Here is a 57,671-nt window from a genome sequence, read left to right as displayed (position 1 = left end):
AGCTGACCGTGTCTATAGAGAATCTGAAAGGCTGTATTGTTTCGCCTCACCAAGCGATTCAGTTAGCATCCTTGATAGGTCTAGTGGTTAAGTAAAAAGCTTCCCGGGTGGGAAGCTTTTTTAATCTTTTAATGATAAAGGATGTTTGTTACTGTCATTTTTTGTTTTAGTTAATGGTTCTTCCAAAGTAGAGGGGAATTTTGGTTAATGGACTGTTTTCATTATGCCCTTTTAAAAACGAAGTGAAATTTTGGAAAGTTTCCGTTTATAATGGGAGAGAGGTGACAACCCAATGAAATACAAACAAATCAAACCCAAAAAGATATATGAACAAGTGGCAGATGAACTGCTTGCTTTGATAAAGAATGGCGACCTGAAGCCTGGCGCAAAACTCGAGAGTGTAACGCAGTTGGCCGAGAATTTCAACGTGGGCCGCTCAGCGATACGGGAAGCTTTAGCCACACTGCGTGCGATGGGGCTAATAGAAATGAAGCAGGGTGAGGGTACTTATGTGAAGGCGTTTGAGGCGGAGGAAATCGTATATCCGCTTCAGCATGCGCTGCTAATGAGTGCGGAAGATCGGACAGAGCTAATGGAGGTCCGTTATATATTGGAAACTGGTATAGCGGCATCTGCAGCTCTGAACCGTTCTGATGACGATTTGGAAGAAATGGAAAAGGCCCTCCAAGAGATGGTGGCATATACTGGGGATCCGGAAAATGGGGAGAAAGCCGACCTTGCTTTTCACATGCTTATTGCCCGTGCAGCGAACAATAAACTGCTTCTGCGTCTCATGCACCATGTATCGGATTTAACAGGGGAATCCATGCGTGAAACAAGGCAGATATGTTTATTTGGTGAAAATGCTGCTCCGGAGGAATTGAACAAGCAGCATGAAGCCATTTTGGATGCAATTCGCGCGAAACAGCCAGAGCAAGCAAGGCTTGCCATGGTGGCACACTTGGAATATGTAGAAGGAGTACTGCGTAATTATATGGAATAGGACGAGCCGCCGACTAGGGCCGGCTTTTTCTGTATATGCAGGAGTTGGAAAGTGTAAGCGCTTGTAGTATGATAAGAGCAGACATTAAACAGGTCATCTGATGACCATATCTATGGGGTGACGGAATGAAGGTTACACTATTTGCAACGTGTATTGTGGATATGTTCCAGTCTGATGTTGGGATAGCGACAGTTGAAGTGCTGGAAAGGCTCGGCTGTAAGATTGTGTTTCCAGCGGGACAGGTATGCTGCGGGCAGCCGGCTTATAATTCCGGGTATGTGGAAGATGCCAAGAAGGCGATGAAGAAAATGATAGCGACGTTTGAGGATGCCGAAGTTATTGTCACACCGTCGGGATCCTGTGCCACGATGTTCAAGGATTATCAGCATGTTTTCCAGGATGATCCGGATTGGCATCCGCGTGCAGAACGTCTGGCAGAAAAGACGTATGAGCTTACGGAATTTATTGTGGATGTACTGGGGATAGAAGATGTAGGGGCGAAGCTGGAAGGAATTGCGACATATCATCCGTCCTGCCATATGACACGTCTTCTTGGCGTGAAGGATGCACCGATGAAGCTGCTATCGCATGTAAAGGGCCTGGAAATGCAACCGCTTCCCAATGCGCAGAATTGCTGTGGGTTCGGCGGTACTTTTTCCGTGAAGATGGGTAATATCTCGGAGCAGATGGTGGATGAAAAAGTAGACTCGGTAACCGAAACGAAAGCTAGCTATCTGATTGGTGCAGATGGCGGCTGTTTGATGAATATCGGGGGGAGGATGCAGCGCCGCGGCAAGCCAGTCAAAGTGATGCATATTGCGGAAGTACTAAACAGTCGGTAAGGGGGAGAAAGGCATGGCGATGAAGATCGGGAATGAGAAATTCAAGGATAATGTGAACAAGCAGATGGAAGACACGTTTATGCGCGGTGCAGTTGCCGGAGCTCAGGAACGTCTTCGGACAAGAAGGCTTGATGCGGCTGAAGAGCTTGGCAACTGGGAAGAATGGCGGTCTCACGGGGAAGAGATACGTCAGCATACACTGGATCATCTTGATTACTATTTACAGGAGCTTTCCGAGAACCTGCAAAAACGCGGCGGGCATGTATTCTTTGCGGCTACTGCAGAAGAAGCGAATGGCTATGTGAAAGGTATAGTAAAAGAAAAACGAGCTAAAAAGATCTTGAAAGCCAAATCAATGGTCACAGAAGAAATTGGATTAAATAGTGTACTGGAACAAGAAGGCTGCGATGTCATTGAAACCGATCTTGGAGAGTATATCCTGCAGCTGGACGACCATGATCCGCCTTCGCATATCGTGACGCCGGCTCTTCATAAAAACAAAGAGCAAATCAAGGATGTATTTACGGAGAAGCTGGATTATACGCTTACTTCCAAACCGGAAGAACTCGCACTCCATGCCAGGGAGAAACTGCGCCAGGAATTCCTGCAGGCAGATATCGGCATCACAGGATGTAATTTTGCCATTGCGGAATCCGGATCTGTCGGCCTGGTCACCAATGAAGGAAACGCAGGGATGGTTTCTGATTTACCCGACACACAGATTTGTGTGATGGGGATGGAGCGAATCGTACCTACATTTGAAGAGTTCGAAGTATTGGTTGGTCTGCTGACAAGAAGTGCCGTCGGTCAGAAGCTGACGAGCTATATTACGGCATTGACTGGTCCGCGATCACCAGAAGAAGCTGATGGTCCATCAGAGTTTCATCTTGTCATTGTGGATAACGGACGTTCCGGAATTCTCGGAACCGAATTCCAATCTGTACTCCAGTGCATTCGCTGTGCAGCATGCATCAATGTTTGTCCGGTTTACCGCCACATCGGCGGCCATTCCTACAACTCCATCTATCCAGGGCCGATCGGGGCAGTACTGACCCCGTTGCTAGGGGGATATGATGATTTCAAGGAACTGCCGTATGCATCGACGCTCTGTGCAGCCTGCACGGATGCCTGTCCGGTGAAAATTCCATTGCACCAGCTTCTGCATCGGCATCGACAAGTAATCGTTGAGCGGGAAGGACGTGCGCCGATTTCTGAGAAGATGGCTATGAAGGCATTCGGTATCGGGGCTTCCTCCAACCCGCTTTACGCAGCAGGGTCTAAAATGGCGAGTTCAGTCATGAAGCCTTTTACGAAGGATGAGACGATTTCAAAAGGTCCTGGTCCGCTGAAGGCATGGACCGAAATACGGGATTTTCCTGCTCCGAACAAAGAACGGTTCCGTGATTGGTTCAAGCAGCATGAGAAGGAGCGTGGACAGGGATGATACAAAATCGGGAAAGATTCCTCGCCAATGTTGCCAGCCGCCTCAGCCGCACAGAAGTACTGACGGAAAGACCTGTACGCAATTGGAATTACCGACCGCAGGATAAGACATTGACCGATAAAACACAGGATGAGCTTGTAGATATACTCCGCGATCAATGCCGGCTGATCCATACCGAACTGATAGAGACTGATTCGTCTAAGCTGCCGAATGTGCTGGAAGAAACAGTAGCTGCTTATGGCGGCGGCCCGCTGGCTATTTGGCAGGATCATCGGTACGATGCATTCGGTTTAAGAAAACAGCTCCATAAGTGGCCGGCACAGGGAATCGACGTACATGAATGGGATCCTTCCATTGGTCATGACAACATCGGAATTGTGGAACAGGCCAATATTGGTATTACATTCAGTGATATCACTCTTGCTGAATCAGGGACAGTCGTACTTTTCTCTGGAGAAGGGAAAGGCCGAACGGTGAGTCTGCTGCCGCAAAACTATATTGCTCTTGTGCCGAAAAGCACGATTGTTCCACGGATGACACAGGCTGCCCAGCGTATCTCAAAGCAAGTACAGGAAGGGAATGCTATCGCATCCTGTATTAACTTTATTACAGGACCGAGCAACTCGGCAGATATTGAGATGAACCTTGTTGTCGGGGTACATGGACCTGTGAAGGCAGCTTACATCGTGATTGAAGATAAATAAAAAAGACCCAGTTAAGATAGTGCTGGGTCTTTTCTTTATTCTGCTTAATTAGTAACTAACCCCTTTAAAAGTATATATTTTCAAAAAGATAGATGGTAAAATAGGCTTACATACATATTGTATGAAAGAAAAAAGGGGATAAGAGTACGTGAAGAAGTTATTATTTGGTAGTATGTTGGTCTTATTATTTATTTTAAGTGCCTGTAGCGGGGAAGAAGCTTCAAAGGTAAAAGAAGAAAAAGAAGCAAGTGCTGCAGAAACAACAAGTGTATCAGATTTGGAAGAGATGGATTGGGAGAACATGACAGAAGAGGATTGGGATAAAGTCAATCTGTCAAAGAAGGAATTCAAAAAATTGCTCGACGCGATGGCTGAAGCCGATGAAGATGGTGAAATTGCCATTAGTTCTGCTAAACTGACAAATGATGAAACAATAGAAGTGGAGTTAAATAATTCAGATGGTGACACGCTTGAAAATGGCATGACAGCAGCTATCATGGATTCATTTCTCCGTGAGTTCTATAAGCATTCCGTTTATTATGACGATAAAGAACCTACAATTATTTTTAATGATTTAACAGGTTACACAATTTTAGAGAATGACAAGCCAATCGAGTATGAAGAAGATGGCAGTGTGACCAGTGATGGTGACGATCTAGGTGAATTTAAATTAGGTGAAAAAGTAGATGTAGCAGGTACGATCATTACCTTAAGCAACCCTGCCTATACGGATGAGCGAAATGAATTCGAAGAGGAGCCTGCAGAGGTACTAAGCCTTGATGTTGCAGTTCAAAATGCAACAGAGGAAGACTTGTATTTCGATACGTATGATTTCGAAGTTTATGATGCGGATGGTACATTAATGGAAGCCTATGCACTTGATTCTTTGTCAGCCGATATTAAACCTGGCAAGAATACATCTGGGCAAGGATTCTACGCTGTCAGCGGGAAGGGTCCATACGAAGTGTATTATACGGACTTTGTAACAGATGCCACAGCTAAATGGACAATTGAAGTGAAGTAATGAAGAAGGCTATCCTTTAGGGTAGCCTTTTTATTAGGAATACTTTTTGAGCTTGTTTGGTAGCGCTTTCTTTGGTATGGTTATTTTGTTAATCCGGAATAGAAATTTATCCTGACATGCAGTGTGATTACATAAAGCAGCATAGAAAGTTAGCATACGTTACCAACTAAAGCTCAAAAGGGGTAGAAAAGCGATGGCGATCATTTTCGATAAAGAGAAACGTATTTTTCATCTGCAGGGGAAATCGACTAGTTATGTTATGCAGCTGGAGCGGGATGGTTATTTGACGCACCAGTATTGGGGGAGGAAGATCCGGCAGTTTCGTAATAGCAATCGCCAGCAGTACATAGATCGTTCTTTCTCTCCTAATCCATACCATCGAGACAGGACTTTCTCGTTGGATAATTTGCCGCAGGAATACCCGCAGTATGGTAATTCAGATTTTCGGAAGCCGGCCTACCAGATTCAGTTGGAAAATGGATCGACTGTGACGGATTTGCGTTATAAATCACATCGGATCTATAGCGGGAAACCGAAGCTGGCAGGACTTCCTGCAACGTATGCTGGTCAGGAAGGGGCAGAAACGCTGGAAATCACGATGGAGGATGAATTGCTTCAGCTGGAAGTGATCTTGCTCTATACAATTTTCAGTCAGTATGACGTGGTCGCGAGGTCTGTACAATTCCGCAATAATGGCAAACAAAAGCTAAAGCTTTTGCAGGCTGCTAGTGCAAGTGTCGACTTCCGCCGGTCAGACTTTGACATGCTGACTATGCCGGGAGCGTGGGGAAAGGAAAGACATCTCGAAAGACGTGCGTTACAGGCTGGTATACAGTCTACAGAAAGCACACGTGGAGCAAGCAGCCATCAGCAGCATCCATTTATTGCTTTGATGGAGAAGCACGCGACAGAAGAACAAGGAGAAGTGTTCGGCTTTCATCTTATCTACAGTGGTAACTTCCTGGCCCAGGCAGAAGTCGATCAGTTTGCTGCGACTCGGGTGACTATGGGTATCAATCCATTCGATTTTACGTGGCTGCTGGAACCAAATGGGACTTTCCAAACACCGGAAGCAGTACTTGTTTATGCAGCGGATGGTTTGGGTGGGATGTCGCAAACGCTGCATGCATTCTATCAGCAGCATCTAGTAAGAGGAGAATACAGAGATAAAGAGCGGCCGATTCTGATTAATAACTGGGAAGCGACTTATTTCGACTTTACTGCTGATAAGATTGAGGAGATTGCCAAGGCAGGAAGTGAACTAGGTATCGAGCTATTCGTATTGGACGACGGCTGGTTCAAGAAACGGAATTCTGATTCCACATCATTGGGAGATTGGTTCGTTGATGAGGAAAAGCTGCCAAATGGACTGGATGATTTAGCAAGACGTGTAAACGATTTAGGTATGCAATTCGGACTTTGGTTCGAGCCGGAAATGATATCAGTGGACAGTGATTTGTACCGTGAGCATCCAGACTGGTGTCTGCATGTGCCAGATCGCTATCGCACGGAAAGCCGTGACCAGCTCGTGCTCGATTTCTCACGGCAGGATGTTCGGGAGGAGATTATTAAGCGAGTTGCAGCCATCCTGGAAAGTGCCCCAATTACGTATGTGAAATGGGATATGAACAGGCATCTGTCTGAGGTTGGTTCTGCTTTGCTTCCTCCTGAGCGTCAGCGGGAAACGGCACATCGACATATTCTCGGAGTCTATGAAGTGATGGATGAGATCACCACCCGTTTTTCGAAAATCCTGTTTGAGAGCTGTTCGGGCGGCGGAGGTCGTTATGATCCGGGCATTCTGTATTATATGCCGCAAACATGGACGAGTGATAATACGGATGCAGTTTCAAGGCTCAAAATCCAGCATACTACAAGTCTGCTTTATCCAATCGCTTCAATGGGTGCCCACGTATCGGATGTTCCCAACCATCAAGTGCATCGGTTTACTTCATTGGAGATGCGGGGAGACGTCGCGATGGCGGGAAACCTTGGATACGAACTGGATCTCACAAAGCTTACTGGTGAGGAGAAGGAAGTCGTCAAGCAGCAGATTACTTCTTATAAAGAGATTCGCAGACTCGTTCAGTTTGGACAATTCTATCGATTGAAGAGTCCGTTTGAAGGCAATGAAACTGCCTGGATGTTTGTGAATAAAGATAAAACGGAAGCTTTTATCTGCTATTACCGTGTTCTGGCTGAACCAGCAGCGCCGCTTGCTTCTTTGCGGATGAAGGGGCTGGACGGCGCCAAAGAATACCAAATCATTGGAACGGATGAAAAATATAGCGGTGATGAACTGGAGTACAGCGGTATTCGTATACCTACAGACCTTATTGGGGATTTTGTAAGTTATACATGGCATCTAAAAGCAGAATAGAAATAAAAGTCGCATTTTAGATGCGGCTTTTTTATTTTGCTGTATAGGAAAACAGGCTAGGTTATCGTATACTTTAGCTACTATTTCAAACTATCAAGAGAGAAGGCTGCTGTTGGAAAGAACAAAAGAGAGAAACATCAAAGCATATACTACCTTTGTTTTTATATTCCTGCTTTTTTCTGCAGTTTATTTATTTTTGTTTCGCCAGGAACCCCGGATTCTTGCGCTAGGTTCTGGTCTTTTTGCAATCATCGGTTCCGGTCTGCCGGCATTTTGGGCTTTTCGTGCTTATCAAGCAGCCAAGCGGCAAGTACGGCGGTTTTGGCTGTTTCTATGCTTTACGCTCCTAGGCTGTCTATTGGCCACAGTGAGCTCTTATTTTTATAACTTCTATATCGGAATGTATGACATTTTGATAGCAGCATCGGATTTTTTTTGGAATGTTTCGATTATCTTCTGTTTATTGTCATTCCTATACTTAATAACACAAAAAGCGGGCGAAGTGACCATTTATGAAGTTGTCTATGATGCGGTGATCATCATCGTTGCTGCCGCCTGTTTAAGCTGGGAATTTTTGATGAAGCAAACTTGGGTTCAATTAAGCCAGGAAGGATTGATCATTCAGCTTTTCGGCATTAGTCATCCAGCTGGCGATTTGACTGTGCTCTTTTTCTTGATTTGTGTATTCAATGCTCTCAGTTATCAGCGTTTGTCAAAGGCATTAGCATGTATCTACGTTGGCTTTTTGGTTTTCTTGATCTCAGATACCATCTTTTTGTATTTGGTCTCGCAAAATATGTATTATTTAGGACATCCCATCGACTGGCTTGGGACTGCAGCTTTACTTGTTATTGGCGGTGCAGCTTTCTTTGCGGATGACCTTCATACACTCAGCCGGCAGGAATCCCTTCCGGCAAACACGCCTTTATTTTCGGCACGGCTATGGTTCTCCAATGTCAGCGTCCTGGTTTTACTTGCACTAATCGTAGCCAGAGGCGACGGATTCGATTTGATAGCATTCGGCTGTATCGTCTCTACATTACTTATCATCTTTCGACAAATGCATACGATGTTCCAGAACAGAAAACTCATGCTTGAACTGGAAGGTAAGGTACTGGAGCGGACAGAAGAGCTGTTTCAAAAAAATAAGGAATTGGAAGCTTCCATCGAACGAACGGAATTCCTGGCTGCTCATGATCCGCTGACAGGGCTCCCAAACCGTCGTGAATTCGATCGGATAGCTTCAGAATGGGTAAAGACTGCTGACGGCGGCTTTTCCTTGCTCTTTTTGGATATGGATCGATTCAAATGGGTGAATGACACGATGAATCACGGCGCTGGTGACTTGCTGCTAAGGCAGGTAGCCGAAAGACTGCAAGCAAGTGTCGTCCCTGGAGCGAAAGCATTCCGCCAAGGCGGGGATGAATTCCTTGTGCTGCTCCCCGTAACCGAACCGACTGAAATAGACCGGATTGTATGTGAGTTGCTTCAATCCCTTGAACAAGTATTCCTGATTCATGGAAAGGAAGTGTTTGTTTCAGCCAGTATCGGTATCAGTTTGTATCCGGAGCATGCTGATGATGTCGAATTATTGACTATCAAAGCTGATATCGCAATGTATGCCGCGAAGAAGAGCCCAGGAAAACGATGGCTTTTGTACAATGAGTCACTTCATCCTGCGGAACAATCAAAGCTCGAGCTGGAAAAGGAAATGCGATATGGCTTAGAGAGAGGGGAATTTCATCTTCACTTTCAGCCTCTATACCATATTGATGCCGAGGCTGTGACTGGAGCCGAAGTCTTGATGCGCTGGCAGCATCCGAAAAGAGGGATGCTGTATCCTGATACCTTCATACCGCTTGCGGAAGAATCACGATTCATCATTCCGCTCGGCAGGTGGATGATACGGGAAGTGTGCCAGAAATGGCGAAGCTGGAAAGAACAAGGGTATGAACCCATCAGCCTGGCTGTCAACATTTCTGTCAATCAGTTCCTTCATCCCGATTTCTTAACGGAATTGGAGGATGCATTACATGAATATGAAATGGATCCTGCTTATCTGGAGTTGGAAATCACCGAAAGTATTCCGTTTAGTGATGCTTATGCGATTGCGATCCTGAGTCATATTAAGCAGCTTGGCATCCGTATCAGTATTGATGATTTTGGGACAGGCTACAGTTCCCTCCAATATATCCAGCGTCTGCCCGTTCATACACTGAAAATCGATCGTGCATTTGTGCACGACATGATGCACAATCGCAATAATAAAGTGCTGGTCGAGACAATCCTTGCGATGGCAAAGCAGCTTGACTTGGAAGTGATTGCAGAAGGTGTCGAAGAACAAAACCAGCTTCAATTCCTTAAAGAAAACGACTGTACATTAGTGCAGGGGTATTTGATTGGAAAACCAGTCGAGGAGATGATTTTCCTCTCAACTGCCGCTAAATGACCAGGAGGGTAAAATGAAAAAAGCACTGTTCTGTTTATTTATTTTGATACTTGTTGGCTGCAGTCAGGAAACTTCGGAGGAGAATACCGAACGGAAGTCTCTTCCTATCGTGGAAGTGGACGATGTAACAACCACATTTACCCATCCAGACACACATCAGGAATTCAATATCATACGAACAGATCAGTACTTACAGAATTATATAGACAAAGTTAAGCGCGACCCAGAGCAAAATGATAATTACAAGACTTATGCAGAAACGTTTGTCGATCCGTTGATGGAAGTTTGCTTAGGAGATAGTGTTTCCAGGAATAATGCATATGGTGAGGGAATTTTTGCAGAGAGACCAGCCCTTAATCGTATGGCTGAATTGGATATGCTAACAGAGAAAATGGACGAAGAGCAAGTGACAGAACAAATAAAAGAAGCGCTGATTCACTCGGCATCTCTCCTGCCGGGTGAAGAGGGGACGACAGTTTGTGTGTTCCCGACCACAGAGGTAAGTAGTGTTGATTACTTAGGTTTTGCTTATTCAGCCGGGCACATATCCATTTATGTTAACGCAGAAATGGACGATAGCACACTGGTAACGACAGTGGCCCATGAATACAATCATAGTATCCTTTTTGAACAGTTTCCATCCGTGGCTGAAGGTAATACATTGCTGGAGCACCTTGTATTCGAAGGAAAAGCTGTGTTCTTTGAAGAGGTTGCTTATCCAAAAGAATTCGACGGGGAAATCTATGAATATGATAAAGCACTATGGCAGGAAGCAGTAAAACATTTGGATGATGAGAACATGGCAGTAAAGGAAGAAATCATGTTTGGCAGTGAAACATTCCCGCCCGTTTACGGATATAAAGAAGGCTATAAGATTCTTTCTGAGTATTTAGAAAGACATCCCGAGTTGGAGATCCAGGAATGGATGGCTGCCAGTTCTGCAGAGATTTATGAAGGAAGCGAATATGCATCTTACTATGATTAAAAGGTTGCTCTAGAGCAGCCTTTTTTATTGAACCAGCCTTTCAAAAAAATAAGACATTTGATTAGTAAGCCAGCATCTTTTGTGCGATGGATAATGGCAGTCTGAGCAATTTCTTGTAAAAGAATGTGAGGTTCTTTTTATGAAAAATCCCGCTTCTCCCTGCGAAAAACTCTCCAAGTTGTCTTTGTAGCAGCTGCCAATTGCAGCATAGCCATAAAAATAACCCATGAACATACCAGCAATCAAGTCATGCGGATGACTGTAAAAAATCGAGAGCGCTAGTCCGATTAGAATAGCGACAGTAGGCACATACTGCTTTGTAACAGTATAAACATTTTAAGAATTTGGGTAAGAACAAGTGTTGCCGGGATGCCAATAACGGAATCCCAAAAGTTCGTTTGGATAAATGGAAAGTCCATGAGCATGATCCGTTTTATATTTAGCGTCTGTCATAGAGAATGAATTTATTCGGAAAGCATCTATCTGAATAATTTTGATATACATATATTTGCAGAAAATTCCTAACAGAAACTGCTTGAATGTTACACAATTCAGTATTATACTAACCAGTATTGTGTCAGAAAATCTGACGAAAGTTATGATCACATCAATATTTTGTTATTTATCAGACTATTCGAATAGTTAGTGGAGGTTTTTTTGTGTCAAAGAAAGTACCAGGTTCATTTACCGTCATTCTCGGTTTGATGCTCTTTGCTTTATTCTTTGGTGCGGGTAATTTAATTTTCCCGCCAATGCTTGGGCAGCAAGCTGGTGAAAATATATGGATAGCCAATGCAGGGTTCCTTGTAACAGGTGTAGGCTTGCCGCTTATTGGGATTATTGCCTTTGTCTATTCTGGCGAAAGAGATCTTATGTCACTATCAAGCAGAGTGCACCCGGTTTTTGGGATTATTTATACTATCATTCTATATCTTGCAATTGGGCCGTTCTTTGCAATACCGCGCGCAGGTAATGTATCCTATGAGATCGGTTTAAAGCCTTTTTTATCTGCTGATCCAGGTCCGTTTCCATTGATTCTGTTTACGGTTCTTTTCTTTGCGATTACGTGTTTGTTATCGCTGAACCCTACTAAGATCATCGATGTTATAGGGAAATTCCTGACACCGATCAAGCTTGCTTTTATAGGCTTACTTGTCATCGTCGCTATTATCTTCCCGATCGGAAAATTCCATGCACCACAAAGTGAGTATACGGCAAATGCGTTCTTCAAAGGTTTCCAAGAAGGTTATCTGACGTTGGATGCACTAGTCGCTTGTGTGTTCGGAATCATCATCGTCAATGCTTTGAAAGATAAGGGGATAACGAGTAAAGGCTCGGTCATGAAAGTTTGCTTGTTAGCAACTGCTCTTGCAGCCGTTGTACTGGCAGTGATTTATACAGCACTTTCCTTTATGGGAGCATCCAGTGTCAGCGAGCTTGGTTATTTGAGCAATGGCGCTGAGATTCTGGCTGATGTTTCTGATTATTACTTTGGTTCTTGGGGAATCATTTTCCTTGGATTGATGATCACAGTTGCCTGTCTTACAACAAGCGTGGGATTAATCACATCCTGCTCAACCTTTTTCCATGAATTAATGCCGCGCATTTCCTATAAGACATTTGCTATTGTGCTATCTGTCTTTAGTGCGATAGTAGCGAATATCGGCCTTACAGAGTTGATTTCAATTTCCGTACCAGTTTTGATGGCTATTTATCCGATTACGATCAGTCTTGTATTCCTTACATTCCTGCACCCGCTATTCGGTGGAAAACGTGAAGTATACATTGGCAGCCTTGTTCTGACATTCTGTGTGAGTATCTTTGATGGCTTCAATGAAGCAGGTCTGCAGATAACTGCAGTGAATGATTTCTTCCAAACAGTCTTGCCTTTCTATGAGGTAGGTCTCGGTTGGGTAGTTCCTTCCATCGTTGGTGGACTGCTTGGACTGGTTATATCTAAAGTTAGAAACTAATATATGAAAAAGTCTTCTCCAGGCCGGAGAAGACTTTTTTATGCAGATTTTTTTCGGAGCATACTTCCTGCAAGGAATAAAAGCAAAGGAACAATAATTGTTGCCAGAGATAAAACTCCCGCGCTGAATAGTGTGAATGCAGCACCTTTAGGTCTTTTCGAAATGATGGTATAGCCAATTAGTACAACGATAGCAATTATGGCTATATAGACGGTAGGGATTGCAAGGAATACTTGCAGCGCAGACATTGTTTCAGCTGCCATCTCATCCGAACTGATAGCAGGTGTTTCATCAGAATCGAGTGTTCTTTGATACTTGGGATCGTTTTCAAGATAACGGGTCACTGCCTGTTCCATGGATTGGTTTTGAGGCAAAGTGATTGTAAAGAGAAGGCTAGCGATAAAGATTGAAACCAGTAATATGAATGAGATCATCGTTAATGTTTTTGGTGCTTTCATTTAATATTACCTCCTTTTCCCAGTATAAGTTCTGAGAACCAATTTATGAAATAGGACGGAAGGCGTAACTGTCATTTTCTTGTCAAAAATGATGAGGAAGGCATGCTGAAAGTGTGTTATCATAAGCACGATTATTTGGAATCGAGGCGAAAAAATTTGTCATGGGTATTTATAGTCTTATTAATTGTGGCTAGTTTGATTAAAGTTTTAGCGGCATCTGCACCGAGTGGCGTTGTGGACAAGGTAGGAAAGAGATTCCAGCTGCATCCGAAGCTATCTTATGATGCAACTGTCAAACGTGATGGCAAGGCTCTTTCAGAAGAAGAAACACAGCTTATTATAGATCAATTCAATCAGGCGAACTTCTTGGAAAAATACTATTACGCGCCAGCTCCTGAAGGTATGCCGTATGAGATAGAAACAAAGCAAGGACGTTTTCTTGTATATCCATATCCAGACAGAGTGGATGTATTTAAATATCAGAAGAAAAAGGTTTCATCCTACAGTTTGCGTTCCGAAACATTGCAGGGCCAGGCAGCAAATTGACTCAGCTTTCTATATAATAGATAAAAACAGGAAGCAGGGGCGTGTGAAGGGATGAGAATCAGGAAACTCGCCGGGAATTCTGTGCTGATTAAGTCAGCCGCAGCTTTTTACCAGGAAGCATGGCAAGTTAGCTATGCCAATATTGCGCCGCGATTTGTCCGTCACAGCAGGTATCCAGGTTATCAGGGCCTCGTGAAGGTGGACGAAATGAATCGCATCGTCGGTTTAGTGTATGGTTATACTTCAAAACCGGGGCAGCATTATCATGACTTGCTGCGTCCTGCACTGCAGGAGAATGCTAAGCTGGCTTGGCTGGATGATTGCTTTGAATTAGTGGAGCTAGTGGTAGCACCCTCTGTACGCGGGTCAGGAATCGGTACCGCTCTTCTTCATCGGCTGCTGACTGCAGCGCCAAATAAGACGGCTGTCCTGACAACCCGTGAGAATAATATTGGGGCTATCCGGTTTTATGAACAAAACGGATGGGAATTGCTTAAAGATTCGTTTTATCCATACGAGAAAGCATATCGAATATACGGAAAAAAACTAAAATGAACCGATTCACCAAATGGTGGATCTTTTTCTTTCTCATCTCCTAAACATTACCTTAAGATATACCGATGATTCACATATGAATAGAGAGAGGGTGAGCCGATGTACCAGACAGATTTGAAAAAAGCAGAAATATTTAATGAACTGCTTGAGACATTATATGAAAATATTAAATCAGAGCAGATCCGTGCTGCTGAGAGAATCCGCAATGAAATAACGGAACAGGAAGCTGTAATTCGCGATGAAAAGCTGCTTGCAAAAAGCATGCTGTACGATGCGCGCTTGCAGATGCTGAAAGGTGAGCTGGATAAGGGAGAAAAGCTGCTCGAAGGGGCTGCTGATGCATTCGTGCTCACTGGCGAAAATCTTTACTATTACCATTTCTTCAAAGGGCTGCTGCTGTACCGGCAGACCAAGCTTCAAGAGGCAATTGTTGAATTTGAACGTGCAGAATCATTTTTATCGGTGCTAATTGATCATCGGGAAGTCTCTGATTTCTATTATAAATTGGCAATAACGTATTATTATATGAAAATGATTGCTTTCTCGGTCTTGAATGCCAGTAAAGCTATTGATGCTGCTCTTCGTTACAAGCAGGAATTACAGCTGGCTAAATGCCGCCTTCTACAAGGATTGAACCATATGCATATGACCGACTTCCGAAAAGCGGAGGAGCTGTTCATAGCTGCTTTGAAGCATGATGCATCCGAGTCCGAATTGCAGCTGCCTATGTATATTCATCACAATCTTGGGGTACTGTATTTCAAGCAAAATCAGCTTGAGAAGGCCATAGAGCATTTTGAACATTCTATGCAGTACAACCACCCTGAATATTATTTGAAGAGCTTATATTATGTAACAGAATGCTGTTTCAGGCTTGGCTTTAAAGATTGTGCGATGGAACATTTTGCTGAGGGATTTGCTTTAAGCAAGAAGCGTGATGAAGACGTGTATAAATGGATGTTCGCTATGCTTCATAAAAAATATGTCGATAAAGATAGTTTCGAAGTGGTGTGGCGGGAAGGCATTGCATACTTCCAATCTATTGAAGATGAAAATAACGTGCGTCATTTTTCCGAAGGGTTGGCTAAATATTACGCAGAAAATCATGATTTTGAAAAGGCATCTAGATATTATCTTCTGGCTTTAAAATAGAAAAATGACAGAAAAGGAGACTGCTTCGTGCAGTCTCCTTTCGGTATATCAGGATAGCTTCCAAGCGGGAATCAAACTATGAAATTGGAAGTAGTAGCTCATTGGGATATGCATCAAGGTGTAAAGAGCCAGGGTAACTGCATAAGTGATGAACCAATTATGGATAGGCACCTGCAAAAACAAATACAATAACAGCATGCCAACTGGAAAAGGAACAAGTACAATCAGCCAAATCGGTGCACCAAGTGCTTCTGTTAATGCTCCGAGTGCGACGACGGAGAAGCCGATGACCATAGCTTGCCAAATCGGTAATCCATTCCGTAATAGGAAGCTGCCGATATAATAGGAGAGTCCGGTAAGTATGATAGCTAGAATAAAATCTACGAAATATTTCAAGATCTAATCCACCCCTTATTCCCTCTCATTATACGATTATATTAATTGATATTGTATGAATATTATGTAAAAAAGCCGCCGGATCGGCAGCCTTCGTTTAGCTTGCGTAATTTGTAATTCCTTCTGCGATGGAATTGGCCACTTTATCTTGATAATTTGAATCGTTAAGAAGTACAGCATCTGCGGGGTTCGAGATAAATCCCGTCTCAACGAGTACAGCGGGCATGGATGTATGGCGCAGTACGTAAAAATCCGCGCTATGTGTACCTCTGTTCTCATTATCCGTATTGGATACTAATGCAGTTTGGATACTGGAAGCAAGCTGTTTTCCGCTGCTGCTCGCTCCGTAGTAGTAAGATTCCAATCCTTTTGCTGATGAAGAGGTGGCACTGTTGGCATGGACGCTTACAAATAGATCTGCTTTCCAGTTATTCGATAAACTCGCTCGTTCGGATAATGGAATGAAATTATCCTCACTGCGCGTCATTTTTACGTCATACCCATTAGCAAGCAATCTATGCTGCAGTTTTTCGGAAATAGTCAGTGCAACCCATTTTTCCATCGTATCATTGCCTATTGCCCCGGGGTCTTTACCGCCATGGCCAGGATCAATGACAATTCTTTGCACGGGCTGACTGCTTGATGGTTCGGCGGGAGCAGATGCTTCTTTATTCACTGCAGTAACATAATCCAAGCTAAGATAACCTGTTTTGCTTTGAATGGTGATCTGTCCCCAACCATCGCCTCTGTCGATATATTCGAATTGAGTCCCGGCTGGGAATTTACCGATAATGGCAGCATCGGTTGAAGGGGCGGCCCTAATGTTGAGGTTTGCAGTCGTCTGTCCAGCATTAGAAGCGCTGGCCTCTGATTGGGCTGGCAAAATCAATAAAAGTGCAATGAGTATGAATAATAGAGGCAGTGCAACTTTGAGGCGAGTAAACATAGTGATTCTCCTTTGCGATATAATAGAATCAGTATGGTCAGTGTTTACGAGTTTTATAACAATAGATACATAAAGTGAGATGTTTTCAGAAAGGGGAGAAGATAATGAGGAAGACAGAAAGAGAGAAAATGGTGGCAGGCGAACTTTATCGACCATCAGATAAAGAACTGACGGACAGACGCATGGAAATTCGGGAATTAATCCGTAAATATAATGATACAACGAGTTATGAGCATGCGGAGCGAGCAGATTTATTGCAGCAGATACTTGGCTCAGCAAAAGGCAGGGCTTACATCGAACCGACTTTTCGCTGTGATTATGGGTACAATATCCATCTTGGGGAAAACTTCTATGCAAATTTTGATTGTGTGATGCTCGATATTTGTGAGATTCATATCGGAGATAATTGCATGCTTGCTCCAGGTGTACATATTTACACTGCCACGCATCCTTTGCATCCTGTAGAACGTAATTCCGGTTATGAATTGGGCAAGCCGGTGACAATCGGGAATAATGTGTGGATTGGCGGGCGCGCTGTCATTAATCCCGGTGTTACAATCGGAGATAATGCGGTTATCGGATCAGGTGCAGTCGTTACGAAAGATGTCCCGGCAAATACAGTAGTTGGGGGAAATCCAGCTAAGGTTATTAAACAGATAGAGATCTAAAGAAATGCTTAGCGAAAGCATTTGTCTAATGAGGATTTACTGAAATTACTACTGATAGTGGAGCGGTTTATATGCAGCGTGGCACATTTCAATTAATGAAAACAGTGAATAGATCTTTGATTCTCAATAAGATCCGGATGTCATCGCCAATATCACGAGCGGATATTGCAAAGGAGACTGGCCTGACACCTCCGACAGTCAGCACCATCGTCAAAGAACTGATGGAACAAGGTCTGGTGGAGGAAAACAAGCTTGGTTCCTCGAGCGGCGGCCGTAAGCCTACCATGCTTCATATCAAGACGGATGAGTTCTTTGTCATCGGAGTTGATGCTGGTCCTGATACGGTCGACTGTATTCTGACGAATCTTACGGGAGAGATGCTTGGGATCGTCTCTCAACCGCTTCGTGTTCATACCAATAGGGAGTTTTTGCATCAAGTCGAACAAGCTATTCAGCAATTACTTGACAAGCATGGCATGCAAACGGAGCAGATCATAGGTATCGGAGTAGCGATGCATGGCGTCGTGGACTCGGAAACTGGTGTTTCTCGTGTAGCTCCGCTCTTGGGGTTACATGATATACCGATAAAGCAGCAGCTGGAAGATAAATTCAGCATTCCGGTAAAAGTGGATAACGATGCTCGGGCAATGGCACTTGGGGAATCATGGTTCGGTGGGTTTGATATACAGGATAGTATGGTAGCCGTCAATATCGGACGCGGAGTCGGAGCGGGAATTATTATTGGAGGAAAGCTTTTTCACGGAGCATCAGGGCTGGCTGGTGAGCTGGGGCATATGTCGATTGATCCAAATGGAGAAAAATGTGCATGTGGAAACCGAGGCTGCCTGCAGACGCTTGCCAGCGGTCCGTCTATCGCGCGAAGAGCAAAGATGGCGAGTGGAGAAGCTGTCTATCAAGCAGCAAGAGCCGGAGATGAAGAAGCACGGGTCATTCTGGAAAAAACCGGTCAGATACTTGGCATAGGTCTGATCAATTTAATTCATCTGTTGAATCCAGATCGAATCATTCTTGGCGGAGGCGTCATGGAGAGTGCGGATTTCCTATTTGCTCCATTAAAAGAAGAGATTGCGAGCCGGGCTTTGACGGAGCAAGCGGCTAAGACTGAGATAATGATAAGTAAACATGGGAAGCATGCGACTGCGATAGGGGCAGCAGCACTGCAATTGATTGATTTGTTTGCTCCTGTGTGAAAAAGCACAGCCATATAGGCTGTGCTTTTTATTTTGGTTTTGCGTAAATTAGATAACGTTCCGTGGGCGAGCCTATTCCGGTGAAAGGATAACAAGTCATCAGAACCAGTGATTCACTTTCACCAGGAGTGATGACATCGGTTTCAGACTCATGAACGATCTCGTGATCGTACATTATATAGCTGAATGATCCTTGATTGGTTTCGATTATTAGTTCATCGCCATTTTTCAGTTCTCCTGCACGCCTGAATGTAGAATCATTATGCCCGGCAAGGAATACCTGTTTGCCGTCACCAGGCAAGCCGGAGCTAGGTTCATGGCCGACTCCTGATTTCAGTTCCTGCGAAGCTGTACCTTCTGAAATAGGAACCTCAAGTTCAATGGAAGGTATACGCAGGATACCTACTAATTCACCTTCATCAAGAGTTCCTGTGTTTTTTACATCTGTAGTGTTACTATTTCTCTCCTGAGATGAACTAGCATCTTCAGGAGTGATATTTCCGGTATCAGGAGTGTCATCCGAGTTATTGCCGTTTTTCCCTTCAGCCAGCATGGCATTGGCTTCTTCCAAGAGTTTATCGCTCTTTGCTTGCGTTTGATAGAATTGATATCCAGTTATAACAAGAACAATAGCTCCAATTAATAAAAGGGTATAGCCTAGGAACTTCAGCATCAGCACACCTCCTCAGGAAGGAATCAGTGACTGGCCTTGATGGTCAGTCAGGTAATATTGAGCATACAGACAATAGGCACTGATATTGTGCTGCAGATCATCAATACGTACACGAAATCCATTCTGTCGATTAAAGAAACTCCCGACAACTGAATCAGGTTTCTCCATATACATTGCTATTTCAGGATAAAAGAATCCAGTTCGTTGCTGGTCGGCGCGAGAATGTATCGTATCCTCTAAATACTTCATATCAAATCCGCGTAAAAGATGACCTAATTGAGCGTGATACATTCTGTCCAGCAATCTTCTCGTGCAAAGCAGTATCTGTAATTGGGTAGGAGAAGGGCTCGTATTTCCCTTCATAGCTACCAATCTTTTTTGGATGCTTTGCAATTTCATGGCAAAATAACGTCGATCTGGAATAATACCGGTCATTTCATACACAGCATAACTGAGCCAGTGATTCGGTGCGGGCTTTACTCTGCGATTAATAAAATGTTCAAACGCAAGCTTGCTTCTTTCAAGCCATAGAGGATGATGATCTAATTGGTAAAGTCGCAGCAAGGCATACACAGCTTTTGCGTCATACCCAGCTTGATGCTGTTTTGCGGTGATATTCAGGAAACTGCCGCTTCTATTTTGCATTGTCAGCATGCCCTTAGCCATTTTTACTGCTGCCTCCAGATATTGCTCATCTCCAGTCTGAGACTGGTAGTCGGCGATAGCTATAACGGCGGCAGCAGTGGCACCTAGGCTGTACAGCTGATTTGTTGAATCCTTCTCGATAAGGGTAGTTTCACGATCTTTTTCTACTCGGAATGTCAAGAGATAATCCAAGGCTGCCTTCATCCGTTGCGGCATGATTGGATCATCTTGCTGTAACGTCTTTTTCCAGTGATAGCCCTCAGCTAGGGAGTGGATGGCATCGCCATGTTTAATCAAATTGTACGATGTAATTGACTTTGAAGAGGCGGCATATATGCCATAGTCAAATTTCCCGTCCTGCTGTACACGGTCTCGGAGATGATTTGTGGCACATTTAATTAGCGTATCTATATGGCGATCCAGGTGCCTGATAGGACGGATGCCATTCTTGCTGCTGCCATGCAGTAAGTGAATTACTGCTTCCGGCCCTATAAATGTCGAAACCGTTTCAAAAAGAAAGACAGTACTATCACGGTATTGTGAAAGCAGAAAAGGGTTAAGAGGACGGTTCCATGCCCGCTTTAATAAGTAGTTGTTCACTGCTTTTTCAATCCAATTCTTTAGTCCGCTGCTGCTATTCTCTTGTATGAATGTATTACCGTTGATTTCCTGTTCCAAGAAGGCAAGGTTGAATTCTTTATCGAAGCTTACTCCATATCTGAAATAATTTGTTTTACAGGATGCAATTGCATCCTGAAGTGATTGAAATGATATTGGTTTCACATGGCTTACAGCATCGATTTTTATCCAGGGGAAGATGATGGAGCGTTTCCGGCTGTGCATTTCTATCCGTCGCAGTAATTCGGAAACAGCGGTATTGAAGTGATGATGGCCAGAATAAATGACTTCGGCCTGAGAATCAAATGTTCCTAAGGAAGCGAACAGGATATAAGTGTTGGTGGTATGGTTTCGTACAGAAGGAGATATAGTATCTTTCAGAGCATGCAACTGTTGTTCTGCTAGATCCAATTGGGTACGGATTTTGTTTGCTGTATATAATTCTGGCTGCATTGTGCATCCTCCCTTTTATGTATTAGGAAGAGGAGGGATGAGCCGCTCCTCTTCCTGAGTTACTATTTACTGATTCTTTCTTCTGAAGCGAGATGCGACGAGTGAAATCGCTCCTGCAATCAATGCTCCTGCACTGATTAAAATAGATGTAAAGAAATTATTGGAAGTTTGTGGCAGCTGACTTCCGCCGTATGCATCATTCACAGATCCATCTGGAACGATTGCCGCACCAACATCCCCAGCTTCACCATTATCATCCGAGGACGTTGACCCTTCATTGGAACCGACAGTTACTTGAGCAGGTTTGCTTTCGTTACCCTCTGGATCAGTTTCGACAACTGTAACGTTATTACCAGACTCAAGTGCTGGGATATCCGTTTCCCAGCTGCCATCTTCGTCGACTGGTACTTCTACGATTGTGCCATCCGGCAATGTAATGATGATCGTGGAACCAGGTGTACCGCCTCCAGATATTGTATCATCCTCTTCATCGATCGGGTCGACAGAAGGGGGAGTGGATGTATCTGTTTCGCCCTCCTCAACTGGTACAACAGCAGGATCGCTTTCGTTACCCTCTGGATCTGTGATGACCACAACGACTTCATCACCAGGCTCTTGAGAAGGTATATCTGTTTCCCAATTGCCATCTTCGTCTACAGGTGTTTCAACAGTAGTACCATCAGGCAGCGTGATAATAACTGTAGAACCAGGCTCTCCATCACCGGAAATTGTGTCATCATTTTCATCAATTGGATCGACAGAAGGGGGAACCGGTATATCTGTCTCGACCTCTTCGATCGGAACAATAACAGGATCGCTTACCCCATTTTCCGGATCTGTGATGACCACAATGACTTCATCGCCAGGCTCTTGAGATGGAATCTCTGCTTCCCAATTACCGTCTTCATCAATAGGTGTTTCCACAGTAGTGCCATCTGGCAATGTGATGACGACTGTAGAACCGGGTTCTCCGTCACCAGAAATGGTGTCATCATCTTCTGTGACAGGCTCAACGGAAGGAGGAGCCGGTGTGTCCGTGTTTTCGTTTTCCACGGGCACAACTACAGGGTCACTAACGTTACCAGCTGGATCGGTTACGACAACGATGATTTCATCGCCAGGTTCTAGCGCTGGGATTTCTGCTTCCCAATTTCCATCTTCATCGACTGGTGCTTCGACAGTATTGTCATCAGGCAGCGTGATAACGACAGTAGAACCAGGCTCACCGTCACCGGAGATAGTGTCATCATTTTCTGTAACAGCATCCACAATCGGAACATCTGGAGCTTCAGTGTCACTATTTTCCACAGGAACAATGACAGGATTGCTCACATTACCAGCAGGATCTCTTACAACGACAGTGATTATATCACCATGCTCTTGCACTGGGATTTCAGCTTCCCAGTTGCCATCCCCATCAACAGGGGCTTCGACCGTGGAACCATCAGGAAGTGTAATAACGACTGTAGAATCTGGTTCGGCATCACCGGAAAGAGAAGTATCCGCGTCGGTCACTGGATCTACAACCGGAACGCCCGGAGCATCTGTGTCGCTGTTCTCAACTGGAACGATAACCGGATTACTTACATTGCCAACCGGATCAGTTACAACGACAGTGATTTCCTCACCAGGTTCTTGCGCTGGGATTTCAGCTTCCCAGCTGCCATTGCTATCGACAGGAGCTTCGACTGAAGAACCATCAGGAAGTGTAATAACGACCGTAGAATCTGGTTCGGCATCACCGGAAAGAGCGGTATCGGCATCAGTCACTGGATCTACAACCGGAACCTCTGGAGCATCAGTGTCGCTGTTTTCTACCGGAACAATAACCGGATTACTTATGTTGCCAGCTGGATCGGTTACAACGACAGTGATTAAATCACCAGGTTCTTGCACTGGGATTACAGCTTCCCAATTGCCGTCGCTATCGACAGGAGCTTCCACAATAGAGCCATCCGGCAGCGTGATAACTACTGTAGCATCTGGTTCGGCATCACCGGAAAGAGCAGTATCGGCATCAGTCACTGGATCTACAACCGGAACGTCCGGAGCATCAGTGTCGCTGTTTTCCACTGGTACAACTACAGGGTTACTAACGTTACCAGCCGGATCGGTTACTACAACGATGATTTCATCGCCGGGCTCCTGCGCTGGGATTTCAGCTTCCCAACTGCCATCTTCGTTTACAGGAGTCTCACTAGTAGTACCATCTGGCAGCGTAATAACGACTGTAGAACCAGTTTCTCCATCACCGGAAAGAGCAGTATCGGCATCAGTCACTGGGTCCACAACCGGAGCTTCCGGAGCATCAGTGTCGCTGCTTTCCACAGGAACGACTACAGGCTCACTTATGTTACCAGCTGGATCGACTATGACGAGAGTGATTTCATCGCCAGGCTCTTGTGACGGAATATCAGCTTCCCAACTGCCATCTGCGTCGACAGGAGCTTCTATAACAGAATCATCCGGAAGAGTAATGACGACTGTAGCATCTGGCTCGGCACCGCCGGAAAGAGAAGTATCTTCGTCTGTCACAGGATCTACAGCGGGAACGTCCGGAGCTTCGGTATCGCTGTTTTCCACTGGAACGATAACCGGATCACTCAAATTGCCAGCCGGATCGGTTACGACGACAGTGATTTCATCTCCGGCTTCTTGGACTGGGATCTCTGCTTCCCAGTTGCCATCTCCATCAACAGGAGCTTCTACAACAGCATCGTCCGGGAGTGTGATGATAACGGTAGCATCTGGCTCAGCATCGCCGGAAAGAGAAGTATCTTCGTCTGTCACAGGATCTACAGCCGGAACGTCCGGAGCTTCGATATCGCTGTTTTCCACTGGAACGATAACTGGATCACTTATGTTACCAGCCGGATCAGTTACGACAACAGTGATTTCCTCACCAGGCCCTTGTGCCGGAATTTCAGCTTCCCAATTACCTTCTCCATCGACAGGTGCTTCGACTGTCGCACCGTCTGGCAATGTAATGACGACTGTAGCATCTGGCTCGGCATCGCCGGAAAGAGAAGTATCTGCATCTGACACAGGATCCACAGCTGGAGCATCAGGAGCTTCAGTATCGCTATTCTCTACTGGAACGATAATAGGATTACTTACGTTTCCGGCTGGATCTGTTACAACGACAGTAATTTCTTCTCCAGATTCCTGTGCCGGAATCTCTGCTTCCCAGTTGCCATCCCCATCAACAGGAGCTTCTGCAACAGAGCCATCCGGAAGTGTAATGACAACTGCAGCATCTGGTTCAGCATCACCGGAAAGGGAAGTATCGGTATCTGTCACAGGATCTACAGTTGGAATTTCTGGCTGGATATTATCGGTAACTATCACAACTTGGGATGCGCTTTGGTTGCCAGCTGCATCTACAGAGACAACGCTAAGTTCATCACCTGCTTCTTGGGCCGGAATATCCAGCGTCCAGTTACCGTTAACGTCAGTAACAGTTTCTAACTGTGTACCATCAGGCAGTGAAACTACCACGGTAGTTTCGGGTTCTGCAATACCGGACAATGCAGTGTCTGTGTTGGATAAAGGCAAAGCGATAGGTGTTGCTGGTGCTTCTGTATCTGGTGAAACCGTGATTACGGTTGGCTCGCTGCTATTTCCATTTTCGTCAGTCTCCAGGATGCTTATTTCACTGCCCGCTTCCTGTGTCGGAATTTCAGCAGACCATTGGCCTTGATCATCCGCCCTTGTTTCAACCACTGTACCGTCAGGAAGATAAATGAAAATGTATGATCTGAATCCTGCAAGACCGAAGATGAAGCTGTCATCGTCTGTGACCGGTCCTACTATTGGAGGAGCAGGATTTTCAAGTTCTCCAGCCACCACGGTAACCACGCTGGAGTCACTTATATTGCGAGCTGCATCAACAGCTGCAACAGAAACATTATCCCCAGTGTTTAAAGCTGGAATAGCAACTGACCAGCCACCTGCATCATCTGCTGTTGTAATTGCGTTAGATCCGTCTGGAAGTGTCACAATGATAGTAGCGTTGGCTTCAGCAGTACCGGAAAGAGTTGTGTCATCACTAGCCACAGGATTTACTTCAGGAGCATCCGGTGCGGTGGTGTCAGCGTTTGTTACGTTAATCGTGCTAGCGCCGCTGATGTTTCGGGCTGCGTCGACTGCCACTACTGAAAGTGCAGCGCCAGGGTTTTGAGCTGGGATCTCAACAGACCAGTCACCTTGCTCATCGGCTGTTGTTCTGATGGTGAGCCCATCCGGAAGGGTAACAATGATCTCTGCATTGGCTTCCGCAGTACCAGAAAGGGACGTATCATCACTGTCTGCCGGATTGACCACAGGAGCATCCGGAGCAGTAGTGTCACTATTTGTTATGGTAATTGTGCCAGCGCCGCTGACATTCCGTGCCTCATCGACCGCAACCACAGAAAGGACAGCGCCAGGATCTTGAGCTGGAATATCCACTTCCCAGTTACCGTCAGCATCAGCAGTTGTTCTGACAGTTGATCCATTTGGCAGGGTAACGACAATGTCTGCATTTGGTTCTGCTGTACCGGAAAGTGATGTATCATCACTGTCTGCCGGATCGACTTCAGGAGCATCCGGTGCGGTGATGTCGGCATTTGTTATGGTGATCGTACTACCACCACTTATATTCCGTGCCTCGTCGACCGCTACAACAGAGAGTACAGCGCCAGGATCTTGAGCTGGAATGTCGACAGTCCAGTTGCCATCTGCATCTGCAGTTGTATTTAGAGCTGATCCATCAGGAAGTGTCACGATGACATCGGCAAGTGGTTCTGCTGTACCGGAAAGGGACGTATCATCACTGTCTGCCGGATTGATTCCCGGAGCATCCGGAGCGGTAGTATCAGCATTTGTTACGCTGACTGTGCTGGGACCGCTCGCGTTTTGAGCTGCATCAACTGCCGCAACAGAAAGTACAGCACCAGGATCTTGAGCTGGAATATCCACTGTCCAGTTACCATCAGCGTCAGCATTTGTTCTCACAGCTGTTCCATCAGGGAGAGTGACGATAATACTTGCATCTGGTTCAGCTGTGCCGGAAAGAGACGTATCGTCGCTATCGACCGGATTGACCACGGGAGCGTCCGGAGCAGTAGTATCAGCATTTGTTACGCCGACCGTACTAGCGCTGCTTATATTCCGTGCTTCGTCGACAGCCACAACAGAAAGTACAGCACCAGGATCTTGAGCTGGGATGTCAACTGCCCAGTTACCTTGATCATTCGCTGTCGTACTGATAGTGGATCCGTCTGGAAGCGTGATAAGGATATCAGCGTTAGCTTCCGCAGAACCGGAAAGAGACGTATCGTCGCTATCAACTGGGTTGATTTCTGGAGCATCCGGAGCGGTAATATCAGCATTTGTTACGCTGACTGTACTCGCAGCACTAATGTTGCGTGCCTCATCGACAGCCACAACAGAGAGTACCGCACCAGGATCTTGAGCTGGGATATCGACTGCCCAGTTGCCTTGATCGTCCGCTGTCGTACCGATGGTGGATCCATCAGGAAGTGTGACGATGATATCGGCATTGGCTTCGGCGATACCAGAAAGTGACGTATCATCGCTGTCGATCGGATCTAATTCCGGAGCATCCGGAGACGTCGTATCACCATTCGTTACGCTGACCGTACTAGCGTCACTTACATTTCTAGCTGCATCGACTGCCACAACAGAAAGTACAGCACCAGGATCTAGAGTTGGAATAGATACAGACCAGTTGCCTTGATCATCCGCTGTTGTACTGATAGAGGAACCATCAGGAAGTGTGACAATGATATCAGCGTTAGCTTCTGCAGTACCAGAAAGGAATGTATCATCACTATCAACTGGGTTAATCTCTGGAGCATCCGGTGCAGCCGTATCAGCATTCGTTACGCTGACTGTACTCGCACCACTAATATTGCGTGCCTCATCGACTGCAACAACAGAGAGTACCGCACCAGGATCTTGAACCGGAATGTCAACTGCCCAGTTGCCTTGATCGTCCGCTGTCGTACTGATGATAGATCCGCCAGGAAGTGTGACAATAATATCAGCATTTGCTTCCGCAGTACCGGAAAGAGTCGTATCATCGCTATCGACTGGATTGATTTCCGGAGCATCCGGAGCAGTAGTATCGGCATCCGTTACATTAACTGTGCTAGCGGCACTTATATTCCTTGCTTCATCAACTGCAACAACAGAAAGTACAGCGCCGGGATCTTGAACGGGAATGTCAACAGACCAGTTGCCATCAGCATCAGTTGTTGTTCTGAGGGCAGTGCCATCAGGAAGGGTGACAATAATATCCGTATTTGCTTCAGCTGTTCCTGAGAGCGAAGTGTCGTCACTGTCTACAGGGGTGATTGCCGGAGCATCCGGAGCAGTCGTATCAGCGTTTGTGACAGTTACCGTACCAGCGCCGCTTTGGTTGCCAGCCTCATCGATAGCAATAGCGGAAATCTCACCGCCGGGATCTTGAGCCGGGATATCAACAGACCAGTTGCCATCAGCATCCGCAGTTGTATCAACTTCAGATCCATCCGGGAGTGAAATCACTATATCCGCGTTTGGTTCTGCTGTACCTGTAAGAGTGGTGTCGGCACTATTGACAGGATTGATTTCCGGAGCAGCTGGCGGAGTCGAATCATAGTTGATGACTACGACTGTGCTAGCATTACTTCGATTACCTGCATCGTCGATTGCAACGACCGAGATTTCGCTGCCGGGCTCTTGTGGAGGAATCTCAACAGACCAGTTGCCGTCTGCATCCGTTCGCGTTTCCACAGTAGTGCCATCGGAGAATGTCAATTCGATATCGGAATTCGGTTCCGCTGTACCGGAAACAGATGTATCGTCGCTATCGACTGGGTCGACTTCCGGAGCGACCGGTGCTTCTGTATCAGCATTCGTTATTGTGACAGATCCGGCGTCACTTTCATTGCCAGCTTCGTCTGTAGCAGTAACAGAAATTACACTGCCCGTTTCTTGAGCTGGGATGTCGATAGTCCAGCTGCCATCAGCATCCGCAGCTGTTTCAACAACTGAGCCATCCGGAAGTGTAACTGTGATATCGGTATTTGGTTCCGCTGTACCTGAAAGACTAGTATCATCGCTATCGACTGGATTCACTTCCGGAGCAGCAGGTGCCTCGGTATCGGCATCTGCATCAGCTACTGTAACTGAACCAGCGTCACTTTCGTTTCCAACTTCATCCACAGCGACTGCTGTAATTTCACTTTCAGCAGCTTGTGCAGGAATATCTACTGTCCAGTTGCCATCAGCATCCGCAGTTGTCTCGACAGTAGATCCGTCAGGAAGCGTTACGATGATGTCCGCATTGGCTTCGGCAGTACCGGAAAGGGATGTATCATCGCTATCGACAGGATTGATTTCCGGAGCAGCGGGGGCTTCGGAATCTGCATCCGTAACGGTGACAATTCCATTCTCACTTTCGTTCCCGGCTTCATCGATGGCAATTGCTGTTATCTCGCTATCTGAAGCTTGTACAGGAATATCTACTGTCCAATTGCCATCCCCATCCGCAGTAGTTTCGGCAGTGGTACCGTCAGGAAGTGTGACAATAATGTCTGCATTTGCTTCTGCTGAACCGGATAAAGTCGTATCTTCATCAGTGACTGGAGCAATAACGGGAGCATCTGGAGGCTCCGTATCAGCACCGCCGCCTGCATTTGTCACAGTGACGGTACCGGGATCACTTTGGTTCCCGGCTGCGTCGGTAGCCGTAACAGAAATAGCGCTATCCGCTTCCTGTTCAGGTATGTCTGCGGACCAGTTTCCATTTTCGTCTGTCTCTGTTTCAACAGTGGTCCCATCTTCAAGAGTGATAGTGATAGCAGATCCCGCTTCCGCTGTACCGGATATTGTCGTATCATCACTGTCGATCGGAGCGATTTCCGGAGCAGCAGGTGCTTCTGTATCACCATCGGTTACAGTCACACTGGAAGAGTCACTATCATTTCCGGCATCATCTGTTGCTACAGCTGTAATGGTGGAGTCAGCAGCTTGTGCCGGGATATCTGCCGACCAGTTGCCAGCGTCATCCGTAACTGCTTCAGCTGTGGAGCCATCTCCGAGGGTCAACGTAATGGTTGAACCTGCTTCTGCAGTACCGGATACGGTCGTATCCTCACTGTCTACTGGGTTTATGACGGGAGCAGCAGGTGCTTCTGTATCTGCATTCGTAACAGTGCTGGTTCCTGCTGCACTTCTGTTGCCAGCTGCATCCGTCGCAGTAGCGGAAATGGTTCCGCCAGGCTGCTGAGCTGGAATAGCAGTCGACCAGTTTCCATTTGCATCTGTGGTTGCAGTTGCAGTTGAACCGTCGGGCAGTGTGATATTAATGGTGCTGTTTGCTTCCGCTGTACCCGATAGAGTTGTATCGTCACTGTCGACTGCATTAAGGACTGGAGCTGCTGGTGGCTGCGTATCAGATACACCTGTTGATATGTATGTAGATGTACCTTGGCTATTCAGCAAGTCTACGTTTGCGATAAGTGTATCTGTAGCTATGGCCCTGAAATCCAATCTGCCATCGGAAGCTGTGGGCAATTCTGTAATACCTAAGTTTGCTAGATTGATACGGGCAGTGAAAGTAGTTGGGCTTGATACAGCGACACCAAGCGTATGCTGAATGTTTGTACCAATCGAGTTGGTGGCTGTGTTGACTGTCAGTCGGCTACCTGTTACAGATCCAGTATTATTTAAAGCAATTCCGCCTACACCTGCATAGGGGATAGAGTAGCTGATAGTCGTCTGACTGCGTATATTAGGGTTCTGCAGCAGACTAGAAAGTTCAGCTGGCAATTGGAAGTTAGGGGAGTAGTTGTTTAATACACCTATATTAGCTAACTGATTACCGCGAAGTCTGAGAGTCAGAACGCCATCCTGATAAGTTGCACCAAGTGTCTGGTTGCCAAGTACAGCGATGTTTGCGGCTTCAGCAGTATATTTGCTGAGGGTCTTCTGTTCAGAATCGTATACATAAGGCGTCACAACGATTGCTGCTGCGGCAAGCAGAGCAGAGGATCGCTTGGCCATTCGCAGTTTGTTTTTCCGTTGCATGTTCTTTTTGTGATCATAATCTTTTCGTTTGCTCATCCTTTAACCTCTTTTCAAAGTGAATTGGCAGAAGCAGTAAGAAACGACTGGCAACAATTTCTGCACTTACATATTTTCAGTAGTGTCAGTACCTTGTACTAAACCCGCGGAAATTGTTACATTGTGTAACTTTTCTGTAACATTAGACGATACAATAAGCCTCTATAACTTTATTTTCAAAAGATATACCTATAATTTGGTAAAATTGATAGATTAGTACTTTTTGTGAAACACTTCATCTAGGAATATTTTACTTTTCTGGAGGGTGGATAGTATGAAGTTCCTATTGGAGAAATATGTTATGTATGGGTAGTTCAGCATAAAAAAACAGCCAATCACAATGACTGGCTGTTACATAATTATTTTATTTAGTAGAAAAAGAGAATGAAGTTTCTTTTCGATACGTTTCGTCTGGTTTCAGGATGAGCTCCGGAAACCCTTCTTGATGCAGTCCTGCAGGGAATGCCTGTGTCTCAAAGCAAATTCCCAAGTGCTTTTCCGACTTTCGTTCTTTTAGTTCCAATGAATCATCCAGGCCATTACCAGTGTATAAAACAAGGCCGGGCTGGTTAGATTCTATAGTCATCAACCGTCCGCTTTCTGGATCATAAAGTCCAGCTTGGGGTTTTTCATTGTCTGAGAACAAGAAATAATGATCGATTCCTCCTCCGGCAATACGAAGCTGATCATGCGACGAGCTGAATACTTCCTGCAACGGTCTGAATGATCGCAAATCAAATGGGGTAGCAGCTGTATCCAGCAGTCTGCCAGTAGAAATCAGCTCTCCATCCAGCTCTGTGTACTGGTCGCTTGCAACCATTGCCTGCTGCGACGCTACGGTTCTTTTCAGGCTGCCGCTGAGATTGAAGTACGTATGGTTTGTCAGCGTGACAGGAGTTGCTTTGTCCGCTGCTGCTTCATAAAGAATTGCCAGTGTATTGTCATCAGTGAGGGTGTAGGTGACATTCACCGTCAGATTGCCTGGATAGCCGCCTTCGCCATCCTTGCTTGTGTGCGAAAGTCGAAGGCCGTTTATGTTATTCTCCTTAAAAGGTTCTACTTCCCAAATTACTTGGTGAAATCCCGCGGGACCGCCATGTAAATGGTGTTTTCCTTCGTTTGCTTCAAGTCGAAATGTCTCGTTATCCAATTCGAACTTTGAATCTTTTATCCGCCCGGCTACCCGGCCGATTAAAGCACCGAAATAGTTGGGATTATCTTCATAATCTTGAATATTTAGGTAACCCAATACGGTATTTTCCAAGTTTCCGTCTTTATCAGGGACTTCTAAGGATGTAATAATGCCTCCATAGTTCAATACCTCGAGTCGCATCCCTTTCTTATTCGTGACAGTGTACAATTCCCATCCATCTTGGAGCGCAGTCTTTTCGATCATCAAGACACCACTTTCTGATTGAGTTTTGTGATAAAGCGCTGAAAAGCCTTGTCGTCCTTGAAGACACCAGCATCCTCTAATACACGTACAAATTTTAAGCCAAGTTCTTTTTGTACAACCTCTTTTGCATATTGTTCGTTATGAAGGAAGCCGTGTTTCGCACGCAGTTCACGGGCCCATTCCTCATGTAAAGAGTCTACTTCGTCTGCTTTCCCGGTGAGGAACTTATAAATGGTTTGCAGCTCGGTTTCCAAGCGCGGCGGCAATACAGCAAGACCCATTACTTCAATCAACCCGATATTTTCTTTTTTGATGTGATGTACATCTGCATGCGGGTGAAAGATACCTAATGGATGTGTAGCTGTCGTACGATTATTGCGAAGTACAAGATCCATTTCATACAGTTCATCGCGCATTCTTGCAATCGGAGTGATTGTATTATGCGGCATGTCATCTGAATAAGACAGAATGGCCGCATCTTTGTCATCGTAATCACGCCAGAAGGCAAGGATGCTTGCTGCTGCTGAGACAAGTTTGTTTTGATCATCTGCTTGGAGCCGGAAGACTGTCAGCGGCCAATTGAGCACAGCGGCTCTTACATCTGGATGTGCATGAATCGGGAAGGTATAGCGTTCTTCCGCATTCGTCATGGCAAAGGTATAGCGACCAGCTTGATAATGATCATGGGAGAGAATGGAACCTCCTACAATTGGCAAATCCGCGTTTGAGCCGATGAAATAATGTGGGAATTTCTCCACAAATTCCAGTAGTCTGCGGAAAGTATCTGCATTAATTTTCATATCCCGATGTTCTTCTGAGAGTACAATACTGTGTTCATCATAATATACATAAGGGGAATATTGGAAAAACCAATTTTCCTCTCCTAATGACAATTCAATCACGCGGTGGTTGGAACGTGCAGGATAACCAATTCTGCCAGTATAACCTTCATTTTCTTTGCAGAGCACACAAAGAGGGTAGGAGTTATCCTGTTTCGTCATCCGCTCGCGTTTGATTTGTTCAGGGTCTTTTTCTGGCTTGGACAAGTTGATCGTAATATCCATTTCGCCGTATTTTGTTTGTGTTTTATACGAAATGTTCTTCTTGATACGGTTCATCTGGATGTAATTGCTGTTCTTGCTGAGATTATAAAAGTAATCAGTTGCCTGCTCCGGTGATTTCTCGTAATGGCTGTCAAATAATGTTTGTACAGTAGATGGGAGAGGCATAAAGCAATTCATCAATGATGCAGCAAGCATCTCCTTTTCATCCAGAATGTTATCTATAATATCTTCCTTCACGGCATAATCGATGATTCGTTCTACCAAATCCGGTATCGAACCGGAGCTTGTTAGAATCTTATGTGCCGGGTATGTTGTCATCTTCAGTAAATGCATCACCTGGTTGCGTACATAGATGGTATCTCGTTCTTTAATTAAATCTTTTTTAATAGCTTGTTCCAATAAAGCTTCAATATCTGAATAAATCATATGAACACATCCTTTATGCTAGTTCCTTTGCACCGTCACCAATTGTCGCGGTATAGAAGGTTGCTTCATATCCGATTTTTTCTTTATAGTGCTTCTGGATACCTGCTTGGACGGCTTCTGCTTTATCCCTTTCTACTAATGCAATAGCACAGCCGCCGAATCCAGCACCAGTCATTCGAGCACCAAGGACACCATCCTGTGCCCAGGCTGCTTCGACAATCGTATCGAGTTCCTGTCCTGTCACTTCATAATCATCCCGCAGTGAACGATGCGAGTCATTCATTAATTCCCCGAATGCAGCCAAATCATGCTTTTGGAGTTTTTTCAAAGCTTCGATTGTGCGGTTATTCTCATATACAGCATGACGTGCCCGTTTGACGTGGACGGGATTACTGATCAATGTTTGGTGCTGTTCAAACGTATCTGGTGTAAGTTCTCCAAGACTATCAATCTTTAATTCTTGCTGCAAATCCTTCAGAGCCGCTTCACATTCTGATCGGCGTTCATTATATTTTGAGCCGGATAAGGTTCGTTGCTTATTTGTATTGGCAATCAGAATGACATGTTCAGACAAATCCACGGGTGCATGCTCGTAAGCCAATGTGTTGCAGTCAAGCAAGATTGCATGCCCTTGCTTGCTCATTCCTACCGAGAATTGATCCATGATGCCGCTGTTCACGCCGATATATTCGTTCTCTACCCGTTGCCCGAGCTGTACAAGTGGAATCCGTTCCATATCAAGTTCGTAAATGCTATCGACTAAAACACCTGTGACTAGTTCAATGGAAGCGGAAGAGGAAAGACCTGCTCCGTTCGGGATATCCCCGTAAAAAAGGATATCCAGCCCAGATGTTATCTTATGGGTAGTTTGCTGCAAATAAAGCAGAACGCCTTTTGGATAATTGGCCCAATCATCTTCTGATCGGTAGGCAAGATCATCTAATGTCCGTTCAATGATACCGGTTTCAGAAAAATTCATACTGAAAAATCTGAGTATGTTGTCACTGCGTTTTACAGCTAATGCATACGTGCCATAGGAGATTGCAGCCGGAAATACGTGTCCGCCATTATAATCAGTGTGCTCGCCAATGAGGTTGATTCTGCCAGGAGCAAAGAATTGGCGTGGTGTTTCAGCGGTTTGGAAGATCTCTTGAAATGAAGCTGTTAAAGTCGAATGAAACGTCATTATGATTCCTCCTAAGTGAACTTTATTAATTTAATTAACTAAGTTAGGGATAGTTTACTATAAGGCGAAAGAGGAAGCAAGAAGAACTTCCAAATATGAACAGTACAAACTTTAGTAAAAAGTTTACTAATTATTGTTTATCTGTCATAATTCAAGACAGAAGAGGTGAGAGAAATTGGCGACAATCAAAGATATTGCGAATGAAGTGGGGTATTCCGTTTCCACGGTTTCCAGAGTGCTGAACCATGATGAAAGTTTGTCCGTAACCGAAGAGACAAAGGATAAAATATTCGCTGTGGCAGAACGGCTGAACTACCGGAAGAAGGAAGTGCATATACGCATCAAACAAATAGCTTTTCTCTATTGGGTGACGGATACAGAAGAGTTGGAAGATGTATACTTCAAGACGATGCGTAAGGCGCTCGAACAATGTGCGAAAGAACGAAATGTCGAGTTGACCTTATACAAAAAAGAAGGCGGAATAGATGCTGTCCCTGATACGATCCAAGGTTTCCTGGCAGTCGGGAGCTTTACGGAAGCGGAGCACAAAAAACTCCAAGCCCTTAGCGGAAGTGGTGTTTTTGTTGATTCGGCCCCGGATCCGGATCATTACGATGCTGTACGGCCTGATCTGGAATGGATGACAAGGAAGCAGATAGACCATTTGCTCGAGCGAGGGCACCGGCAAATCGGCTTCATTGGCGGAACCTTTCAAAATCCGGATACGATGGCGGATGAGATGGACCTTAGAGAGAAGAGCTTCCGGTCGTATATGGGGAAAAAGGGTATCTTGGATGATCAATCAGTTCTGTGCAGACGTGGTTTCAGTGTTGAAAATGGTTATGGCTTAATGAAGAAAGCGATTGATGAACTGGCTGTACTGCCAAGTGCATTCGTCGCAGCGGCCGATCCGATTGCAGTTGGTATGCTCCAGGCATTGAATGAGGCGGGTATCGCTATACCGGGACAGGTAAGTGTCATCAGTATCAACAACATCAGTGTGGCAAAATACGTTTCACCGCCTTTGACGACCATTCGTATTGATTTGAGTGAAGTGTGCAAGACGGCTATCGATTTGCTTTTGGAACAAATAGTGAGTAAGCGGACATTATCTAAGACAGTACTCCTGACTGGAGAGATTGTCGAAAGAAAGAGTACATTGACGAAAACGGCTGACTAAAAAGGTCGTTTTTTGTTTGCGTAAATTTTTTACTCGATTTAAGTAAAATAATTGTTTACTTAAGATTACTATAGTGCTATGTTTATTGTTGTAAACGCTTTCAATAAAAGGAGTGGGGTCGAGTGAAAAAGAAGAAGCTTGTGCTTGGCTTGGTATCTGGTTTAATGACGGGAGTATTGCTGGCTGGGTGTGGCCCGCAAGAGAGCGGGACAGAAGGAAGTGAGTCGGAGAAAAGTGACAAATTAATTATTTGGGAAGATAAAGAGAAAGCCATCGGTATTGAAGACGCTATTGCTGAATTTGAAAAAGAACATGATGTGACGGTAGAGGTTATTGAGAAGAACTATGCACAGCAGTTAGAAGATTTACGCTTGGACGGCCCGGGCGGTTCGGGACCGGATGTATTCACAATGCCGGGAGATCAAATGGGCTCAGCTGTGACAGAGGGCTTGGTAAAAGAAATAGCTGTTGATGAAACACTTCAATCCTCCTACACAGAATCAGCCATGGAGTCACAAATTGTGGATGGCAAAGTGTATGGTCTTCCAAAGGCTGTTGAAACGACGATGCTTTACTATAACAAAGACATTATATCCGAAGAAGAGCTGCCGCAGGACTTGGAGGGATGGTTCAATTATTCCAAGGAAGTAAGACAAGGAGAGAATTACGGTTTTCTGGCGCAGTTTGATCAGACTTATTACGCCAATAGCGTACTGAGTGGCTATGGAGGATACGTCTTTGGCAAGAACAGTGACGGTACATTTAATCCGGAAGATATCGGATTGAATAATGAAGGAGCTGTAGAAGGGGCAACTGAAATCAAACGCTTCTACGATGAGAAGATCTTCCCAGCAGGTATGGTGGGTGAGCAAGGTATCAATGTGATCGAGTCGCTGTTTACAGAAGGAAAAGCTGCCGCTATCATATCTGGTCCATGGAATCTGGAACCATTTGAATCAGCAGGAGTCAATTACGGCATTGCGTCTTTGCCTAAGCTCTCCAATGGGGAAAACATGCGCGCATTTATCGGAGTCAAAAGCTATAACGTGAGTACATTCTCCAAAAATGCTGAGCTTGCAGAAGAGCTGGTGAAGTATTTGAGCAGTGAAGAAGTGTCGAAGGTTCGTTATGAAAAAACAAAAGAAGTTCCAGCAGTGAAGACGTTGGCTGAGGATCAGGAAGTAATGGAAAGTGAAGCATCCAAGGCGATTGCGGAACAATCACAGTTCTCTGATCTGACACCTGGTATACCGGAAATGAATGAAGTATGGAAACCAGCTGATGCAGCACTGCAGACAATTGCAACCGGAAAATCAGAGCCGAAGGAAGCGCTTGATCAAGCGGTAAAATCCATTGAAGGTCAAATAGAGGCAAATCACGGCGGAAAATGATAGGGACGCGCCGGCATTGTGCCGGCGCGTATTTCCTATGTACGAGGAGGAATAGGCATGCAGCATCGTAAAGTAGCATTGTTGCTCTCGATCATACCAGGTTTCGGGCAGTTTTATCATCGGCAATGGCTGAAAGGCTTATTGTTTCTGCTGGTAACCGTTTCTTTCTTTATTGCGTTTAAAGATCTGCTAAATATGGGGCTTTGGGGCATTGTCACGCTTGGTACAGAAATACCGCGAGACAACTCTATTTTCCTGCTGGCAGAAGGACTCATTGCGTTGATTGTCATTTTCCTGGGATTGATTGTCTATTATTTAAATTTGCGGGATGCCTATAAAACGGGTGTTATGCGAGATAACCAGCAGACACTGTATACACTCCGGCAGCAATATCAGCATGTGCTGCTAAAAGGCTATCCGTATTTGATCAGCGGACCGGCATTTCTGCTGTTGTTGTTCGCGGTCGTTTTTCCAATTCTTTTCAGCTTTGCGATCGCCTTCACGAATTATGATCTGTATAATTCACCGCCAGCTAAACTAGTTGAATGGGTTGGTTTCAGTACATTCAAGGAGATCTTCACCGTGGACATTTGGCGTTCCACCTTCTTTGATGTCCTTGCGTGGACGGTGGTGTGGACTATCGTAGCTTCCACACTGCAGGTGGCATTAGGCATCTTTCTCGCTGTTGTGGTAAACCAGAAGGAAATACGTTTCAAGAAACTTTTTCGTACGATCCTCGTTCTGCCTTGGGCAGTTCCTGGCTTCGTCACCATTTTGATTTTTGCAGGCTTGTTTAATGACAGCTTCGGAGCAGTGAACAACGATATCCTTGCCGCGCTCGGTATTGATGCCATTCCTTGGCTCACCGATCCGAATTGGGCACGATTTGCACTCATTATGATGCAAGGGTGGCTCGGTTTCCCGTACATCTTCCTGGTGACAACTGGTGTGCTGCAGTCGATACCCGAGGATTTGTATGAAGCGGCGACAATCGATGGGGCATCTGTCTTTTCGAAATTCCGCCACATCACTATGCCAATGATTCTGTTGTCGATCTCGCCCATCATCATTACGCAATTCACATTCAACTTTAATAACTTCAATATTATCTATCTATTCAATGCAGGGGGTCCTGCCGTTCCGGATTCGACTGCGGGCGGTACAGATATTTTAGTGTCGTGGATTTATAAATTAACGATGCAGTCCAGTCAATATGCTTTGGCGGCTGCCTTGACCATTATGCTATCTGTTGTTGTTGTGTCCATTGCGTTATGGCAGTTCCGAAAATCTAGTACATTCAAGGAAGGAGCATGAGCATGCGCAATCGATCCCGAATGATTCGTCTTACATTTTCCTATGGTGTACTGATTGTGATGTCAATTTTGATTTTGTATCCGCTTGCATGGACAATCGGGGCAAGCTTTAATCCTGGAAACAGTTTGATCAGTACATCTATCATTCCAAAGAACCCGACACTGGCACATTATAAAGAGCTGTTCGAAGGCTCTGCTTCTCTGCCTTATGTGCAGTGGTATATCAATTCGGTTAAAATCAGCTTTTTCACGATGCTTGGTGCCATCATCAGTGTATCGTTCACAGGCTATGCTTTTTCGAGATTCCGTTTTAAAGGCAAGAAGAATACGTTGACCGTCTTTTTGCTACTTCAAATGATCCCGCAATTTTCTGCCCTGATTGCACTTTTTGTGCTTGCGCAGATGCTGGATATGGTCAACAGCCATTGGCTGCTGATACTGCTGTATATCGGGGGATTGATACCGATGAATACGTATTTAATGAAAGGTTATATGGATTCTATCCCGATGGAGCTTGATGAGAGTGCACGGATTGATGGTGCAGGCTTCACCCGTACATTTTGGCAAATCATCATGCCTTTATCGAAGCCGATGCTTGCAGTTGTAGCCATGAATGGATTCACGGTGCCATTAGGTGATTTTGTTTTGTCTTCTGTCATCCTGCGAACGACGGAATCCTATACGCTTCCAATTGGGCTATTTAATTTAGTAAATGAAGTAATGGGAGCAAGCTATACGACGTTTGCTGCCGGAGCCATTCTGATCAGTATTCCGATCGCGATTGTCTTCCTGCTGCTGCAGCGGAACTTTGTTTCCGGACTTACAACGGGCGGAACGAAAGGATAACGAGAAAAGGGAGAGAAGAAAATGAAACAATCGAAGCGTGAGTTAAAAGCACCTTTTTTACTGCACGGAGGAGATTACAATCCAGATCAGTGGCTGAAATATCCTGAGATTCTAAGAGAAGATATCGAACTCATGCAGCTGGCGCATACGAACACTTTCTCGGTCGGCATTTTCGCTTGGAGTGCTTTGGAACCGGAAGAGGATATGTACGATTTCGAATGGCTGGATAAAGTTTTTGATGACATACATTCTTTTGGCGGTAAAGTGATTTTGGCTACACCAAGCGGTGCGCGTCCTGCATGGATGTCCCAAAAATATCCCGATGTACTGCGGGTGAATGCAGCTAGGGTAAAGCAGCTGCATGGCGGCAGGCATAACCACTGTTTTACTTCTCCAACGTATCTGAAGAAAACAGAGAAGATAAATCGGAAACTGGCAGAGCGGTATGGAAAGCATCCAGCTCTGCTGCTATGGCATATATCTAATGAATACAGCGGTGACTGCCATTGTGAAAATTGCCAGGCTGCTTTTCGTGAATGGCTGAAAGAGAAATACGACGGAAGTCTGGAAGCTTTGAACGATGCCTGGTGGGGACCGTTCTGGAGTCATACGTTTACAAATTGGGAGCAGGTAGAATCTCCTTCGCCTAACGGGGAGGATGGAGTACATGGATTGCGATTGGATTGGCGACGCTTCTCGACAGACCAAACAGTCCGTTTCATGGAAAATGAGATGATCCCGATACGCGAGATTACACCGGATATCCCAGTTACGACGAATTTCATGGCTGATACACCCGATCTGATTCCATTCCGCGGACTGGATTATAATCGTTTTGCAGATAAAATTGATGTGATCAGCTGGGATGCGTATCCGACTTGGCATAATGATTGGGAACCAACAGCTGAGCTTGCGATGAAGGTTGGATTTATTGATGATTTGTACCGCACGCTGAAAGATCAGCCGTTTCTGCTGATGGAAAATACACCGAGTGCTGTCAATTGGCATCCAGTGAACAAAGCAAAACGGCCAGGCATGCATATCCTTGCTTCGATGCAGATGCTTGCTCATGGCTCAGATAGCATCCTCTATTTCCAATGGCGTAAATCTCGAGGATCAACTGAGAAATTCCATGGGGCAGTCGTCGATCATGATCGTTCACCAGATAATCGTGTATTCCGGGAAGTTGCAGAGCTGGGCAAGCAGATGGCAAAGCTTGCAGCCCTAAAGGGAACGCATCGTGCGGCAGATGTGGCACTCTTGTATGATTGGGAAAACGACTGGGCGTTAGAAGATGCACAGGGGTACGGATTGGATTCCAAGCAGTATATACAAACGTTGCATGCGCATTACCGTCCATTTTGGAAGCGGGATATACCGGTGGATATCATCATGAAGGATCACGATTTTTCCAAGTATAAGCTTTTAGTCGTTCCGATGCTTTACATGATGGACGATAGGACAGCAGAAAAACTGGAGACATTTGTGAAAAACGGCGGAAAGCTAGTTATGACATATATCAGTGGAGTGGTAAATGAACATGATCTTGTCCATAAAGGAGCATGGCAGGAGAAGTTGACAGCTGTTTTCGGAATACGTCCAACCGAAACGGATACACTGTATCCGCGAGACCGCAATCAAGTATCTCATAGAGGAAAACACTATGAAGTAAGGGATTATGCGACAGTTCTGGAGCTCAGCGGCGCGGGGGCTTTAGGAAAATATGAAGAGGATTTCTATAAAGGGACAGCTGCTGTTACTGAAAATGCCTATGGAGAAGGCCATGCTTATTATATCGGTGCTAGATTGGAAGATACATTCCAGGATGATTTTTATGCCGAGATACTGAAAACAGAGCAGATTCACTCGCCAGTCGGAATTACGAAGCAAGAAGGAGTATCCATCCAAGTACGCTATAACACAACATCCTCCTTTGTCTTTGTCATGAATTTCAGTGAAGAATCGCGAAATATACAGCTCGATCAAGTGTATGAAAACGTGCTCGATGGAGGGGACGCAGAAGGAGAAATTCAACTGGAACCTTATGAGGCGAAAGTGCTTCGTGTCAGCAGGTGATAAGAAAAAGCTTCACAGTTTTACTTTCGGTTCAACGTTTCATTCCAAGGAGGATGTGGAAAGGTATTGTATCACTTACGATACAAAGGAGACTTTTCTATGGAACCGAAAGATATGATGAATGGATCAACTAGTACGCACCAGCAGGACCGTCAGCCGGGAATCGAAGCAAAAATGGATCCGCTGCCGCATCAGCCGCTTGATTACAAGGGTGTTGGCAGATTGGAAGGAAAAGCAGCGCTCATCACGGGTGGTGATTCCGGTATCGGCCGTGCTGTTGCCATTCTTTACGCAAAAGAAGGCGCAGATGTCGCAATCTCTTACCTTGATGAAACGGAAGATGCCGAAGAAACAAAACGTCTTGTAGAAGCAGAAGGCAAGCGCTGCTTGCTGCTGCCAGGTGACATCAAGGATGAAGAACATTGTATCAGCCTAGTTGAAAAGACAGTGGAAGAATTCGGCAAGATCAATATCTTAGTGAATAACGCAGCAATTCAATATGTGCGGGAAGATGTGCTTGAGATTTCCTCTGAACAGTTTGAGGAAGTATTCCGTGTCAACTTCTTCTCTCAGTTCTACCTGACAAAAGCAGCTGTGCGTCATATGAAAGCCGGGGACTCCATCATCAGCACGTCTTCCATCAATGCTTATCGTGGAAACCCAATGTTTATGGATTATTCTGCGACAAAAGGTGCTATTACAGCTTGGACGCGCAGTATCGCGCAAAGCCTTATCAAGAAAGGAATCCGTGCTAACTCTGTTGCACCTGGTCCGGTTTGGACGCCGCTCATCCCGGCAACTATCGGGGAAGATAAGATTGAACAGTTCGGACAGGACAGCTTGATGGGACGTCCGGGTCAGCCTTCTGAGCATGCTTGGCCATATGTGATGCTTGCATCTGATGAAGCTTCTTATATGACTGGTCAAGCAATCCATATCAATGGAGGGTCTTATACATCTTCCTGATATCCCAAAACCCTGTCCGCCGGACAGGGTTTTTGTTTGTCTTTCAGAAGGAAAGGGAAAAGATTCCTACTACCAGATAAGCTGTTTATGGAAAGGAGGGGTGGCCGTGTATATCAAATTCCACGATGAGGATCACGAGATCAAATATCAGGATTTGCGTGCTGGAATCCGAAATGCAGAAGTATTGCAGCATAAAGGCTGCCTTGCTGTTCTATATCTGATGGCGGGTGACAGCAGATTATACAAGCTGTTCAAGCCATACTTCAAGTTTGACAGCTGTCAGTTTGACTATCGTCAGATGCTAGCCGAATATGAGCTGACAGGGGATTTACAGAAACTTGCCGCACTTGGCGCCCATCTTTTTGATGGTCAAGTGGAAGTTACGCCGATGATGCTGGATGGACTGCGGGAGGATCGAACCTGGTTCCTGGCATGGAATGCTGTCATGATGCGGAAATTCGGTACTGTTACTGGTTATGAAGTGCCTTCAAACAAGTTCTACGGCGGATTTATTCAGGAAGATTTCAGCGTCTAGAAAAGAGCCTTTAGAGCTCTTTTTTTTTGCAAAAAAATATCCAATGAACGGATTCATTGGATGTATGTTGAACATTTTGTAACTGATTAAGATATGGGGGGTTAGTTATTGTATAACCGTTTGCTAATGAAGTGAAACCAGAATACGAAAGAAAAAATGGTTGGGGATTAAGTCCCTTTTTTTTTGCTGTTTTTTATGGCATGTATGCTGTATTTATTTTGAAGATTGTTTTTTCCTTTATCACTTTTTTCAACTGTAATTTTTAAGTCGCAAAAAGTCATTTGCACTTTTGTCTATTTGTAATACAATTAAACAAACGGAAATGATAACGCTTACTCGAGGAGGTACGCTATGGGACAATCAGGAGGAATAGCCAAAGGCATTTTAGGGTTTCCAGTGGCACCATTTACCGAAACTGGAAAGCTTGATGAACAAGCATTGTTTGAGAATATCAGCTTTCTTGTGGAAGAAGGGCTGGATGCTATTTATATCGCTTGTGGATCAGGTGAATTTCAATCGTTGGATAAAAAAGAGTATGAAGTGATGCTGGATACAGCGATGGAAGCAGTTGCAGGCAGGGTACCGATTTACACAGGGGTCGGCGGAAATCTTCGCACTGCTGTTGAACTAGCTGCAATATCAGAGGAAAAAGGTGCTGACGGATATTTGCTGCTTCCGCCTTATTTGATTCAAGGGGAGCAGGAAGGACTTTATCAGTATGCGAAAGAAATATTCGAGAGTGCTCCAAATCTGGATGCGATCATTTATCAGAGGGATAATGCTATCTATTCTGTCGAGACAGTCAGGAGACTGGCAGCTTTTCCACAATTGAAAGGATTTAAGGACGGCATCGGGAATATGGATTTGAATATTTGCCTGACACAGGAATTCAAAGGAAGACTGGACTTCCTGAACGGAATGCCGATGGCAGAGGTCACAATGCCTGCGTACGTGCCGCTTGGTATAACGACTTATTCGTCTGCCATATCAAATTATATCCCGCATATATCCCGAATGTATTATGAGGCATTACTAGCAGGAGATCAGGACACGCTGGATGCATTATATGCGGATGTCATCCTGCCGATCAACAGTATACGAAAACAGCGGAAAGGCTATGCCGTTTCCTTGATCAAAGCGGGAATGGAAATCATCGGCTTGCAGACAAGAGGATATGTTCGTCCTCCAGTTGTGCCTGTAACGAAAGAACATTATAACGAAATGGAACAGATCCTTTCGAAAGCCCTGGACAAATACCCGCGCAAGCAGAAAATATCAGAGATAAAGGAGAGCTAATACATGGCGACAAATGTAACAACGAGTGTATACCGTAACTTTATCAATGGTGAATGGCAGGAATCAGAATCAGCAGAGCAGATCACAGTCATCAATCCAGCAGACACAAGCAACCCTGTCGGTCAGATCCAGAGTTCCACGGCTGCAGATCTGGATACGGCTGTTGAAGCAGCGGATTCCGCACGGAAGGAATGGCGAAGCCTATCCGGAGCTGCCAGAGGAGAATTCCTTTATCGGGCTGCAGCTATCCTGGAGGAACGGGCGGAAGAGATTGCCGAAACTGCCACAAAAGAAATGGGAAAAACACTGCCGGAGGCTCGAGGTGAAACGCAGCGCGGCATTGCTATATTGAAGTATTATGCAGCGGAAGGGATGCGGAAGACCGGTGATGTCATTCCATCGACCGATCCCGGTGCCTTCATGTATACAACGCGTGTTCCATTAGGGGTTGTCGGTGTCATTGCTCCATGGAACTTCCCTGTTGCGATACCAATTTGGAAAATGGCACCTGCGCTAATCTACGGAAACACAGTCGTGTTCAAACCGGCTTCTGAGACTGCTATTACGGCAATCAAGATAGTTGAGTGCTTTGAAGCTGCAGGTTTCCCTAAAGGAGTTATCAATCTAGTAACGGGTGCTGGTTCAGTCATCGGAAAGGGATTGGCAGAGCATCCAAAGGTAAATGGCATTACATTTACCGGATCCAATAATGTAGGAAAAGGCATTGGCTTGACGGCATTGGAGAGAGGAGCAAAATACCAGCTGGAGATGGGCGGGAAAAATCCAGTCATCGTTGCTGCTGATGCAGATATCGAACAGGCGGTGGATGCGACAATCAGCGGAGCATTCCGATCTACCGGACAAAAATGTACGGCGACAAGCAGAGTCATCGTAGAAGCACCGATATATGATACATTCCGGGATCGACTGATTGAAAAAACAAAAGAAATCACCATTGGTAACAGCCTCGAGCAGGATGTATGGCTTGGGCCGATTGCGAGTGAAGCACAGCTGGAAAACTGCCTTCATTATATCGAAAAGGGTCTTAAAGAAGGTGCTAAGCTTATCCTGGGCGGCGAGCAGCTGACAGATGGAGATTATGCGAAAGGTTTTTACGTTCAGCCGACGATCTTTGAGGATGTAACAAATGATATGGTGATTGCTCAGGAGGAGATTTTTGGTCCGGTCATCGCGCTGATCAAGGTGGATTCAGAGGAAAAAGCAATAGAAGTGGCGAATGATGTAAAATTCGGGTTGAGTGCATCCATTTTTACGAAGAACATAGGTCGATTCCTGCAGTTTGTGGAAGATATGGAGGCAGGGCTTGTCCGTGTCAATGCAGAAAGCGCAGGGGTAGAGCTGCAGGCTCCATTCGGCGGCATGAAGCAGTCAAGCTCCCATTCAAGGGAACAGGGAGAAGCCGCCAAGGAGTTCTTTACGAGCATCAAGACTGTATTTGTAAAAGGATAGAGGGCTATTTTCGGCCCTTTTTCCTTCATGATTATTGATAACGCTTACAATAGAGCGGAGGAATGAGCATATGGATAAAGTCAGAGACAACCTGCAGAATACACAGATGAAAAAAACGAAGGTCCGTTGGTTTATTGTCTTGATGTTGTTCCTAGTTACATCCGTCAACTATGCTGACCGTGCGACGATCAGTATAGCAGGAGATGCGCTGCAGTCAGATCTTGGATTAAATGCCGTTAGTATGGGTTATGTGTTCTCTGCATTCGGCTGGGCTTATGTAATCGGGCAGATACCGGGCGGGATATTACTCGATAAGTTCGGTTCTAAGCTTGTCATCGGTATGAGTATCCTGTTCTGGTCAATATTCACCTTGCTGCAAGGAGCAATTGGATTTTTTGCCGCAGGCACAGCCATCATTGTCTTGTTCGCGCTCCGTTTCCTTGTTGGTTTTGCTGAAGCGCCATCATTTCCAGGAAACAGCCGAGTTGTTGCAGCTTGGTTCCCGAGTAATGAGCGCGGAACAGCATCTGCTATCTTTAATTCAGCACAGTATTTTGCACTCGTCATCTTTTCACCGCTGATGGGGTGGCTGACATACAGATTTGGCTGGGAATCTGTTTTCTATGTAATGGGGGCAATCGGTATTGCTTTGGCTTTGGTTTGGCTGAAAGTAATCCGTAATCCACGAGAGCATCCACGAGCCAACCAAGCAGAAATTGAGTATATCGAAGCTGGCGGCGGAGTCGTGGATATGGATCAGAAGAAGGAAAACACCGGGGAAAAACAATCTCAATGGCCATTTATCAAACAGCTGCTGAAAAAACGGATGCTGATCGGTATTTATATTGCGCAGTATTGTATTACGACACTGACCTACTTTTTCCTCACTTGGTTCCCTGTCTATTTAGTTCAAGGACGCGGCATGTCAATTCTTGAGGCTGGATTCATTGCTTCCCTTCCAGCGATATGCGGATTCCTAGGGGGAATCCTTGGCGGAATGTTCTCAGACTTTTTGCTTCGGAAAAACCTTTCGCTGACGATTGCACGTAAGACTCCGATTATTATCGGAATGCTGCTCTCCTGCAGTATGATTATCTGTAACTACGTGGATGCTGCATGGCTTGTAGTTGTCATCATGTCCCTTGCATTCTTTGGAAAAGGATTTGGAGCATTAGGCTGGGCAGTTGTTTCAGATACATCACCAAAGCAAACAGCGGGTGTCAGCGGCGGTCTTTTCAATACATTTGGGAACATTGCTTCTATTACAACGCCGATCATCATTGGTTATATCGTCAATGCGACAGGTTCCTTTAATGGTGCACTTATCTTCGTCGGTGCCAATGCACTTGTTGCCATCCTAAGCTATTTGTTCATCGTTGGAAAAATCGAGCGGGTGGAATTGGAAGCGCCAACAAAATAACCGGAAGGGGATACAAACATGAATCAAGTATCAGAGAATATTAAAGCAGAAAAATCCAATCACGTACCAGCTGTAACGGAAATGCAAGTGATTCCGGTGGCTGGCCGGGACAGTATGCTGCTTAATCTAAGCGGTGCACACAGCCCTTATTTTACACGTAACATAGTTATTCTTAAGGACAGTACTGGTGCTGTTGGCGTCGGGGAGGTACCTGGCGGAGAGAAAATCAGGCAGACGCTTGAACAAGCGAAAGCCTTTGTAATCGGTGAGTCCATCGCCTCTTACCAGGCAATCCTCAACCAAGTAAGACAGCAATTTGCCCATCAAGATGCAGGTGGCCGAGGAGAGCAGACCTTCGATTTGCGGACCACAATCCATGCTGTGACAGCACTGGAGGCGGCACTTCTCGACTTGCTCGGAAAGTTCCTGCAGGTTCCGGCTGCTGCGCTCCTGGGGGAAGGGCAGCAGCGTAGTGAAGTGGATGTGCTGGGATACTTGTTCTATATTGGTGATCGCGGACAGACTGACCTTGCATACAAAAGCGAACCTGATGCAACATCGGAGTGGTTCCGTTTACGCAATGAAGAAGCATTAACACCAGAATCCATCGTACGTTTGGCTGAAGCGACATATGAAAAATACGGATTCCGTGATTTTAAGTTAAAGGGCGGCGTTTTAGCTGGTGAAGAGGAGATACAAGCCATTGAGGCATTAGCCAAGCGGTTCCCGGATGCCCGGATTACACTTGATCCGAATGGAGCGTGGTCATTGGATGAAGCAATTCGTCTCTGCAAAGGAAAGCATGATATCCTCGCTTATGCAGAAGATCCTTGCGGAGCAGAAAATGGATATTCCTCACGCGAAATCATGGCGGAATTCCGGAGAGCTACCGGACTGCCGACAGCCACGAATATGATTGCCACTGACTGGCGCCAGATGGGGCATGCAATCCAGTCCCAGGCGGTAGACATTCCGCTTGCCGATCCGCATTTCTGGACGATGCAGGGATCTGTGCGCGTGGCGCAGATGTGCCATGAATGGGGACTCACCTGGGGCTCGCATTCCAATAATCATTTTGATATATCTTTAGCTATGTTCACACATGTCGCAGCGGCAGCGCCTGGAAATATTACAGCTATTGATACACATTGGATCTGGCAGGATGGGCAGCGATTGACGAAAGAACCTTATGATATTATCGAAGGAAAGATAGCGGTGCCGGATAAGCCTGGTCTGGGAATCGAGATTGACATGGAGCAGATTGAAGAAGCCCATAAGCTGTACAAATCCATGGGACTCGGTGCCCGCGATGATGCTGCAGCCATGCAATATTTGATTCGGGATTGGAAGTTCAACAACAAGAAGCCATGCCTTGTTCGATGATGGATTCGGAGCCGCATCATGCGGCTCTTTTGTATGCGTTTGTAATTTAGTACCATTCCCAGTATCATAGGTTTATCACATAAAAAGGTGTTGGACATGATGGAGAGAGACCCATTGCAAATGAATGTGGAGCACGTGAACAGAAAAACATTATCCAAGCAAGTGGTGGAACGGATCTTGCATCTGCTTTCAAGCGGCCAGCTGAAGCCAGGGGATAAGCTGCCGACCGAAGCAGAATTCATCACGATTCTCGGGGTGAGCCGAACTGTTTTGCGCGAAGCCTTGAGTGCATTGGAGACCCTCGGCATCATAACACGCAAGACGCGGGAGGGCACTTACTTCAACCTGAAAGTCGGCTCGGCGCCTTTTTCCGATATGCTTAATTTAGCAAGCGATAATATCCAAGCCATCATTGAGGCAAGGATCGTATTGGAACTTGGACTGATTACGATCGCAACGGAGAAGATTACCGACGGACAGCTGGAAGAGCTTTATGAAACAATCGTGGAAATCGAGGAATCGAAGGATGATAACTATGGTCAGGCAGATAAACGATTTCACCGGATCATTGCCTTAAGTGCCAATAACTTGATTCTCGATGGGATGATTCACTCGCTTCTCTTATATCATGCGAAAATCAATAACCACATCATTGTCAGGGAAAAAGAAAAGACAGTAGCGCACCATAAACGTATATATGAAGCTTTGAAGGAAAGGGATGCATATAAAGCGCACACAGCAATGTACGATCATCTGCGCTTCGTGCAGAAGAAGATCCTCGAAGGCCAGCAGGAGAAAAAAGGTGAATAAAAAAGAAGCAGCGACCCCGCAGCCGCTGCTTTTTTATTTATTCATTATCGGATTCTTCTTCATTCAATTCAAACAGATGATCTAAGTATGGCTCCAGCTCGAAAGTATCTTCCTCGGCATATGTTGTGAAAACTTCTTTTGTTAATGAACTCATGATTTGAATCCTCCTTGTGATTGGGTTTGTAGTAATAAGATACCCAATCTAGCAAACTGCTAATCATCCAATTTCTGGTCAGGAGGCGAGTTTTTCTTGTTTGAAGTTCCGTTTGACGGAGAGAAACTGCATGACAATCATTATAAGGTTCACTGCTATCAATACAAAAATCGAATAAGAGAAGCTTCCGGTCATATCATTGACCGCACCTAGAATGATAGGGCCAAATGATCCGATGACATAACCAACTGCCTGCACCATGGCGGACCAGGAAGCAGCTGCCTGATGGGTAGTTGTCACATCAATTGGAAGCAGCAGATTCATGGCGAACAAACCGCCAGCACCAAGACCGATGAAGCAAGCTGCCAGCCAAGGCAGGAAGGATAAGAAAATCATACCAAAGCCGATCAGCTCGAGTATGGCGGCCGTCACAAGCCAGAACAAACGACTTGGAATCTTCTTCAGCAGATAAGGGATAGCCAAGTTGGCGGGTACTTGCAGAACCATGAAAATGACAAGCAGGTTCGCTGCATACACTTTGCTGTATCCCATGTTTTCTACGATAGGCGGAAGCCAGGCGGTCAAGGAATAGAAAATGAACGCCATACCGCCGAAAGAGAAAGTGAGCAGCCAGGCATTCCACTGATTCCACGGCAGTTTTTCTGCGCCGCCGAAAGTTTGGATGGCCCGGTCTTTCTTTTTTTGGGGTAATACGACGAGTACCCAGATGATGATCGCCAGCAATGCTAATAATGACCAAGCAGCCAAAGCGATTTGCCAGGATTCGAATAGATGCTGAATAGGTGCGACACCACCAGAAGCAATGCCAGCACCAACAGCCAGAGCAGCGGTATAAATACTGATCATGAACGCGCTATTGTCAGGAAAATATTTTTTAATGAAACCAGAAAGCAGCGGGCCAGCAGCTGCAATACCTATACCTGCCAGGAAAGCCGTAATAAGCAGGAAGAAAGAAGTATGGGTGAAAAGACGGATGATGGTGCCTGCGCCGATGACAGCTAAGGACCAGCCAATCACATATTCAAGGGAAAAACGATTTGCCAATTTTGCGGCAACTGGGGAAAAGATGCCCATACATAAAACAGGTATGGATGTGAGCAGACTTGCACTTGATGCATTCATATGTAATTCAGATTGGATGATTTCAATAAGCGGAGAAATAGAATTGATTGCCGGACGTAAATTTAGTGCTGCTGCGAATAATGCGATGCCTAACCAGATATACGTTGATTTCTTCACATGCTGTACCCCCATCTGTATCGAATTATCTAATTGTAAACCTTGGCGGGTGCACCTGCAATGCATCGATGTTTAAATTGCAGTAAGATAGTGGAAAATTAAATTAGAATAAAAGGGGGAAGTATCATGGTTTTGAATCCAAAAATACAGGCATTTCTCAAAGAAGTAAATGCTAATCCGATACCGCTTGAAGCTGTATCACCCGAGCAGTTTCGCAATCAAGCCAGAATGCAGGATGAAGGACCTAAACAAGATGTGGCTGAAGTAGAAGACAGCCAGATCGAATTAACGGGTCGAACGCTGCCGATCCGGATTTATCGTTCTGATACTAAAGTACAGCCCGCGCTTGTTTTTTATCATGGCGGCGGCTGGGTTGTGGGCAGCATTGATTCGCACGATGCAACATGCCGTGAAATTGCCAATATGGCAGATTGCACAGTAATCTCGATTGATTACCGGCTGGCACCGGAACATAAATTCCCGGCAGCGGTGGAAGATGCGTATGATTCCTTCCAATGGATAGCTGCCAATGCAGAAGCATTGGGAATCGAACGTGATAAAATCGCTGTCGGCGGGGATAGTGCAGGCGGGAATTTGGCAACTGTTGTATGTCTGCTGGCTGAAGAAAAAAGCGGACAAAAACCCGTATTCCAATTGTTATTGTATCCATCAACAGGTTATATCGGAGATGAACCTGCATCCTTACAGGAGAATGCAGAAGGCTATTTATTGACCAAACGTTTGATGAATTGGTTCCGAAGCCATTATTACAGGACAGAAGCAGACCGTTTTCATCCATACGCATCGCCAGTTCATTCAGACCTGCTGCATGCATTGCCGCCAGCGGCTATTTTGACAGCTCAATATGATCCGCTGCGAGATGAAGCGCAGGCATATGCTGAACTTTTAAAGCAGGAGGGTGTCGATGTTTTCGTGAAGAACTATGAAGGTCTGATACATGGCTTTGCTGGTTTTACAGCAGATGTAGAGGAAGCACATCAAGCTGTGGAAGAGGGAGCTGCTCAGCTGAGACATGCTCTGTATAAATGATAGTGATGTACCGTTATTCTTCCTGGTTGAGCAAGGTTGGTCCATTCTTAGATTGTGAATAAAATGATGAATCTCATAAATCGAAAACCGTACTTAATTCTTCACAAAGAATAATAGTACGGTTTTCGAATTGGCCAAAACACGTATGTCTAAGTCTGTATGTCTTACAATAACCAAATTCCGATAGTCGTAGAAAGCAAAAGTCCGATAACGACTGGGATAAAGCATTGCCGGACTAATTCCATCACTGGCACCCGTGCAAACCCAGCAATCGCTACAATAGAGGACCACGCGATCAGCGTGCCGCCGCCAACCCAAACCGCTCCCATTTGCCCAATTGCAGCAAGCGTAGAGGCATCCATGCCGACAGCGGGTGCTAGGGCGCCTGAAAGGGCTCCGACGAGAGGGAGTCCCGAAAAGCCTGAACCGTCCAGTCCAGTTACCATGCCGACTATCAGCAAACCGAATCCAGCGAAGACTGGATTCTCCGGAATATAGTGCTGACCAGCTTCTACTAAATCAAAGAGGAAGGAAGGAGCCTGCGCAGCATCTTCCAGACCGAATATCCTGGCAGATATTTCTCCGCTACCCAAGAAGAAGAAGCCTGCAATTGGAATTACCGGCCCCATTGCCCGAAATGCAAAGGTGAACCCATCTACCAAATGGTCACTTACATTATGCAAGGATTTTTTCCAATTGTAAGCGATCGCTGCTGCAATCATGAGCAGGATAGCAGCACCTCCGATTAGAGCTGCGCCTGCCCCGCCCTCAAGAGAAGCGGTATTGCTGAAGGCCGTATAGGCCATGTAGATAACGACAATAAGAAAGGCTGAAGGCACCAGAATCGCAAATAAGATACTCAACTTCGTTTTTTTGTCTGGATGGGTTTCACTAGACGGATCGTTCCCGTTCCATCTTTCCAAATGCACATTGGAAGGAGAAGAGATTTTTTTTCGGATGCGGAAGTATGCCAGCAGCAAAGCAGTTATACCGGTAATAAGCGATAGTGCAAGCGCTTTGTCTGCCACTGAAGCAGTATCTACACCAGCTGCTGTAGCACTCAGCATGGGTGCGATTTTAATAATATAATCAGAAGAAAGCGCCATACCCTGGCCGGCAATAGCCATTGCCACGCCAGTTGCTAGTGGCGGCAGACCGGCTTTGATCGCAACAGGGAGCAGGATTGCACCTACTAGTGGCACTGCAGGTGTTGGCCAAAAGAATAGGGAGATAGAGTAGGTGATAAATGCCAATACCCAAAAGGAAGTATGGCCGTTCGTCATAATATAACCAAAAGGGCGAATCATCCGCTCATCAGCCCGCAATGCTTTTAAAGACTGCAGCAGGGCAGTCATAACGGTAATGATCAAGAAAATATTAAATAGTTCCGAGGCAGCTGTGAGGCTTGCGCTAAAGGTTGTCTGCAATCCCTCTACAAGCGTCCCCGTGTACGACCAGCCTACCAAGAAGGTCATCAATAATGCTGGAACCAGCACATTCTGCCGAACAAGCATCGTTAAAATAATCAAAAGTGTTCCTGCCAGATAGATCCAATGGGCCATTGTCAAGTCCGTCAAGCGGGTTCCTCCTTCATCTCATCATGTGCCATAGCCTATGTCAGACAGAAGGTACCGGTGACTGATTGTTTAATTTATCCTGTGCTAAAAAGACAATGGTTAAAACCTAAAGCTATTACCCCAGCAGCAAACAATATCTATCAGCACATAAAAAAAATAGATTGAAAGCGTTGACAATAATGCGCTTACATGATAAATTGAGCGTGTAATACAAAACAACAGCATACAACTATCCTTTAGGATTGTTACTGATAAGCAGGCAAAACCTAAATTATATTCCGAAGCAGAGGCAACTCTGTGCGCGGGGTGTAGTTTGGGTTTTTTTGTGTACCAGCTTGATCTTATCAATGAAAAAAGGATAAAGGCGGCATCCTTTATCCCATCATAATATCCCCGAATGGAGGGTCTATCATGAATCATCGTAAAACAGCAGAAGAAATTTTGCAATTAGTAGGCGGAGAATCAAATGTACAAAATGTCATTCATTGTATGACACGCCTTCGCTTCAACTTGTACGATAACAGTAAAGCGAATCGGCAGGCACTGGAGCAGGTGGATGGTGTTCTTGGTACAAATATCAGCGGCAGTCAGTTTCAGCTGATTATTGGTAATGAGGTTCCGAAGGTATATAAAGAAATTATCGCAAATAGTAATTTAAGTGAGTCGAAGAGTGCGGATGGCGAATCAAAACAAAAGAAAAATGTAATCAGCTCTATCTTCGATGTCATTTCCGGTGTATTCACACCGATTTTGCCAGCTATCGCTGGTGCCGGTATGATCAAAGGTATTGCGGCTTTGCTTGTGACGTTCGGCTGGCTGCAGGAAGCTTCTCAAACGTATCAAATCCTGACAGTAATTGGAGACGGTGCATTTTACTTCCTTCCGATTCTGCTGGCTATCAGTGCAGCGCGTAAATTCGGGTCCAATCCGTATGTGGCAGCTGCGATAGGAGCAGCCATCCTGCATCCGACACTGACAGCCATGTTCGCAGAAGGAGGATCCATCAGTTTTGTCGGATTGCCAGTAACCATTGCAACCTATTCATCTACGGTTATACCAATCTTGCTGGCTATCTGGATTGCGTCTTATGTAGAGAAATGGGTTGACCGTATAACACATGCTTCCTTGAAGCTGATCGTTGTCCCGTCCGTCACCTTGTTAGTCGTAGTGCCAGTGACATTGATTACAGTAGGGCCGCTTGGCGCAATCGCTGGTAACTATCTGTCTGCAGGAACAAACTTCCTATTCCAAAATGCTGGCATTATAGCCATGATCCTGCTTGCAGGTACATTCTCGCTTATCATCATCACTGGTATGCATTACGCGCTTGTACCGATCATGCTGAATAATATTGCAGTAAATGGATTTGATTACATGATCCCAGCTATGTTCCTTGCCAACTTTGGACAAGCAGGGGCTGCATTCGCTGTTGCAATGCGATCCAAAAACAAGAAATTCAAGTCATTGTCCTTTACAACTGCTTTGACAGCGACAATGGGTGTTACAGAGCCCGCTATGTACGGTGTTAATATGCGACTGAAGAAGCCATTCGTTGCAGCATTGATTGGTGCTGCTGCCGGCGGAGTACTATATGCACTCACGGATGTAAAAGCTTATATTGTTGCTGGTATGGCAGGACTTCCAGGACTCCCAACTTTCGTAGGTCCAGAGTTCATCTTTGCTATCCTCGGTCTGGTACTGGCATTCGTCGCGGCAGCTGTTATGACATGGATTATGGGCTTTGAAGATATTGTGGCACCTGCTGAAGAAACAACAACAGAAAAAAAAGCAGTAGATACAGCAGAAGAAACAGATTCGGAGAAAACATCTGAGGTTATCGCTAGTCCCCTGACAGGTGAGGTTCGCCCGCTTGCAGAAGTAAGTGATCCAACATTTGCACAGGAAATCATCGGCAAAGGTACAGCAATCTTCCCATCAAAAGGTGAAGTGGTATCTCCGGTAGATGGTGAAGTAGTAACGTTATTTGCAACAAAGCATGCCATTGGCTTAAGAAGTACAAATGGCGCAGAAGTACTGATTCATGTCGGAATAGATACGGTGAAGCTGAATGGGGAGCATTTTGCAGCTCATATCGCATCAGGCGATAAAGTCCAAAAAGGACAGAAGCTGGTGTCCTTCGATATGGAAGCCATCCAAGCTGCAGGATATGACATCATCACACCAATTATCATCACAAACACAGCAGAATATGAAGATATCACAGCACTTGCAGAAGGCACTGTTACCAGCGGGGAAGCAATATTGGATTTGGCAGTTCCTGCAACCACATCAAAAGAAGCATCCTAAATCGCAAAAAAGGGAGAGATAGTTATGACAAAGCAAACAGCATTTCCACAAGGATTCCTATGGGGCGGCGCAACAGCTGCCAACCAGATGGAAGGAGGCTTCCATGAAGGCAATAAGGGATTGAATATCGCGGATGTACTTCCGGGAGGAAAAGAGCGTCTGCGCATCTTGTCAGAGCCAGGATTTGATTTCAAAATTGATACGGATAAATACACGTACCCGAACCACGAAGCAATCGACTTCTACCACCGTTATAAAGAAGATATTGCGTTATTTGCGGAAATGGGATTCAAAGTATTCCGTATGTCCATCGCTTGGACGCGTATCTTCCCGAAAGGTGATGAGCTTGAGCCGAATGAGGAAGGACTTGCTTTCTATGATCGTGTGTTTGATGAGCTGCTTAAACACGGTATCGAACCGGTTGTTACGATCTCTCACTATGAAATGCCGGTTAATCTAGTAAAAGAATATGGCGGCTGGAAGAGCCGTGAGGTCATCACTTTCTTCGAGCGTTATGCAAAAGCTGTTCTGGATCGCTACAAAGATAAAGTGAAATATTGGATGACATTCAATGAAATCAATAGCGGACTTATCATGCCTATCATGAGTTTAGGTTTCTCGATCCAGCCTGGTGAGCATAAGTATCAATCCGTTGTCCAAGGGCTGCACCATCAGTTTATAGCCAGTGCAAAAGCTGTCCAGTACTGTCATGAAGTTAATCCGGAAGCACAAATTGGCTGCATGATCATCTATGCACCGGTTTATGCATATGACAGCAAACCGGAAAATATCTTCTACGCTGATCAGGAAGCTCGCCTGTTCAATAACTATTGCGGAGACGTGATGGTACGCGGTGCTTATCCAGCTTTCGCTAAACGTTTCTTCAAAGAACAAGGCGTGGAGCTGCAAATTGAAGATGGTGACTTGGAAACAATTCAAGCAGGAACAGTAGATTACATCGGTTTCAGCTATTATATGTCCCGTACAGAGAAAGCAGAAAAGAGCGAGGAAGAAAAGTCACAGGGCAATATTATGTCCGGCGTTAAGAATCCATTCCTAAAAGCAAGTGACTGGGGCTGGGAAATCGACCCGCTAGGACTTCGTATTGCATTGAACGATATGTATGATCGCTATCAGGTACCGTTGTTCATCGTGGAAAACGGCCTTGGAGCGTATGATAAAGTCGAAGCAGATGGCAGCATCAATGATGATTACCGCATCGAATACCTTCGTGATCATATCGAAGCAATGGGTGAAGCGATTGAGGATGGCGTGGATTTAATGGGCTATACAAGCTGGGGCTGTATCGACTTGGTAAGTGCTTCTACAGGAGAGTACTCTAAGCGTTATGGTTTCATCTACGTGGATAAACATGATGATGGGAGCGGTACATTGGAACGGAGCCGGAAGAAATCGTTCCATTGGTACAAAAATGTTATTGAAACAAATGGTGCACAACTGTAAGCAGGTGAAAACCTTATCCAGATGAACTGGATAAGGTTTTTTTCATAGAAAAAAGCATGCGCCGTGACGCATGCTTTGATTTATTCCATCTTGAATTTCAGGAATAATTCATTATATTTAGCAAGGTTTTCTTTTCCGAGGTTCTCATATACTTCGAGACGATCTGTCAATTCAGGCGGCGGGTAGAAGCGTTCATCATTGACCATTTCCTCCGGCATATATTGCAATGCTTCTTTGTTCGGAGTGGAGTAGCTTACATACTCGGTATTTTGTGCAGCGATCTTTGGATCAAGCATGAAGTTGATGAACTCATGTGCAGCGTCGATATTCTTGGCTGTCTTCGGAATGACCATATTATCGAACCATAGATTGGAGCCTTCCTCTGGAACGACATAGTCAAGATCCTCATTTTCTGCCATGATTTCGGAAGCATCTCCGGACCATGTTATTCCTATTGATACTTCACCAGATGCCATCAGCAGCTTGTTTTCATCGCCGAGCAATGCTCTGACGTTCGGTTTCAGGCTGACTAGCTTATCATAAGCCTCTTGTAAATGATCTGGGTCTGTATCGTTAAGGGAATAGTGCAGGCTGTTGAGCCCCATTCCCATGATTTCACGTGCACCATCAATCAAGACAATTTCATTTTTCAAGGCCGGATCCCATAGATCCTCCCAGCTGTTAAAATCGATACCTTCAATCTGCTTCGTATTGTACACAATACCAACAGTTCCCCAGAAATATGGTACAGAATATTCGTTGCCAGGGTCGAACGGCAGATCCATGAACCGGGAATCGATATTTTTCAGGTTCGGTATCTTGCTGTGATCGATCGGCAGCAGCAAATCCTCTTCCTTCATTT

The 57,671-nt window shown here is 45.3% G+C and carries 42 protein-coding genes and 1 pseudogene (2 of these 43 cut by a window edge); 30 read left to right on the top strand and 13 right to left on the bottom strand.

What is annotated here, in order from left to right; translation table 11 throughout:
• The 9 genes from SFC25_RS00485 to SFC25_RS00445 all read left to right on the top strand — a co-directional run.
• Window positions 1-95 carry the end of a pentapeptide repeat-containing protein gene (locus tag SFC25_RS00485; protein ID WP_411213351.1) on the top strand. It extends 538 nt beyond the left edge of the window, so the window shows 95 of its 633 coding nt (coding positions 539-633); its start codon lies off the left edge, out of view; its stop codon occupies window positions 93-95.
• Window positions 96-292: 197 nt separating this feature from the next.
• Window positions 293-1,003 (top strand): FadR/GntR family transcriptional regulator, encoded by a 711-nt coding sequence (locus SFC25_RS00480; RefSeq protein WP_411213349.1) that lies wholly within the window; start codon window positions 293-295, stop codon window positions 1,001-1,003.
• Window positions 1,004-1,128: 125 nt separating this feature from the next.
• The gene (locus SFC25_RS00475; RefSeq protein WP_411213347.1) at window positions 1,129-1,845 is read left to right on the top strand and encodes a (Fe-S)-binding protein; all 717 of its coding nucleotides are present in this window, start codon (window positions 1,129-1,131) and stop codon (window positions 1,843-1,845) included.
• Between the two features lie 13 nt (window positions 1,846-1,858).
• Window positions 1,859-3,289 carry a LutB/LldF family L-lactate oxidation iron-sulfur protein gene (locus SFC25_RS00470; protein WP_411213346.1) on the top strand — a complete coding sequence of 477 codons (1,431 nt, stop codon included), beginning with the start codon at window positions 1,859-1,861 and terminating at the stop codon, window positions 3,287-3,289.
• The gene (locus tag SFC25_RS00465; RefSeq protein ID WP_411213345.1) at window positions 3,286-3,993 is read left to right on the top strand and encodes a LutC/YkgG family protein; all 708 of its coding nucleotides are present in this window, start codon (window positions 3,286-3,288) and stop codon (window positions 3,991-3,993) included. Before SFC25_RS00470 ends, SFC25_RS00465 begins: the two co-directional genes overlap by 4 nt.
• A 148-nt stretch (window positions 3,994-4,141) precedes the next feature.
• A complete protein-coding gene (locus SFC25_RS00460) occupies window positions 4,142-5,017 on the top strand; it encodes a DUF4352 domain-containing protein (protein WP_411213343.1) in 876 nt (291 codons plus the stop codon).
• A 193-nt stretch (window positions 5,018-5,210) separates the two neighbouring features.
• Entirely contained in the window at window positions 5,211-7,397 is a 2,187-nt protein-coding gene (locus SFC25_RS00455; protein WP_411213341.1) for an alpha-galactosidase, read from the top strand.
• A 112-nt stretch (window positions 7,398-7,509) separates the two neighbouring features.
• Window positions 7,510-9,846 (top strand): EAL domain-containing protein, encoded by a 2,337-nt coding sequence (locus SFC25_RS00450; protein ID WP_411213339.1) that lies wholly within the window; start codon window positions 7,510-7,512, stop codon window positions 9,844-9,846.
• A 13-nt stretch (window positions 9,847-9,859) separates the two neighbouring features.
• Window positions 9,860-10,831, top strand: a complete 972-nt coding sequence (locus tag SFC25_RS00445) for a DUF2268 domain-containing putative Zn-dependent protease (RefSeq protein ID WP_411213337.1) — start codon at window positions 9,860-9,862, stop codon at window positions 10,829-10,831.
• 192 nt (window positions 10,832-11,023) lie between these two features.
• Here SFC25_RS00445 and SFC25_RS00440 read toward each other — a convergent pair.
• Window positions 11,024-11,250: pseudogene (locus tag SFC25_RS00440) on the bottom strand (hypothetical protein); the annotation flags it as partial.
• A 240-nt stretch (window positions 11,251-11,490) separates the two neighbouring features.
• On the opposite strand from SFC25_RS00440, the gene brnQ reads away from it, so the two are divergent.
• The gene (brnQ, locus tag SFC25_RS00435) at window positions 11,491-12,804 is read left to right on the top strand and encodes a branched-chain amino acid transport system II carrier protein (protein ID WP_411213335.1); all 1,314 of its coding nucleotides are present in this window, start codon (window positions 11,491-11,493) and stop codon (window positions 12,802-12,804) included.
• Between the two features lie 38 nt (window positions 12,805-12,842).
• Here the strand turns inward: brnQ and SFC25_RS00430 are convergent, their stop codons facing one another.
• Complete coding sequence (locus SFC25_RS00430) at window positions 12,843-13,262, bottom strand: DUF4064 domain-containing protein (protein ID WP_411213333.1); 420 nt, start codon at window positions 13,260-13,262, stop codon at window positions 12,843-12,845.
• Window positions 13,263-13,418: 156 nt separating this feature from the next.
• Between SFC25_RS00430 and SFC25_RS00425 the strand changes: the two genes are divergently transcribed.
• The 3 genes from SFC25_RS00425 (at window position 13,419) to SFC25_RS00415 (ending at window position 15,515) form a co-directional block, all read left to right on the top strand.
• Window positions 13,419-13,808 carry a YfmQ family protein gene (locus SFC25_RS00425; protein WP_411213331.1) on the top strand — a complete coding sequence of 130 codons (390 nt, stop codon included), beginning with the start codon at window positions 13,419-13,421 and terminating at the stop codon, window positions 13,806-13,808.
• Between the two features lie 51 nt (window positions 13,809-13,859).
• Window positions 13,860-14,363 (top strand): GNAT family N-acetyltransferase, encoded by a 504-nt coding sequence (locus SFC25_RS00420; protein ID WP_411213329.1) that lies wholly within the window; start codon window positions 13,860-13,862, stop codon window positions 14,361-14,363.
• Window positions 14,364-14,462: 99 nt separating this feature from the next.
• Complete coding sequence (locus SFC25_RS00415; protein ID WP_411213328.1) at window positions 14,463-15,515, top strand: tetratricopeptide repeat protein; 1,053 nt, start codon at window positions 14,463-14,465, stop codon at window positions 15,513-15,515.
• A 48-nt stretch (window positions 15,516-15,563) separates the two neighbouring features.
• Here the strand turns inward: SFC25_RS00415 and SFC25_RS00410 are convergent, their stop codons facing one another.
• Together SFC25_RS00410 and SFC25_RS00405 are read right to left on the bottom strand one after the other, a co-directional pair.
• Complete coding sequence (locus tag SFC25_RS00410; protein ID WP_411213326.1) at window positions 15,564-15,911, bottom strand: hypothetical protein; 348 nt, start codon at window positions 15,909-15,911, stop codon at window positions 15,564-15,566.
• Between the two features lie 97 nt (window positions 15,912-16,008).
• Window positions 16,009-16,857 (bottom strand): N-acetylmuramoyl-L-alanine amidase family protein, encoded by an 849-nt coding sequence (locus SFC25_RS00405; RefSeq protein ID WP_411213324.1) that lies wholly within the window; start codon window positions 16,855-16,857, stop codon window positions 16,009-16,011.
• A 104-nt stretch (window positions 16,858-16,961) separates the two neighbouring features.
• Here SFC25_RS00405 and maa point away from each other — a divergent pair, with 104 nt between their 5' ends.
• Both maa and SFC25_RS00395 read left to right on the top strand, forming a co-directional pair.
• Window positions 16,962-17,525 carry a maltose O-acetyltransferase gene (maa, locus tag SFC25_RS00400; RefSeq protein ID WP_411213323.1) on the top strand — a complete coding sequence of 188 codons (564 nt, stop codon included), beginning with the start codon at window positions 16,962-16,964 and terminating at the stop codon, window positions 17,523-17,525.
• Window positions 17,526-17,596: 71 nt separating this feature from the next.
• Window positions 17,597-18,736 carry an ROK family transcriptional regulator gene (locus tag SFC25_RS00395; RefSeq protein ID WP_411213322.1) on the top strand — a complete coding sequence of 380 codons (1,140 nt, stop codon included), beginning with the start codon at window positions 17,597-17,599 and terminating at the stop codon, window positions 18,734-18,736.
• 28 nt (window positions 18,737-18,764) lie between these two features.
• Here SFC25_RS00395 and SFC25_RS00390 read toward each other — a convergent pair whose 3' ends face one another.
• The 6 genes from SFC25_RS00390 to SFC25_RS00365 form a co-directional block, all read right to left on the bottom strand.
• The gene (locus SFC25_RS00390) at window positions 18,765-19,409 is read right to left on the bottom strand and encodes a class D sortase (RefSeq protein ID WP_411213321.1); all 645 of its coding nucleotides are present in this window, start codon (window positions 19,407-19,409) and stop codon (window positions 18,765-18,767) included.
• A gap of 12 nt (window positions 19,410-19,421) precedes the next feature.
• The gene (locus tag SFC25_RS00385; protein WP_411213319.1) at window positions 19,422-21,125 is read right to left on the bottom strand and encodes a hypothetical protein; all 1,704 of its coding nucleotides are present in this window, start codon (window positions 21,123-21,125) and stop codon (window positions 19,422-19,424) included.
• Between the two features lie 66 nt (window positions 21,126-21,191).
• Window positions 21,192-30,239 carry an Ig-like domain-containing protein gene (locus SFC25_RS00380; protein WP_411213317.1) on the bottom strand — a complete coding sequence of 3,016 codons (9,048 nt, stop codon included), beginning with the start codon at window positions 30,237-30,239 and terminating at the stop codon, window positions 21,192-21,194.
• A 364-nt stretch (window positions 30,240-30,603) separates the two neighbouring features.
• Window positions 30,604-31,635: an aldose epimerase family protein gene (locus tag SFC25_RS00375; protein ID WP_411213315.1), complete on the bottom strand. Its 1,032-nt coding sequence runs from the start codon at window positions 31,633-31,635 to the stop codon at window positions 30,604-30,606.
• Complete coding sequence (locus tag SFC25_RS00370) at window positions 31,635-33,125, bottom strand: UDP-glucose--hexose-1-phosphate uridylyltransferase (protein WP_411213314.1); 1,491 nt, start codon at window positions 33,123-33,125, stop codon at window positions 31,635-31,637. The genes SFC25_RS00375 and SFC25_RS00370 overlap by 1 nt, the downstream gene beginning before the upstream one ends.
• 13 nt (window positions 33,126-33,138) lie before the next feature.
• Window positions 33,139-34,311, bottom strand: coding sequence for a galactokinase (locus SFC25_RS00365; protein WP_411213313.1), 1,173 nt, complete (start codon window positions 34,309-34,311; stop codon window positions 33,139-33,141).
• Between the two features lie 175 nt (window positions 34,312-34,486).
• Between SFC25_RS00365 and SFC25_RS00360 the strand changes: the two genes are divergently transcribed.
• The 12 genes from SFC25_RS00360 to SFC25_RS00305 all read left to right on the top strand — a co-directional run bounded on the left by SFC25_RS00360 (window position 34,487) and on the right by SFC25_RS00305 (window position 48,997).
• Window positions 34,487-35,491 carry a LacI family DNA-binding transcriptional regulator gene (locus tag SFC25_RS00360; RefSeq protein WP_411213311.1) on the top strand — a complete coding sequence of 335 codons (1,005 nt, stop codon included), beginning with the start codon at window positions 34,487-34,489 and terminating at the stop codon, window positions 35,489-35,491.
• 122 nt (window positions 35,492-35,613) lie between these two features.
• Window positions 35,614-36,882 (top strand): galactooligosaccharide ABC transporter substrate-binding protein GanS, encoded by a 1,269-nt coding sequence (gene ganS / locus SFC25_RS00355; protein WP_486389255.1) that lies wholly within the window; start codon window positions 35,614-35,616, stop codon window positions 36,880-36,882.
• Between the two features lie 57 nt (window positions 36,883-36,939).
• Window positions 36,940-38,196, top strand: coding sequence for a carbohydrate ABC transporter permease (locus tag SFC25_RS00350; RefSeq protein ID WP_411213309.1), 1,257 nt, complete (start codon window positions 36,940-36,942; stop codon window positions 38,194-38,196).
• Complete coding sequence (gene ganQ / locus SFC25_RS00345) at window positions 38,193-39,041, top strand: galactooligosaccharide ABC transporter permease GanQ (protein ID WP_411213307.1); 849 nt, start codon at window positions 38,193-38,195, stop codon at window positions 39,039-39,041. Before SFC25_RS00350 ends, ganQ begins: the two co-directional genes overlap by 4 nt.
• A gap of 21 nt (window positions 39,042-39,062) precedes the next feature.
• Window positions 39,063-41,117 (top strand): beta-galactosidase, encoded by a 2,055-nt coding sequence (locus SFC25_RS00340; RefSeq protein WP_411213305.1) that lies wholly within the window; start codon window positions 39,063-39,065, stop codon window positions 41,115-41,117.
• 99 nt (window positions 41,118-41,216) lie between these two features.
• Window positions 41,217-42,083, top strand: a complete 867-nt coding sequence (locus SFC25_RS00335) for an SDR family oxidoreductase (protein WP_093880730.1) — start codon at window positions 41,217-41,219, stop codon at window positions 42,081-42,083.
• Window positions 42,084-42,189: 106 nt separating this feature from the next.
• On the top strand, window positions 42,190-42,618 hold the full coding sequence (locus tag SFC25_RS00330) for a hypothetical protein (protein ID WP_411213304.1): 429 nt from the start codon (window positions 42,190-42,192) through the stop codon (window positions 42,616-42,618).
• 351 nt (window positions 42,619-42,969) lie between these two features.
• Window positions 42,970-43,914 carry a 5-dehydro-4-deoxyglucarate dehydratase gene (gene kdgD / locus SFC25_RS00325; RefSeq protein WP_411213303.1) on the top strand — a complete coding sequence of 315 codons (945 nt, stop codon included), beginning with the start codon at window positions 42,970-42,972 and terminating at the stop codon, window positions 43,912-43,914.
• A gap of 3 nt (window positions 43,915-43,917) precedes the next feature.
• Window positions 43,918-45,384, top strand: coding sequence for an alpha-ketoglutaric semialdehyde dehydrogenase GucD (gene gucD, locus SFC25_RS00320; protein WP_411213302.1), 1,467 nt, complete (start codon window positions 43,918-43,920; stop codon window positions 45,382-45,384).
• A 106-nt stretch (window positions 45,385-45,490) separates the two neighbouring features.
• Window positions 45,491-46,804: an MFS transporter gene (locus SFC25_RS00315; protein ID WP_411213752.1), complete on the top strand. Its 1,314-nt coding sequence runs from the start codon at window positions 45,491-45,493 to the stop codon at window positions 46,802-46,804.
• Window positions 46,805-46,822: 18 nt separating this feature from the next.
• Window positions 46,823-48,187, top strand: coding sequence for a glucarate dehydratase (gudD, locus tag SFC25_RS00310; RefSeq protein ID WP_411213300.1), 1,365 nt, complete (start codon window positions 46,823-46,825; stop codon window positions 48,185-48,187).
• A gap of 99 nt (window positions 48,188-48,286) precedes the next feature.
• Window positions 48,287-48,997, top strand: a complete 711-nt coding sequence (locus SFC25_RS00305; RefSeq protein WP_411213751.1) for a FadR/GntR family transcriptional regulator — start codon at window positions 48,287-48,289, stop codon at window positions 48,995-48,997.
• Between the two features lie 232 nt (window positions 48,998-49,229).
• On the opposite strand, the gene SFC25_RS00300 is transcribed toward SFC25_RS00305, so the two are convergent.
• Window positions 49,230-50,411: an MFS transporter gene (locus tag SFC25_RS00300; protein WP_411213299.1), complete on the bottom strand. Its 1,182-nt coding sequence runs from the start codon at window positions 50,409-50,411 to the stop codon at window positions 49,230-49,232.
• A gap of 126 nt (window positions 50,412-50,537) precedes the next feature.
• Here SFC25_RS00300 and SFC25_RS00295 point away from each other — a divergent pair, with 126 nt between their 5' ends.
• A complete protein-coding gene (locus SFC25_RS00295; protein WP_411213298.1) occupies window positions 50,538-51,461 on the top strand; it encodes an alpha/beta hydrolase in 924 nt (307 codons plus the stop codon).
• Window positions 51,462-51,625: 164 nt separating this feature from the next.
• Here the strand turns inward: SFC25_RS00295 and SFC25_RS00290 are convergent, their stop codons facing one another.
• Complete coding sequence (locus SFC25_RS00290) at window positions 51,626-53,038, bottom strand: hypothetical protein (RefSeq protein ID WP_411213297.1); 1,413 nt, start codon at window positions 53,036-53,038, stop codon at window positions 51,626-51,628.
• Window positions 53,039-53,449: 411 nt separating this feature from the next.
• Here SFC25_RS00290 and SFC25_RS00285 point away from each other — a divergent pair, with 411 nt between their 5' ends.
• Both SFC25_RS00285 and SFC25_RS00280 read left to right on the top strand, forming a co-directional pair.
• Window positions 53,450-55,345, top strand: coding sequence for a beta-glucoside-specific PTS transporter subunit IIABC (locus SFC25_RS00285; protein ID WP_411213295.1), 1,896 nt, complete (start codon window positions 53,450-53,452; stop codon window positions 55,343-55,345).
• A 24-nt stretch (window positions 55,346-55,369) separates the two neighbouring features.
• Entirely contained in the window at window positions 55,370-56,809 is a 1,440-nt protein-coding gene (locus tag SFC25_RS00280) for a glycoside hydrolase family 1 protein (RefSeq protein ID WP_411213294.1), read from the top strand.
• 80 nt (window positions 56,810-56,889) lie between these two features.
• Here the strand turns inward: SFC25_RS00280 and SFC25_RS00275 are convergent, their stop codons facing one another.
• Window positions 56,890-57,671: the 3' portion of an ABC transporter substrate-binding protein gene (locus tag SFC25_RS00275; RefSeq protein WP_411213293.1), read on the bottom strand. It continues 286 nt past the right edge of the window; the window shows 782 of its 1,068 coding nt (coding positions 287-1,068); its start codon lies off the right edge, out of view; the stop codon is at window positions 56,890-56,892.

This window comes from Terribacillus saccharophilus, assembly GCF_046592595.1.
GTDB lineage: Bacteria > Bacillota > Bacilli > Bacillales > Amphibacillaceae > Terribacillus > Terribacillus saccharophilus_C.
The sequence above is the reverse complement of the archived record's forward strand: the minus strand, read 5'-3'. Positions and strand labels throughout refer to the sequence as shown.

Bases quoted from the DNA above. Each gene is read 5' to 3' on its own strand.
- SFC25_RS00445 (WP_411213337.1), top strand. From the start codon at position 9,860: ATGAAAAAAGCACTGTTCTGTTTATTTATTTTGATACTTGTTGGCTGC.
- SFC25_RS00335 (WP_093880730.1), top strand. From the start codon at position 41,217: ATGGAACCGAAAGATATGATGAATGGATCAACTAGTACGCACCAGCAG.
- gudD (WP_411213300.1), top strand. From the start codon at position 46,823: ATGAATCAAGTATCAGAGAATATTAAAGCAGAAAAATCCAATCACGTA.
- gucD (WP_411213302.1), top strand. From the start codon at position 43,918: ATGGCGACAAATGTAACAACGAGTGTATACCGTAACTTTATCAATGGT.
- SFC25_RS00285 (WP_411213295.1), top strand. From the start codon at position 53,450: ATGAATCATCGTAAAACAGCAGAAGAAATTTTGCAATTAGTAGGCGGA.
- SFC25_RS00455 (WP_411213341.1), top strand. From the start codon at position 5,211: ATGGCGATCATTTTCGATAAAGAGAAACGTATTTTTCATCTGCAGGGG.
- SFC25_RS00280 (WP_411213294.1), top strand. From the start codon at position 55,370: ATGACAAAGCAAACAGCATTTCCACAAGGATTCCTATGGGGCGGCGCA.
- SFC25_RS00380 (WP_411213317.1), bottom strand. From the start codon at position 30,239: ATGAGCAAACGAAAAGATTATGATCACAAAAAGAACATGCAACGGAAA.
- SFC25_RS00430 (WP_411213333.1), bottom strand. From the start codon at position 13,262: ATGAAAGCACCAAAAACATTAACGATGATCTCATTCATATTACTGGTT.
- SFC25_RS00375 (WP_411213315.1), bottom strand. From the start codon at position 31,635: ATGATCGAAAAGACTGCGCTCCAAGATGGATGGGAATTGTACACTGTC.
- SFC25_RS00315 (WP_411213752.1), top strand. From the start codon at position 45,491: ATGAAAAAAACGAAGGTCCGTTGGTTTATTGTCTTGATGTTGTTCCTA.
- SFC25_RS00365 (WP_411213313.1), bottom strand. From the start codon at position 34,311: ATGACGTTTCATTCGACTTTAACAGCTTCATTTCAAGAGATCTTCCAA.
- SFC25_RS00470 (WP_411213346.1), top strand. From the start codon at position 1,859: ATGGCGATGAAGATCGGGAATGAGAAATTCAAGGATAATGTGAACAAG.
- SFC25_RS00340 (WP_411213305.1), top strand. From the start codon at position 39,063: ATGAAACAATCGAAGCGTGAGTTAAAAGCACCTTTTTTACTGCACGGA.
- SFC25_RS00475 (WP_411213347.1), top strand. From the start codon at position 1,129: ATGAAGGTTACACTATTTGCAACGTGTATTGTGGATATGTTCCAGTCT.
- SFC25_RS00405 (WP_411213324.1), bottom strand. From the start codon at position 16,857: ATGTTTACTCGCCTCAAAGTTGCACTGCCTCTATTATTCATACTCATT.
- SFC25_RS00395 (WP_411213322.1), top strand. From the start codon at position 17,597: ATGCAGCGTGGCACATTTCAATTAATGAAAACAGTGAATAGATCTTTG.
- SFC25_RS00390 (WP_411213321.1), bottom strand. From the start codon at position 19,409: ATGCTGAAGTTCCTAGGCTATACCCTTTTATTAATTGGAGCTATTGTT.
- SFC25_RS00370 (WP_411213314.1), bottom strand. From the start codon at position 33,125: ATGATTTATTCAGATATTGAAGCTTTATTGGAACAAGCTATTAAAAAA.
- maa (WP_411213323.1), top strand. From the start codon at position 16,962: ATGAGGAAGACAGAAAGAGAGAAAATGGTGGCAGGCGAACTTTATCGA.
- SFC25_RS00415 (WP_411213328.1), top strand. From the start codon at position 14,463: ATGTACCAGACAGATTTGAAAAAAGCAGAAATATTTAATGAACTGCTT.
- kdgD (WP_411213303.1), top strand. From the start codon at position 42,970: ATGGGACAATCAGGAGGAATAGCCAAAGGCATTTTAGGGTTTCCAGTG.
- SFC25_RS00465 (WP_411213345.1), top strand. From the start codon at position 3,286: ATGATACAAAATCGGGAAAGATTCCTCGCCAATGTTGCCAGCCGCCTC.
- SFC25_RS00350 (WP_411213309.1), top strand. From the start codon at position 36,940: ATGCAGCATCGTAAAGTAGCATTGTTGCTCTCGATCATACCAGGTTTC.
- SFC25_RS00295 (WP_411213298.1), top strand. From the start codon at position 50,538: ATGGTTTTGAATCCAAAAATACAGGCATTTCTCAAAGAAGTAAATGCT.
- SFC25_RS00385 (WP_411213319.1), bottom strand. From the start codon at position 21,125: ATGCAGCCAGAATTATATACAGCAAACAAAATCCGTACCCAATTGGAT.
- SFC25_RS00480 (WP_411213349.1), top strand. From the start codon at position 293: ATGAAATACAAACAAATCAAACCCAAAAAGATATATGAACAAGTGGCA.
- ganQ (WP_411213307.1), top strand. From the start codon at position 38,193: ATGAGCATGCGCAATCGATCCCGAATGATTCGTCTTACATTTTCCTAT.
- SFC25_RS00305 (WP_411213751.1), top strand. From the start codon at position 48,287: ATGGAGAGAGACCCATTGCAAATGAATGTGGAGCACGTGAACAGAAAA.
- SFC25_RS00420 (WP_411213329.1), top strand. From the start codon at position 13,860: ATGAGAATCAGGAAACTCGCCGGGAATTCTGTGCTGATTAAGTCAGCC.